Annotated in this window: 41 protein-coding genes and 1 pseudogene; 23 read left to right on the top strand and 19 right to left on the bottom strand. The window is 70.0% G+C overall.

Features of this window, described 5'->3' with window-relative positions; all coding sequences use genetic code 11:
* Positions 1-935 precede the first annotated feature (935 nt).
* The 8 genes from ACWD5D_RS11470 (at position 936) to ACWD5D_RS11435 (ending at position 12,035) form a co-directional block, all read left to right on the top strand.
* The gene (locus ACWD5D_RS11470) at positions 936-3,797 is read left to right on the top strand and encodes a CRISPR-associated endonuclease Cas3'' (RefSeq protein ID WP_451372594.1); all 2,862 of its coding nucleotides are present in this window, start codon (positions 936-938) and stop codon (positions 3,795-3,797) included.
* A 589-nt stretch (positions 3,798-4,386) separates the two neighbouring features.
* Positions 4,387-6,141 (top strand): type I-E CRISPR-associated protein Cse1/CasA, encoded by a 1,755-nt coding sequence (gene casA, locus ACWD5D_RS11465; protein ID WP_451372593.1) that lies wholly within the window; start codon positions 4,387-4,389, stop codon positions 6,139-6,141.
* Between the two features lie 63 nt (positions 6,142-6,204).
* A complete protein-coding gene (locus ACWD5D_RS11460; protein ID WP_451372592.1) occupies positions 6,205-6,870 on the top strand; it encodes a type I-E CRISPR-associated protein Cse2/CasB in 666 nt (221 codons plus the stop codon).
* Between the two features lies 1 nt (position 6,871).
* On the top strand, positions 6,872-8,062 hold the full coding sequence (gene cas7e / locus ACWD5D_RS11455) for a type I-E CRISPR-associated protein Cas7/Cse4/CasC (protein ID WP_451372591.1): 1,191 nt from the start codon (positions 6,872-6,874) through the stop codon (positions 8,060-8,062).
* On the top strand, positions 8,059-8,850 hold the full coding sequence (gene cas5e / locus ACWD5D_RS11450) for a type I-E CRISPR-associated protein Cas5/CasD (protein ID WP_451372590.1): 792 nt from the start codon (positions 8,059-8,061) through the stop codon (positions 8,848-8,850). Before cas7e ends, cas5e begins: the two co-directional genes overlap by 4 nt.
* Entirely contained in the window at positions 8,847-9,557 is a 711-nt protein-coding gene (cas6e, locus tag ACWD5D_RS11445) for a type I-E CRISPR-associated protein Cas6/Cse3/CasE (RefSeq protein ID WP_451372589.1), read from the top strand. The genes cas5e and cas6e overlap by 4 nt, the downstream gene beginning before the upstream one ends.
* 28 nt (positions 9,558-9,585) lie before the next feature.
* The gene (locus ACWD5D_RS11440) at positions 9,586-11,172 is read left to right on the top strand and encodes a Mu transposase C-terminal domain-containing protein (RefSeq protein ID WP_451372588.1); all 1,587 of its coding nucleotides are present in this window, start codon (positions 9,586-9,588) and stop codon (positions 11,170-11,172) included.
* Positions 11,169-12,035 (top strand): AAA family ATPase, encoded by an 867-nt coding sequence (locus tag ACWD5D_RS11435; RefSeq protein WP_451372587.1) that lies wholly within the window; start codon positions 11,169-11,171, stop codon positions 12,033-12,035. Before ACWD5D_RS11440 ends, ACWD5D_RS11435 begins: the two co-directional genes overlap by 4 nt.
* A gap of 402 nt (positions 12,036-12,437) precedes the next feature.
* Here the strand turns inward: ACWD5D_RS11435 and ACWD5D_RS11430 are convergent, their stop codons facing one another.
* From ACWD5D_RS11430 to ACWD5D_RS11410, 5 genes are all read right to left on the bottom strand, one after another.
* Entirely contained in the window at positions 12,438-12,647 is a 210-nt protein-coding gene (locus tag ACWD5D_RS11430) for a hypothetical protein (protein WP_451372586.1), read from the bottom strand.
* Between the two features lie 87 nt (positions 12,648-12,734).
* Positions 12,735-14,204: a UvrD-helicase domain-containing protein gene (locus ACWD5D_RS11425; RefSeq protein ID WP_451372585.1), complete on the bottom strand. Its 1,470-nt coding sequence runs from the start codon at positions 14,202-14,204 to the stop codon at positions 12,735-12,737.
* 101 nt (positions 14,205-14,305) lie between these two features.
* Entirely contained in the window at positions 14,306-14,794 is a 489-nt protein-coding gene (locus tag ACWD5D_RS11420; RefSeq protein WP_451372584.1) for a hypothetical protein, read from the bottom strand.
* Entirely contained in the window at positions 14,791-15,687 is an 897-nt protein-coding gene (locus ACWD5D_RS11415) for a DUF6083 domain-containing protein (RefSeq protein WP_451372583.1), read from the bottom strand. Before ACWD5D_RS11415 ends, ACWD5D_RS11420 begins: the two co-directional genes overlap by 4 nt.
* Positions 15,688-15,847: 160 nt before the next feature.
* Positions 15,848-16,111, bottom strand: a complete 264-nt coding sequence (locus tag ACWD5D_RS11410; RefSeq protein ID WP_451372582.1) for a helix-turn-helix transcriptional regulator — start codon at positions 16,109-16,111, stop codon at positions 15,848-15,850.
* A gap of 522 nt (positions 16,112-16,633) precedes the next feature.
* Here ACWD5D_RS11410 and ACWD5D_RS11405 point away from each other — a divergent pair.
* The 6 genes from ACWD5D_RS11405 to ACWD5D_RS11380 all read left to right on the top strand — a co-directional run bounded on the left by ACWD5D_RS11405 (position 16,634) and on the right by ACWD5D_RS11380 (position 25,326).
* A complete protein-coding gene (locus ACWD5D_RS11405) occupies positions 16,634-17,362 on the top strand; it encodes a hypothetical protein (RefSeq protein WP_451372581.1) in 729 nt (242 codons plus the stop codon).
* Positions 17,363-17,729: 367 nt separating this feature from the next.
* Positions 17,730-21,761, top strand: a complete 4,032-nt coding sequence (locus ACWD5D_RS11400) for an AAA domain-containing protein (RefSeq protein ID WP_451372580.1) — start codon at positions 17,730-17,732, stop codon at positions 21,759-21,761.
* Positions 21,758-22,588: a hypothetical protein gene (locus tag ACWD5D_RS11395; RefSeq protein ID WP_451372579.1), complete on the top strand. Its 831-nt coding sequence runs from the start codon at positions 21,758-21,760 to the stop codon at positions 22,586-22,588. The genes ACWD5D_RS11400 and ACWD5D_RS11395 overlap by 4 nt, the downstream gene beginning before the upstream one ends.
* A gap of 142 nt (positions 22,589-22,730) precedes the next feature.
* Entirely contained in the window at positions 22,731-22,934 is a 204-nt protein-coding gene (locus tag ACWD5D_RS11390; RefSeq protein WP_451372578.1) for a hypothetical protein, read from the top strand.
* Positions 22,935-23,209: 275 nt separating this feature from the next.
* Positions 23,210-23,998, top strand: coding sequence for a hypothetical protein (locus ACWD5D_RS11385; protein ID WP_451372577.1), 789 nt, complete (start codon positions 23,210-23,212; stop codon positions 23,996-23,998).
* 38 nt (positions 23,999-24,036) lie between these two features.
* Entirely contained in the window at positions 24,037-25,326 is a 1,290-nt protein-coding gene (locus ACWD5D_RS11380; protein WP_451372576.1) for a hypothetical protein, read from the top strand.
* A 254-nt stretch (positions 25,327-25,580) separates the two neighbouring features.
* Here ACWD5D_RS11380 and ACWD5D_RS11375 read toward each other — a convergent pair whose 3' ends face one another.
* The 8 genes from ACWD5D_RS11375 to ACWD5D_RS11340 all read right to left on the bottom strand — a co-directional run bounded on the left by ACWD5D_RS11375 (position 25,581) and on the right by ACWD5D_RS11340 (position 39,764).
* On the bottom strand, positions 25,581-26,816 hold the full coding sequence (locus ACWD5D_RS11375) for a TIGR02679 domain-containing protein (RefSeq protein ID WP_451372575.1): 1,236 nt from the start codon (positions 26,814-26,816) through the stop codon (positions 25,581-25,583).
* Complete coding sequence (locus ACWD5D_RS11370) at positions 26,816-31,825, bottom strand: SbcC/MukB-like Walker B domain-containing protein (RefSeq protein ID WP_451372574.1); 5,010 nt, start codon at positions 31,823-31,825, stop codon at positions 26,816-26,818. Before ACWD5D_RS11370 ends, ACWD5D_RS11375 begins: the two co-directional genes overlap by 1 nt.
* Positions 31,822-33,117, bottom strand: a complete 1,296-nt coding sequence (locus tag ACWD5D_RS11365) for a DUF2398 family protein (RefSeq protein WP_451372573.1) — start codon at positions 33,115-33,117, stop codon at positions 31,822-31,824. Before ACWD5D_RS11365 ends, ACWD5D_RS11370 begins: the two co-directional genes overlap by 4 nt.
* Entirely contained in the window at positions 33,114-34,598 is a 1,485-nt protein-coding gene (locus ACWD5D_RS11360) for a DUF2397 family protein (RefSeq protein ID WP_351343770.1), read from the bottom strand. Before ACWD5D_RS11360 ends, ACWD5D_RS11365 begins: the two co-directional genes overlap by 4 nt.
* A 283-nt stretch (positions 34,599-34,881) precedes the next feature.
* Positions 34,882-36,228 (bottom strand): AAA domain-containing protein, encoded by a 1,347-nt coding sequence (locus ACWD5D_RS11355; RefSeq protein WP_451372572.1) that lies wholly within the window; start codon positions 36,226-36,228, stop codon positions 34,882-34,884.
* Entirely contained in the window at positions 36,218-37,684 is a 1,467-nt protein-coding gene (locus tag ACWD5D_RS11350) for a hypothetical protein (protein WP_451372571.1), read from the bottom strand. The genes ACWD5D_RS11355 and ACWD5D_RS11350 overlap by 11 nt, the downstream gene beginning before the upstream one ends.
* A gap of 41 nt (positions 37,685-37,725) precedes the next feature.
* The gene (locus tag ACWD5D_RS11345) at positions 37,726-38,871 is read right to left on the bottom strand and encodes a hypothetical protein (RefSeq protein ID WP_451372570.1); all 1,146 of its coding nucleotides are present in this window, start codon (positions 38,869-38,871) and stop codon (positions 37,726-37,728) included.
* 50 nt (positions 38,872-38,921) lie between these two features.
* Positions 38,922-39,764, bottom strand: a complete 843-nt coding sequence (locus ACWD5D_RS11340) for a hypothetical protein (RefSeq protein ID WP_351343782.1) — start codon at positions 39,762-39,764, stop codon at positions 38,922-38,924.
* A 134-nt stretch (positions 39,765-39,898) separates the two neighbouring features.
* On the opposite strand from ACWD5D_RS11340, the gene ACWD5D_RS11335 reads away from it, so the two are divergent.
* Complete coding sequence (locus ACWD5D_RS11335) at positions 39,899-41,221, top strand: metallophosphoesterase family protein (protein WP_451372569.1); 1,323 nt, start codon at positions 39,899-39,901, stop codon at positions 41,219-41,221.
* Positions 41,218-44,406, top strand: a complete 3,189-nt coding sequence (locus ACWD5D_RS11330; RefSeq protein ID WP_451372568.1) for an AAA family ATPase — start codon at positions 41,218-41,220, stop codon at positions 44,404-44,406. Before ACWD5D_RS11335 ends, ACWD5D_RS11330 begins: the two co-directional genes overlap by 4 nt.
* A 401-nt stretch (positions 44,407-44,807) precedes the next feature.
* Here ACWD5D_RS11330 and tpg read toward each other — a convergent pair whose 3' ends face one another.
* On the bottom strand, positions 44,808-45,365 hold the full coding sequence (tpg, locus tag ACWD5D_RS11325) for a telomere-protecting terminal protein Tpg (protein WP_451372567.1): 558 nt from the start codon (positions 45,363-45,365) through the stop codon (positions 44,808-44,810).
* Positions 45,366-45,378: 13 nt separating this feature from the next.
* The gene (tap, locus tag ACWD5D_RS11320) at positions 45,379-47,655 is read right to left on the bottom strand and encodes a telomere-associated protein Tap (RefSeq protein ID WP_451372566.1); all 2,277 of its coding nucleotides are present in this window, start codon (positions 47,653-47,655) and stop codon (positions 45,379-45,381) included.
* A gap of 261 nt (positions 47,656-47,916) precedes the next feature.
* Here tap and ACWD5D_RS11315 point away from each other — a divergent pair, with 261 nt between their 5' ends.
* The 5 genes and pseudogenes from ACWD5D_RS11315 (at position 47,917) to ACWD5D_RS11295 (ending at position 50,905) form a co-directional block, all read left to right on the top strand.
* Positions 47,917-48,288 (top strand): hypothetical protein, encoded by a 372-nt coding sequence (locus ACWD5D_RS11315; RefSeq protein ID WP_451372565.1) that lies wholly within the window; start codon positions 47,917-47,919, stop codon positions 48,286-48,288.
* Between the two features lie 108 nt (positions 48,289-48,396).
* Positions 48,397-49,317 (top strand): helicase-related protein, encoded by a 921-nt coding sequence (locus tag ACWD5D_RS11310; protein WP_451372564.1) that lies wholly within the window; start codon positions 48,397-48,399, stop codon positions 49,315-49,317.
* Between the two features lie 10 nt (positions 49,318-49,327).
* Positions 49,328-49,372, top strand: a pseudogene (locus tag ACWD5D_RS11305) (hypothetical protein); the annotation flags it as partial.
* Positions 49,364-50,107, top strand: a complete 744-nt coding sequence (locus tag ACWD5D_RS11300; protein WP_451372563.1) for a helicase associated domain-containing protein — start codon at positions 49,364-49,366, stop codon at positions 50,105-50,107. The pseudogene ACWD5D_RS11305 and the gene ACWD5D_RS11300, both read left to right, overlap by 9 nt.
* Before the next feature lie 657 nt (positions 50,108-50,764).
* Positions 50,765-50,905 carry a hypothetical protein gene (locus tag ACWD5D_RS11295; RefSeq protein ID WP_451372562.1) on the top strand — a complete coding sequence of 47 codons (141 nt, stop codon included), beginning with the start codon at positions 50,765-50,767 and terminating at the stop codon, positions 50,903-50,905.
* A gap of 255 nt (positions 50,906-51,160) precedes the next feature.
* On the opposite strand, the gene ACWD5D_RS11290 is transcribed toward ACWD5D_RS11295, so the two are convergent.
* Positions 51,161-52,384: an IS110 family transposase gene (locus ACWD5D_RS11290; protein ID WP_451372633.1), complete on the bottom strand. Its 1,224-nt coding sequence runs from the start codon at positions 52,382-52,384 to the stop codon at positions 51,161-51,163.
* A gap of 336 nt (positions 52,385-52,720) precedes the next feature.
* Positions 52,721-52,987 carry a hypothetical protein gene (locus tag ACWD5D_RS11285; protein ID WP_451372561.1) on the bottom strand — a complete coding sequence of 89 codons (267 nt, stop codon included), beginning with the start codon at positions 52,985-52,987 and terminating at the stop codon, positions 52,721-52,723.
* Between the two features lie 100 nt (positions 52,988-53,087).
* Between ACWD5D_RS11285 and ACWD5D_RS11280 the strand changes: the two genes are divergently transcribed.
* Positions 53,088-53,861: a HEAT repeat domain-containing protein gene (locus ACWD5D_RS11280; protein WP_451372560.1), complete on the top strand. Its 774-nt coding sequence runs from the start codon at positions 53,088-53,090 to the stop codon at positions 53,859-53,861.
* Between the two features lie 162 nt (positions 53,862-54,023).
* Here ACWD5D_RS11280 and ACWD5D_RS11275 read toward each other — a convergent pair whose 3' ends face one another.
* The gene (locus ACWD5D_RS11275; protein ID WP_451372559.1) at positions 54,024-54,920 is read right to left on the bottom strand and encodes a hypothetical protein; all 897 of its coding nucleotides are present in this window, start codon (positions 54,918-54,920) and stop codon (positions 54,024-54,026) included.
* A gap of 90 nt (positions 54,921-55,010) precedes the next feature.
* Between ACWD5D_RS11275 and ACWD5D_RS11270 the strand changes: the two genes are divergently transcribed.
* On the top strand, positions 55,011-56,462 hold the full coding sequence (locus ACWD5D_RS11270; protein ID WP_451372558.1) for an AbiJ-related protein: 1,452 nt from the start codon (positions 55,011-55,013) through the stop codon (positions 56,460-56,462).
* Positions 56,463-56,602: 140 nt separating this feature from the next.
* Here the strand turns inward: ACWD5D_RS11270 and ACWD5D_RS11265 are convergent, their stop codons facing one another.
* Positions 56,603-57,571, bottom strand: a complete 969-nt coding sequence (locus tag ACWD5D_RS11265) for a hypothetical protein (RefSeq protein ID WP_451372557.1) — start codon at positions 57,569-57,571, stop codon at positions 56,603-56,605.
* Positions 57,572-57,671: the final 100 nt, after the last annotated feature.

The following is a 57,671-nucleotide window of genomic DNA, read 5'->3' as shown; positions in this document are numbered from 1 at the left end:
GGAACGACCCCCACGTGTGTGGGGAAGACGGGGTCTGCACGCGGTCGGTATCCCAGACCTGGGGGAAACCCCCGCCTGCGTGGGGAAGACGTGCAGGACGAAGCCCGCTTCACCGTGGCCCAGGACAGACTCCCACGTGTGTAGGAAGGCGGGCAACAGCACCTGGAGCACCAGCTGTTATCGGAACAGCCCCCATGCACGTGGGGAAGGGACCGCTGGTCCAGGAAAATCCGTTCGACGACGGGAGGCAGACCCTCACGCGTGTGGGGAAGACGCGCGTTTACGTCCTTGGTCGTAGGAGCGCGGCGACGGACCCCCACGCGTGTGTGAGGAGGACCTGGCCGTGAAGCTGAACGAGTACGCGCGGCTGGAGCGACCCCCACGCATGCGGGGAGACTCGCTCCATAGCCCGGCTGGGCGTCCGTGCGGGAGGAGAAGCCTGCCGCCACTGCAAAGACTCTCACCACCGAAGGCTGACCCCCACGCACGTGGGGAGGGCACCCCGCTGGTATCCCGTCTTTCCCCGCGTGCTGGACAGACCCCCACGTGTGTGGGGAGAGCGACCGCATCAAGGCTCGACGCATGTACGAGAACGAACGACCCCCACATGTGTGGGGAGGGCGTTGGCCTCGTCGTCATCATGATCCAGAAGGGCACACCCCTACCCTTGTAGGGAAGGCCGCGTATCGCCCAGCTGGCCGCCCTGCTGTACGGCTGATCCCCACGAGTGTGGGGAAACACAGGTTCCTGAGCGGCCCGTGATGACCAGCAGGGACGCACCCTCACGGGATGAGGAAACCGGTGAGATCGAATCGTAGGTTACACCCTGCCCTCCCAGGGACGCGTGCCGGGGGAGATGCTCTGCATGCGGCAGGATAGGTGCAACGCCCCTGATTCCAGGGTGGGTTGACTTAGAGCAGAGGCGGGAGCATTCGGTGGGGGTGCGGGAGGACGCCCGGCGCGGCGGGATCGATCTGACGCCGTGGGGCAAGTTCGACCGCGGCGCGTGGGCGGTGTATCCGTTGCTGTTTCATCTGCTGGATGTCGCGGCGCTCGCGGGTGTGGTGTGGGACCGGTATCTGACCTGCGGTCAGCGTCGTTTGATCGCCGCCGGGCTGGGGCTCACGCTGGCCGAGGCGCGCTGTCTGGTGATGTTCATTGCCGGGCTGCACGATCTGGGCAAGTTGTCGGCGTTCCAGGAACAGGAGGCGTATCCCTGGGCCCGGGTCAGCGACACCCTGCGCGCGGACATCCGTAACTGGCAGCGTATGCCGCACGAACGGGCGTCCATGCACAGTGTGCTGCACCTGCTGGCCGAGACCGGCTATCCGGCGGACACCTCCGACAGCCTTGGAGTGCTCGTCGCCCAGATTCTGGGCGGTCACCACGGCCGGTTCCTGCAGGTCGACATTGACGGTGCGGCCAAAGCCTCCCGGGTCAACCTCACTCTGGGCGGCCCGGCCTGGCAGGATCTGCGCCACCGCTACTTCGCTCTGCTGCGCCATCTGACCGGCGCCACCGCGGTGCCCTCGGACGTGTCGGTGCCGGCGGCCGTGCTGATCACCGGAATCGGCATCATCGCGGACCGGCTGGCCAGCCAGCGCCACTTCTGGCTGCCCAAGGCCCAGGCGCCCGCCTTTGGTGCCGGCGAGCACTTCGCCCAGGCCGTCCGGGACGCCCCCGCTGTGGTCGAGGAGTCCGGGCTGGCCCGCATCATCCTGCCGCAGGTGCCGTTCACCCAGGCCCACGGCGGCCTGGAGCGGCCGAACGCCCTGCAGGCCTCGGTGATCGGGCAACTCACTGCCGCGGTGGGCGAGAAGGGGCCCGGCATCTTGGTGGTCACCGACGCCACCGGCGGCGGAAAGAGCGTCACCGCGCTGGAAGCAGCACGGATCTTCAACGCCTGCGGGGACACGGCCGGCATCCTGTGGCTGCTGCCGACCATGGCCACCACCGACGCCGCCTACGACCTCCTCGAGGCCTACGTCGCGGCCCACCATCCCGAGCACGCTCCGGTCTCCCTGGTCCACAGCCACAGCTACGACAACACCGCCTACACCGACCACCGCCTGGCGGCCTACGAACCCTCCACCAGCGACGCCTACTGGCCCGACAGCGACGACGGCGACGATGACGAGGGCAGGCCGACTGCGGGGGAGCGGCCCGAAGAACGCGTCACGGTGCCCGACGGCTGGCTGCGCGGCTGGGACAGGGCCCTGCTGGCCCAGTTCACCGTCGCCACCCACGACCAAGCCCTCATGGCCGTCTTGCCGGTCCGCTTCAGCGCCCTGCGCATGCTGGCCCTGTGCGGGCGGACCGTCATCGTCGACGAAGTCCACGCCCTGCCCCCGTTCATGCGGCAGACACTGTCCCGGCTGCTGCACTGGCTCGGCGCCCTGGGCTGCCCCGTGGTGCTGCTGTCCGCGACCTTGCCCGGCCACATCAGCAGCCAGCTCATCCGTAGCTATCTCGACGGCGCCGGCCACCCGCACCCCGCAACAGCCCACCTGGACTGCCAGCCCCCCTATCCCGGCTGGCTCTACACCGCCGCCTCAGACGCCTCCCTCACCCGCATCGACCCGGCCGCGGCCGAAGCCCACGCCGACCGGTACCGCCGCCGCGCCGAGATCCGTCTCCACCCGGTGCGCCACCCCTCCTGCACGGACCCCGAGGACGCCCCCGCCCGGGAGAGCCGACTGGAGCGCATCACCCAGGAGATCGCCCCCGTCGCCCGGTCGGGCGGCTGCGCGGCCGTCTACTGCGCCACGATGGCCGACGCCCAGACCACCTACGCACACCTGCGCGCCGTCCTCGACTGGCCCGACGGCGGCCCCGACACGCAACTGCTCCTGCTGCACGCCCGCCTGCCCGGCCACCAGCGCGAGACCCTCACCCGCCGCGTCCGCACCGCCTTATCCTCAGCTGGCGAGCGTCCCGCACGCCTGGTGGTCGTCACGACCAGCCTGTTGGACATGAGTATCGACGCCGACGTCGACGTCATGGTCAGCGACCTGGCCTCCCTGCACACCCTCCTGCAACGTCTGGGCCGGCTGTGGCGCTTCGGCCACATCGTGCGCCCCGCCTGGTTGTCCGGCGGCCACCCCCGCCTGATCGTCCTCAACCCCACCGACCACCGCGGCCACACCATCCTGCCGTCCGCCTGGCGCCCGTTGGACTCCCCGTTCCTGCCGCTCGCCACAGCCGCCTATCTCGCCCGCCGGCCCGAGCAGCCGCTCACTCTGCCCGATGACGTGCAGCAGCTGGTGGAGGCCGTGCACGGCGATGCCGACGCCCTCGCCCGGACCGACGCCGCCCTGCACCGCAGCCACACCCTGCACCAGGCCCGCACCCGCACCGAGGAACACCACAGCGCCCTGCACCTGGTCCCTGGCTGGGGCGACACGCTCTCGCTGTCCGACCTGCACCGCCAGAACCTGCACCCCCGCGAGGCCGCCACCCGCCTGGGCGCCATGCCCCGCCGCCTCCTGCCCGTCTACCGCACGCCCAGCGGCCGCTTCGCCCTGGACGCGGCCGGTGCCCAGCCACTGCCCGAGCACCGCAAGCCGACCACCGCACAGATCCGCATGATCCTCCAGCGCACCCTGCCCGTTCCCGCCGCCTGGGTCGCCGGCCGCGCACGAGACCGCCACGTCCCCGTCCCGTGGCGCAGCCACGCCCTCCTCGCCGACCTCGTTCTGCTCCCGCAAGACGCCGACGATCCCACCCGGCCGGTGCGCTTTGGCCGGCATCTTCTTCACCTCGACGACGCCCTGGGACTGGTCCACGCCGAGGACTGAGCCGTCTTCCCGCCGCACACCGCCCGCCTGAACTCCGTTCACAGGCGACGCCGTTGCTGCTCGACGAGGCCAACGCCCGCCGTGTGACGCGCAGAGAGGGCAACCCGCGGCGCTGTGGGATCGCCACTCCAGGCAGCGCACGCCGCGGACGGCCCGGTTATGCCCTCCGCCTCCCTCGGAGACGACCGGCCTTGCGCGCCCGAGGCACGCAGCAGTGCGATGCCAGAAGGCAGGTGGCGGGGAATCTCCTCTCAAGCCGCCGGGGGCTTCTCGCTCGATGCCGCTGTCGCCGCTTGAACCAGGCGGAAATACGTGACATCTGAGCAGGAGTCGGCGGTGACATCGAAATGAGAAATGGCATTCATGGAGCCGCAGCTGCGGATTGAAAGGCGCATCCCGGAAAGGACTTCCGTTCAAAAAAGGGGGCACCGACCGGTAATTGCCGGCTGAACCATGTGGTTCGGAAGCTGCTTGTCTATGGCTAATATGGAAATGCGGAGCCCGGACTGACGTTCGAGCCCGGTATCACGCCCTTGCCTGCTGCGCTGTGTGCACCGCACCCCTGGTGCTCCTTCGTCGCAGGGGCGGCATGCAGGCGTGGCCTGACCCGGCCCGCGCCCTCACCGGCTGCCACCTTCTCCTTCTCTGCCGCCCTGCGCGCCCTGGCGCCTCGGCCTGCGCAGAATTCCGCCCCGGCGCGCGAGTCTTTCCAGATATCCCTTATTTCTTCACACCCGGCAATGGAGCCTGTGTGTCTTCCCCGAATTTTGAGACCGACAAAGAACCGTGTATTCCCGTCCTCTTACCGGACGGGTGCCAGGAGGAGCTGGGGTGGCGGGACGTGCTGCTGCGCGCCCACCTCATCAAGGACCTGGCACTTCCCGTGCCGCCGGCGGCATCTGCCGTCTTGCGCCTGCTCGTGGTGATGGCCGCACGGGTCAGCGGCCTGGACGCACGAGGACAGCGGCGCATGACGGCACGTCAGTGGGCTGCCCGCCGAAGGGAGTTACTGGCGCATCCCGCCGGGTTCGACCCCGACGCCGTTCATGCCTACTTCGACGCCTACATCTGGGACCTGTTCCACCCGGCGCGGCCGTTCCTGCAAGACCCGAGACTGGCCAGCCAGTGCCCGCAACGCGCCGGCGTCAACAAGCTCGTCTTCGGCCGCCCCGAGGGCAACAACCTTTCCTGGCTCAGCCCCCACTCCGACAGCGACCCGCAGCCAGTGCCCAGCGCCCAGGCGCTGTGGCACATGCTCATCCACCACTACTACGGCGCGGCCGGACAATGGTCCGTGCGCACCGTAGGCGGCCGCTCCCTCAACCGGGCCAAAGCCGGCCCGCTGCGCTCGAGTCTGTCCTTCCACCCCCTGGGCCGGACCCTGTACGAGACCCTCCTGGCCGGCATCCCCAAGCCCGACCCGTCCTGGCCGGACGCAGTGGACCACTGCCCGTGGGAGGAACCGCTGCCCCAACCCGACCCCGACGACGGTGACCCCGTCGAGGGCCCGGACCCCGATACCGCGCCGCCGCCGGTGTCCTCACCGGGCCGTCTGCTGACCGGCCGCTCGCGTCACGCCGTCCTTCTCATCCCGGCACCGGACGGACGCCACGTGACCGACGCCTACCTGACCTGGGCCACCCAGAAAAAACTCCCGGCCCTCGACCCGTACCTCATCCACCACGTCCATGCGGACGAACCGGTCACCCGACGCCACCGACCACGCCGCGCGGACGCCGACCGGGCCCTATGGCGCGACCTCGACGCGCTGCTGCTGGCAGGCGACGAGGACGACCGCAAAGGCACCCAGGCAAAGAGCGGAAAAGGCCGCTACACCGTCCAGCGCCCCGACGCCTTCACGACCCTCAACGACCTGCCCCCCGACCTGCGCGCCGCCCTGCGGGTGCGGGTCTACGGATTCGACCAGGACGGCAAGACCACCAACCGCACCTGGTACACAGCCCTGACCCCGCCGATCTGGCCCTGGATGCAGGAATGCGACCCGGCCGCGGCCGAGCGGATCGCCGCATGCCGCAAGGCCGCCGAAGAGATCGGCGCCCACCTCGACCGCCTCTCCCAGGACGCCTGGAAGCAGACCACCAACTCCGGCAGCCCCCGCCACCTGCCGCCCTGGACCCGCAGCGCCCGCACCCTGTACTGGCCCCGCGCCGAGGCCACCTTCTGGAACCTGCTGAACGAACCCGCCTGCAGCGCCCGCGCGGCGTTCGCCGCGGACGCCATCGACGCCCTGCGCACCGCCACCCGCCCGGCGATCGCCCAGCACTTCCGCGCCGCCGAAGCCGTCGCCACCGCCCTGGCCCAGCTGCGCCTGCGCAGCCGCTGATCCTCCCTCACCACATCCCTCTGCCCACTCCTTCTTGCCGCCTTATCGGAGGCTGCCGCCCCTATGCCCGTCACCACCGCGCAACGCCGCGCCCACTACGACGACTTCGTCCACCAGGTCATCACCCTGTGCGCGGTCAACGGCATCCGCGCCGACCTCAACTCGGGCTTCGGACGGCCCGTCGCAGAGTGCTCCCGGATGCCAGAGCACCTCACCCGGCACATCGCCGGCTTCGGAGCACGCCGCGCCCACTACACCGTGGCCTCACTCATCGCCCTGCACCGCGACCTGCACCACGAAGAAGGCCCCTACCAGCCGGAGCAGCCCACCCCCGGCAAGGACCAGGACGCCACCATCACACCGACCGCGAACACGGCTCCAGCATCCGACCCGTCGGGCTCGGCACCGGCGGCGAGCACGGCTGAGCGGCCCTGGCGCCGCCGTCCCGATCTAGGCACCCACCTCGCCATCGCCGTGGCCCGCTACGGCTTCAAAGAGGCCACCATGACCAACCGCGTCAAAACCCTCACCCGGCTCGACACCTCGCTGCTGCACCCGCGGCTGTGGACGCTGACCGGCCACCTGAACAGCCGCGGCGCCGCCCGCCTCGACTTCGCCGTCCTGCTGGAGGACCTGGCCTGGTGGGACGACGACCAGCTCGAGATAGCGGCCCGCTGGCGCGAGAACTACTTCCTCACCCTGCACACCCTGACGTCCAAGGAGCAGTGACATGACCGCCTACGCCCCCGCCCGCTACGCCGACTTCCACATCCTGCACCCGCTGCCCGCCTCCCTCCTCAACCGAGGAGAGGACGACCTGCCCAAGACCCTGAACCTGGGCGGCGTGGTCCGTGCCCTGGTGTCCTCGCAGTCCTGGAAGCGGGCCATCCGCCTGCGCCTGGAGGACGTCCTGGACGAGCACGCCGCCCGCACCCGCATGCTGCCCCTGCGGGTGGCCGACGCCCTGCGCGCGGCCGGCTGGCCCACCGACCTGGCCGCCTTCGCCGGAACCCAGATCGTGCGCTCGGCCACCGCGGAAGGCCTCAAGACCGAGGAAAACCAGCGCGGCATCACCTCGGCCACCCTCTACCTGCCGCGCGACGTCCTCGACGACCTCACCGACCTGTGCACCGACCACCGCCCGCAACTCGAAGAAGCCCTCGCCCAGGAGACGGCCGCGCAGACCGCCCAGGCCAAGGGCACCCGCAAGAAGCCCAAGGCGGAAGCCGTCCTGCCCCGGCCCAAGGTCGCCTCCGTTATCCGCCGGCGCACCGCGACCATCAATCTCTTCGGCCGCATGCTCGCCGAAGTGCCCGACGCCCACGTCGACGGAGCCGTGCAGATGGCGCCCGCCTTCACTGTCCACGCCAGCTCACCCCAGCCCGACTACTTCACCGCCGTGGAGGACTGGGCGGCCCCGAACGAGGCCGGCAGCGCCCACCTGCAGACCGCGTTCTTCACCACCGGCCTGCTCTACCGCTACGCCACGGTCAATCTCACCGAACTGACCCGCAACCTGAACGGCGACCACGAGCAGGCCCTGCGCCTGCTGGGCCTGTTCGCCGATGCCTTCATCGACGTCATGCCCGGCGCGAAGAAGACCTCCACTGCCCCGCACACCTACCCCCACCTGGTCCACTACGCGATCCGTGACCGCCGCCCCGTCTCCTACGCGGCGGCCTTCGAACAGCCCGTCAAACACGCCCCCGGCGGCGGCTACAGCGCCCCCGCCGTCACAGCCCTGTCCGAGCACGCCGCCGGGCTGAACCGGCTGCTGGGCACCCGCCGCCTCGTCGGCTGCGGCTACGCCACTTTGCACCCCCGCCCCGTCGAGGACCTCGGCACCGCCCACACCGGCCTCGACGACCTGACCGACGCCCTCACCAAGACCGCGGCCCTGCCCGCCGGGACCGCCGCATGAACGGCATCCTGCTGCGCCTGGCCGCACCGCTGATGTCGTTCGGGGAACACGCCGCCTTCCACTACCGCGACACCCTTCCCTTCCCCTCCCGCTCGGCCCTCATCGGCCTGTTCGCCGCCGCCGACGCACGCCCCCGTAACGAAGCCCTCGCCCCCGACCCGGCCACCGGCCAAAACCCCTACACCGAACTGACGTTCACCGTCCGCATCGACCGCCCCGGCACCCGGCACACCGACTACCACACCGTCGGCGGCGGCCGCCCGCACCGCCAGGGCCTGCGCACCAGCAGCGGCGGCTACCGCCCCCGCGAGAAGTCCACCCTCATCACCGAACGGGTCTACCTCGCCGACGCCGTCTTCACCCTCGCCGTCCAAGGACCCGACCCGTTCCTTAAACATCTCCTCCAGCGGCTCGAACAACCCGCCTTCGGCCCCTACCTGGGCCGGCGCGCCTGCCTCCCCAACGAACCCCTCGTCCTCGGCGGCCCGCACCCCGACCCGGTCGGCGAACTCCTCCACCACGTCCCGCTCAGCCTCACCACACCACCCCGCACCGGCCAGGCCACCGTGCCCGTCGCCTTCGTCTGGGAACACCCGCCCTGCCACGTACCCGCCGCCCACGCCGAACGCGAAGTCGCCGACGTCCCCCACGACTTCACCCCCACACGGCGCTTCCACAAAACCCGCCGCACCTGGCACACCACCGAACACCTGCCCGCCGCCCTGTACGCCCCACCCCCCGCACTCACCGAACTGACCGCCTACATCCACCAGGACACCACCCCGTGACCAGCCCGATCACCGCCACCCTCGCCACCACGGCGACGCTGACCCGCGTCCGCCTCAACCGGCGCAGCCAGGCCGCCCGCCGTGACCTGGCCGACGCCGTCAGCCTGCACAAGAGCGTGATGCTCCTGGCCCCCGACGACCTCGGCGAAAACCCCCGGCAGCAGGCCGGACTGCTCTTCCGCCTGGAAGACGCCACCGACGACACCCCGCCCACCCTGCTCGTCCAGTCCCACCAACCACCCGACCTCACCCGCCTGCCCCACCACTACGGCATCGCCGAAACCCGGCCCCTGCACCCCATGTTCCAGGCCCTGACCCCCGGCCGCCCGGTGCGCTACCGCATCACCGCCAACGCCAGCGCCGCCCGCCGCGTCCTGGACGACCACCAGCCCATCACCAACAAGCACGGCCGGAAAATCGTCGCCCTCTACGGCGACGACGCCCTCGCCTGGTGGCAGCGCCGCGCCCACCAGGCCGGCCTCACCCTGGCCACCACCGACATCACCCCCGCCCGCTTTCCCCGCAAACGCCACCACGCCGCAAAGCCCGGCGAACAAGCCCATCCTCCCGGCCCTGTGCACGTACTGACCCGCTTCGACGGCCTGGCCACCATCACCGACCCCGACCGGCTCAGCCACGCCCTGCTCACCGGCATCGGCCGCGGCAAGCCCTACGGCGCAGGCCTGCTCACCCTCGCCCCTGCCTGACCCATCCCACGGAAGACCCTGAACCTCTGTGCCCGCCACACCCCCGCCCGACGGCCCCTACGACACCACCTCCCTGCGCGCCGCCGCCGTCCGCCGCCTGTTGCGGCTGCGCGGCGCAGACCGCCTCGCTCACCACGATGTCCGTACCGTCGCCGCCGCCTTCACCGTCCACTGGCGCACCGTGCGCCGCTGGATGGACAACGCCGACACCCACAACGGCACCTACACACCCCAAGGCCGCCGCCACTTCACCCTCACCCCGGCCATGCACGACACCCTGGCCCGATGGCACGGCAACGCAGCAGCCACCTACCGCGAACTCATCGACGACGGCATCTTCGGCAGCCCGCCCCGCGTATCCCAGGCAACCTTTTACCGCGCCGTCGACCGGGAACTCACCCCCGGCCAGCGTGCCGCCCTCAGAGGGGGCGAAGCAGCCCGCCGCCGACACGACGTGCACGCCCTGCGCCCGCACGGCAACCGCAACGACGTCTGGGAGACGGACCACGTCGAAGCCAGCGTCTTCGTCAACGTCGACGGACGCCGCCGCAAACCCTGGATCACCTGGTTCATCGACCACAGCACAGCCGTCATCTGCGGCCTGGCCATCACCCCCCACCAGCCCAGCCAGGACGCCATCCTGGCCGCCGCCCGCGACGCCATCCTCTGCACGGATCACCACCGGGCCTTCGGCGGCATCCCCCGCAAGATCCGCACCGACCGCGGCCGTGACTTCCTGGGCAAGTGCGTGGACGAGGCGTTCAAAAAGTTCGGCACCGAACTGATCGTCCTGCCGCCCTACAGCCCCCACCTCAAAGGCACCGTCGAAGCCGTCAACGGCGCCGCCAAGCACATGCTGTTCAAAGGACTGCCCGGCTACGCCCACACCCCCCGAAGCCGCCGCGACCGCCGCGGCCAGCCCCTGTGGGCCCTGGACGAACTCCTCGACTACGAAACCTTCGTCACCGTCGTCCTGGACTGGGTGGACTGGTGGAACAACGACCACACCATCGCCCGCCTCCACCGGCGCACCCCCGCCCAGGCCTGGCACGCCGACCTCACCCCCATCGACACCCTCGACCCCGCAGATCTGCACACCTACACCCTCACCGACGGCGGCCCACCCCGGAAGATCACCAGCAAGGGGGTGCGCTGGAAGAACGCCTACTACGTCGGCGACTGGATGCACGGCCACGGCAGCGCAGGCGAGATGGTCCGCCTGCGCCACGAACCCCACCACTACCACCGCATCGAGCTCTACGACGCCGACACCCTCGCCTACCGCGGCCCCGCCTTCCGAAGCGACGAGATGAGCCCCCGCCAAGCCCGCGCACTGCGCAACGCCCGCCGGCGCGAAGCCGACCGCTACGCCGCCAAAGCCCGCCGAGCCCGCAAGAACGCCAACCCCCGCTACGCCGCCACCAGCGTCGCCGCCGCGCCCGAGCCCCTCAACCGGCTCACCGCCAGCCAAGCAGCCGCCCAGCTACGCGAACTGCAGACACCGGAAGTTCACCTGCAGGCCGAGGCCCGGCCCGACCTCCTCAACCGGCCCAAGCCCGACTCCGCCCGCTGGACCAAGCCCCGGCCCGACCCCAAGCCCCAGGACACCGAGTGACCCACCCGACCACGCCCGAAAACCAGCCGACCGCCGGCCCCAACTACCACTACATGGGCCTGCCCGGCGCCCGCGCCATGCTGACCCAGGCCAGCGCAGAGACCTACGCCAACCTCCACACCACCCTCAACGCCGACGCCGGCAAGGGCGCCATCATGTGCGTCCACGGCGGCGTCGGCCTGGGCAAGACCTTCGCCGTCAACAGCCACCTCGACGACCTCGCCCCCCACACCACCCTGCGCATCAAAGTCGGCTCCGCCAAAATCCAGGCCCTGCGCGCAGCCCTGTACAAAAAACTCGACCTACCCGGCGAGGCACCCCTCAACAGCACCCGCTGCGAAACCATGCTCAAGGAAGCACTGTCAGAGATCCCGCGCGTCCTGGTCGTCGACGAAGCCCAGTGGCTGGACACCCGGGCCTTCGAATTCTTCCGTGAACTCTGGGACGACGAGGACACCCGCCTCGCCGTCGTCCTGGTCGGCGCCGAAACCTGCTACCAGAAGATCAAGAACCGTCCGGCGCTGGATTCCCGCATCCTCGTCTGGCAGCGCTACAAGCCCCTCACACCCGCAGAAGTCCTCACCGTCATCCCCGAGTACCACCCGCTGTGGGCGGACGTACCCACCGACGAACTGCTGTGGATCGACGACGTCGCCTGCCACGGTAACTTCCGCCAGTGGGCCAAAATCACCTACCTGCTCCGGGAACAGCACGGCGGCCCCGGCTCGAAGGTTGCCGGTAGCACGAGTCCGACGAACCCGCCCACTCCACACGGCGCGGCCGCACCGCTCCCTCCCTACGGCCGGGACCTCGTGCGCGCCGTCCTCAGCCGCCTCGACCCCACCCAACGTCACACCGACTGAAGCGTCCACACATTCACGCCGCCCCGGCGTCTGGGCGCATCCGCACCGCCACGGAACTGGCGGTGCGGCACCGGCAGCTATCCGCAATACTCCACACCCGGTGACCCTCAACGTGGGGGAGCGGCTGGCACACCCAGCCTCCCGGAGGTGTCGAACAACGACCAGCCCGGCACAACCAACGCATCGTACGAACCGGTTGCCCCGGAACCCCGTCCAAGTCCACGAAGCCGTGCTCGACCGGCGCCCGCTCACTGCTCAGCAGCCGGTTGGCCACGTTCGTTGAGGGCAAGGCGGAGCACGCGAACCGGCTGAACAGGCGGGCCAGCCACCGGCAGTGGCCTTGTCGGACGATCCGCACCTCTCGCGTGGCAGCTTGCCCCGGCGGCTATGGGCGCGGGCTGGTTAGAGGCTGTTGTCGGTGAGGGTTCCGCGCTGCACGAGCTCGTCGGCAGTGCAGCCACGTCGCTGCGCCATCGCGTGGAAGGTTTCCCGCTCGCGCTGCCAGGACAGGGCCCGGTCGGCTGCCGTCTGACGGATGTACTCATCAGCGGACAGGCCCAGTGCGGCAGAGTGGGCGGCGATCGCTTCTCGCTCCGCTGGCGTGAATGTCATCGTGGTGGCCTCCTTTGGCCGGTGGGCCTGCTCGGTGGGGAGCCGGGCGTAGCCCCGCGCAGGTCATGACGCTACCCTCGGCAGGTTTCAGCCCGCGCTTGCTGCAGTGGGGTGGGTGTTGATCCAGGAAAGCCCACCGAGGTCGAGGTGGTGGCGGGCGCGGGTGACGGCGACGTAGGCGAGGCGGGCGTCGGTGTCGCTGACGGGTTCCGGAATGGGCTGGCCTTGGGCGTCGTGCTGGTCGGTGTCCTTGGGTGGGGGGAAGTCGTCGGCGATTTTGACGGTGGGCCATTCGCGGCCCTTGGCGGTGTGGGCGGTGGTGACGGTGACGTCGGCATGGTCTTCGTCGGTGAGCTGGTCGACGGCGGCGAGGATGGCGTCGGGTCCGTGGGTGTCGACGAGGTCGACGAAGGGCTGGAGGTCACGTCCTGCGGGGTCGTGGGCGGCGTAGTCCTGCAGTTCGCCCCAGGCGGCGAAGAGGACGAGTTCGGGGTGGGAGGTGCGGCGGCCGTTCTTGAGGTCGCGGGCCGCGAGGGCGAGTGCGGCCAGCTGCTGTCCTCCGCGGGTGAGGGCGGCGCGGTGGCCGGCGGCGAGCAGTTGCATGACTTCGGCCATGGCTCCGATGTTGGTGCGGCACAGCACGGCGTCCGGCCGGTTGAGGCTGCCGACTTCGGTGGGAACGGACTCGCTTCCGGTCAGCCGGATGGGGGCGTCGGCGAGCGCGAGCCACCGATTGGCCTCTTCGGCAATCAATGGGCCGAAGCGGAAGGAACGGGTGAGAGTGAGGGGGGTGGCGTCGAAGCCGGTCATCACGTCACGGGCGCCGCGCCAGCCGTAGATGGCCTGGGCCGAGTCACCGACCATGACGAGCTGGGCATGGTCGCGCTGTGCGGCGAAGACGTCTTCCAAGACCGGATTGGTGTCCTGCGCCTCGTCGAGGAAAAGGAAGTCGGCTTCGATCCTCGGCCCGGTCAGCGCCCACATCTTCAGGTAATGGTCATGTTCGAAACGGACCACGCCCTGGTCGAGGTTGTATAGGTCGGCCCAAGCCTTGGTCGCGAACGGCAGCACTTCGGCGGCGAGTTGGGTGTGGTCGCCGGGTGTGCCCAGGCCACGCAGTTGCGGTACATGGTGGCGGGCCAGGGTTCGGTCGGCGGAATAGCAGTAGCGGGTGACGGTGCGCAGCACGGTGTGGGAGAGCACCCGGGGGCTGATCTCGTGAGCGCCGATGCGGACCGGACGGGTGATACCGAGTGCCTGGCCGGTCTTCCACGCAGGCTGGCGGGGGCTGTTGAGCCGACGGGTGTAGCGGTGACCGACGGCGGCGAAGGCCGTGGCGTGGGCGGTCTTGCACAGCACCGTGCGGGGGAAACGGGCGGCGGCGTCCTGGGCGATGTTCTTGTTGAAGGCGAGGTAGCGGCCGCGGCGTTGGGTGCCGGAAGCGAGGAGACCGAGCGTGCTGGTCTTCCCTGTTCCGGCGCCGGCCTGCAGGACGAGATGGTGACCGGCCCGGAAAGCGTCGGCAGCATGCGCCTGTTCGTCGGTGGGCGTGTGCAACAAGGGCTCCGCGAAAGAGAAGAGAGAAGCATGGGGGCAGAGGAGAGCGAGGACGGCGGTATCCGCTGTCGTCCTGGCAGAGTGCCGGTCGCAGGACGGGCTCACGGCTCTGTCGGGACGAAGCGGTGATGCCGACCGAGATGGGTGCGGGCCGCGCACACCAGGACTTCCTCGAGGGTGTGGTGGGCGAGCAGGCTTTCGAACCGGTCCTCCAGCCGCCGAGCGCGTTCCTGTTCATGCCGGGCAAGGTCTGAGGTCACGCACTGCCCGAGCACATCCTGCGGCCTCTGCCCCCGGGCCGCTGCGGCCCGGCGGAGAACGGCATCGGTCCGGTGGCTGAGAGCGATGTTGATCAGAACCTGGCCGCGCCGGTCCGGGTAGTGCGTGGTCATGATGTCGATCGGCAGCCGCGTGCCCAGCCGGCGCCGCAGCACGTGCAGGGCACCGCCGGCACTGCGCGCGCCCTGGACCGCCATCAGCCGGGCACGGTCCGCGTTGGCGGCCAGCCGGACGCTTTCTCGGGCGTGCCGGAGCTCGCTATGGGTGGCGGGCCTGGTCAGGGTGATCTCTACGGCACGGAGCGGCGTCATGGGCGGACTGCCCCGTCTGCCCTGCCCATCAGGCCGGGGCCTCGGGTGCGGGCGGGCAGGCGGTTGTGGACGTGCTCGTGGTGGCGGAGCGGGTCGAAAGGCTCCCAGTCGGCCACTGCCAGGTCGGCGGCCGCGGGGATAGCGGCGTGCTGCCAGCAGCGCTGTGCGCGCCAGCGCAGCTGCTCGGCGTAGGGGATGCCGCTGAGGTCGTAGACCGCCATGACCGCGGCGGGCAGGGCCAGCTGACCGCTCGTAGCAGTGGCCGGGACCAGCGTCCAGGTGCCGGCCGGGGCGTCGGGGGAGAGCAGGGTACTGGTGCAGCGGTGACGGCGCCGGGTCTGGGCGATGCACTGGATCTCCTCCACCGGGCGGGCGGCAAGGTAGCGCACGTACAGCAGCTGCACGATGGGACGGGCCGGGCGGCAGACCGCCGGGTCCTCTCCTTGGGGGGCCGGGCTGTCCAGAGACGCCGGGGGAGGGGTGAAGACGCCGGCGTCGATCAGGCGGCGGGTGTTCACGGCCAGCGACCGGCGCAGCTCGGCCAGCTCGGGAGGGGGCGGGGGAACGTCTCGGGCGGGACAGACGGCGGCATGCGGCAGGCGGCACCAGCTACTGCCGTCTCCAGCCGGGTAGGCAACACCGGAGCTGACATGCCAGCGGCATGCGGCGGGCACCCGGGCGGCCGGAAGCTCCCGCGGATGAAGGCGGACGGGCCGCTGAGTGCCGCGGTGGTACCACTCGATCCGGTTGCCGCACTCGCGGCACCGGTCGCCTTGGCCACAACGCAGCAGCCGGCTGCCGCCGTTGGGGGAGACATGCAGGGAACGGCGCACGCGGTGGGCGAGGGGGCTTCCGTCCCAGTGCCGGGCCACGGGAGATGGTGTGGAGCGCATGCGGGCGAACCTGCCAGCCACCACGCCGGTTTTGCCTCAGCAGTGCTGACGGGTCGCCCGGTCGGCCTCACAGCGTGCGACTGGTGCGCGAGTGTACGGTCGCGCGTTCGATATGGTCTCGCCGGTTCGAGTGGTTCGCGGCAGTCGTCTTGGCGGGCTGTCAGCTACCCGCCGGGCCGGGCAGGTCGTGCCCGTGACACAGGGTGCTGAAGAGCTCGTCGAGCGGGGTGTCCAGGGCGTGGGCGAGGGCGTGCCAGGTCTTCAGCGTGCCGATGGTGCGGCCCTGCTCGATCTCGATGACGGTGCGTCTGGCCAGGCCGCTGCGGGCTGCGAGCTCGTCGTAGCTCCACCCGCGCGCGGCCCGCAGACGCGCGAGCTCCAACCGCAGCGCGTCGAGGTCCGGATCGGGCGGCAAGATCGTCACCCGTCCATCCGACGGTGCAGACCCATGCCCTGTCAGTGCAGACCTCTGCCCTATTTTCCCAGGTGATGGCGGCCGCGGGAGGGCAGAGGTCTGCACTACGGTGGTCGGCCGTCCCCACAACCAAGAACGGGACCGGCGTGGAAGCGACAGGAGGAACACGCGCCCATGAGGCTGCGCACAGCATGTCCGGCAACGCCACGCGCCTGGACCGTGGAACTACGCTCGCACGCCAGCGGGCTTGTCCTCGTATGCCAACAATGCCCGCACAGCGGCGGGCAGATCACAGCAACCTCCGCTCGCTCGGTCGCCCTTGCCCATCTCGCACGGCACGCACGCGGCGATCTTTGTCCCTCGCACCTACGGATCTGCCAGTGCCATGAACGCGGCTGCCGGTGGCACCCCCGCCACCGCGGCTGCGCCGGCCCCATCCGCCTCCTCCTCGCACGCGAACGCGGCGGACGGGTATGGCGGCTCGCCGACGCCTGCAGCGCCTGTGCCGCAGCGACAGCACAGGCCGCCGTAGTGCCCGACACCGTCCTCGCTCGCGTACCGCTGCACCCGAAAATCGCCCGGCGGCACAGACGCCGCCCCAAGGGACCGGACGAACGGATCCGGGTCCGCGAAATCCTCAGCTACCTGGCCGCTGCCCTTCCAGCGGGCACTTCGGCCGCCGCGCGCCTGCTCGCGCTGCAGTGCGCGCTCCGCGTGGACATCAGAATGCACGTCCGGCTGCCCAATGGCGTGCTGCGCAGCCTCCGCCTCAACGCCGTCCAGGACCCATGGCGCGAGCTGGAGCACGCGCGATGGCTTCGCATCATCCCCGGTAACGCGGCCAACGAGGTTGTAGCTGAACTACTTGACGCCGCGGTGCTCGGCCAAGCCCCAGCCCGCCCCGACCGGATGCGTGCCGCGGACTGGGCACTGCGCGTCAGTTCCTCCTCGGCAGCAGGTGCAATCGGACCGCTGCCGCAACTGGCGAGCGCCTACCTCGCGGCGCACGCCGACCCGCAAGACGGCAGCGGTCTGAGCGAGCTCGACCAGATGACGCGCGCCTGTGGCGTCCCGCTCGCGGAACTACCCACCCTGCTTGACCAACTGGCAGCAACCGGGCTGCTCAGGTCATGGCAGGCCTGCCCAGACTCGGGAGACCTGCGCTGGACCCTCGCGTACGGAAGGGGAATCCACGACACCAGCCGCCGGTACGACACGGCCGCTCCAGGCAACGCGGATGAGGGAGGAGCACGATCTTGAGTGTGCGACAGCCGCTCGGGCGAAAGACGCCGCGGCACGCCTGATCTTGAACAGGACGCCGTCTTGTCTGGCGGACGGCCGGCCTCGACCGGATCCCGCACCGCCCCGTTCCAGCCGCGTCCTTGATCTCTTCCCGGAGTCGACAGACGGCACAGTGGTGTCTTCCGGGCGCCCGTAGTGCGCCGTGTGTGCTTCTTTCGCGCCCTGTGCGCGCTCCAACTCTGCCTGTTTCAACGTGTCTTTGCCTCCTACGTTGGTCTGTTCGCCTGCAGGGGCGGGCTCCGGCGCTCGGCGGGCCGGGTTCGGCGGACGAACCAGCCAAGGGGGATACGTGGATGCCATAGTGCGGCACGCTCGTCGGGAGAAAGTGGCCGCTGAGGCACAGCAGTGGGCCGACGCTCTGGTCGACTTCGGGCCCTACAACACTTTGTTGCACTTCAAGGACACCAAAACCGCGTCGCTGGATGTGACCGGAGCGAATCCGCAGGCTCTGACCTCGCTCCTGGCCGGACGCAAAACCCGCCTGGCCGCCCTGTTCCCCGCTGCCGCCGACCACGGTCCTGCCTGCACTCGGGCACGGAGCCTGCGCCGCAGGATGGTGGAACTGGACGAGGAACAGGGCATCGAGGCCGGGCGCCTGGCCCTTGGCCTGTTGCGCGTCGACCCGCCGCCCACACGCGGCAGCACCCCTGTGTCAGCGCTGCGCGCCCCGCTGCTCCTGCAGCCTCTGGCCATCCAGCCGCGCACCGCGTCCGAGAACGACTTCGTCCTCGCGACGGTGGGCGAGGCGGAGATCAATCCGGTGCTGCTGTACGCGCTCAGCCGCCAGTACGGCATGGACGGCGATACGGAAATCCTTGCCGACAAGGTGTCCACCGCACTGGAGGAATGCGCGGACCCGGCCGACCGCATCCCCCTCGCCTACGAGATCCTCGAGGCCTTTCTCGTCCGCAGCAACCTGACGGCCGAACTGGAAGAACGCATCGTGGCGGGCGTCTTCAGCTTCGACCGGCTGCCCATGGTCCAGGACCTGCGCAACGCCACCGACCTGCTGGCCGACCACCCGGTCATCGCCGCCCTGGCCGGCGACCGGGAAGCAAACCGTGCCCTGGCCGAGGCCACCGGCCCGCGCGCTCCAGCCAGCGCCGACGACATCCCGCCCCGCTCGGAGTACCTCGTTCTCGACGCGGACGCCTCCCAGCAAAAAGCCATCAGCGCCGCGCTGGCCGGCTCCCACCTGGTGATCGAAGGACCACCGGGAACGGGCAAGAGCCAGACCATCGCCAACCTGATCGCCACCTTCTCGGCCCAGGGCAAACGCATCCTGTTCGTCGCCGAGAAACGCGCCGCGATCGAAGCCGTCACCGACAACCTCGCCACCGTGGACCTGGACGGCCTGGTCTTCGACCTCCACGGCAACAAACTCAGCCGCCGCCAGATCGCCCAGCAACTCCACGACGCCCTGGAGCGCGCAGGCCAGCAGGCTCCGCCCCGCCCGGCCGACCTGCACACCGGCCTGGCCCACTACCGCGAGGAAACCCTCCGGCACATACAGGAGTTCCACCAGCCGCTCGATCCTTGGCAGGTGAGCCCGCACCAGGCGATCACCCACCTGATGGGCTGCCCGCCCGCCCATCACACCCGCCTGCGGCTGCGCGGCCCCGCACTGCGCCACCTCCACGGCGAGCACCATCGCCGGACCGAGCAGGATCTGCGGACCTTCGTCGCCAAGAAAGGACTGACCATCCGCCGCGGCGAATCCCCCTGGTCCCACACCCAGGCCCGCACCGATGACGAACTGCGCGCCGTGGTGGCCGGCCTCGACCAGCTCACCGGCACAGCACTGAGCGACACCCGCCGCACCCTTGCCCACCTGGTGGACACCGCAGGCCTGCGCCCGGCCGACGACCTCCAGGGATGGCAGGCCCTGCTCACCCTGCTGCAGGACGTCACCGCGACACTGGCCCGCTTCGAAGCAGCCGTCTTCGCCCCCGGCCTGGACGAGCTCATCGCCGCCACCGCGAGCCGCGCCTGGCGCAAGGAGCACGACCGGAACATCAGCTGGTGGAACCGCCGGAAACTGATCAAAAAGGCGCGTGGCCTGACCAAGGACGGTCTGCGCGAACGCCCCGCTCTGCACGCCGCCCTCCTCCGGGCCGCCGAGCAGCACACCCGCTGGCAGACGCTGTCCGTGACCGGCAATGCGACCCCCTGGACCGTCCCCGGACTCACCCGCGCCCTGACCGCGTTCACGGATCTGCAGAGCCGTCTGGCCGCGATAGCCCTGTGCGTGCGCTGGGACGGCTGGCAGACCGCTCCCGCCGACGACGTAGACAAAACCATTCAGCGCCTCGACGGCGACCGCGACACCCTGCTGCGCATGCCCGAACTCAACCAGCTCACCGACCGCCTCGAAGCGGCCGGACTCGGCGGCCTCCTCGACGAGCTGGCACACACGGACGCCGACCCCGACACGGCGGTGGCCACCTTCGACTACCTGTGGTGGTCATCGGTGCTGGAGGAGGCGCACATGCGCTCCGCCTACCTGCGCTCCTTCACCCGCCTCGAACACGACCACGTCGTCGAGCAGTTCCGCCGCAACGACCTCATCCACCGCGACAGCAACCCCGCCCGTGTCCGCTACGAAGTCGCCGTCCGGCTCCGCAAGGTCCGCGACGCCCACCCCGACCAGAACACCCTGGTGCGCACCCAAGCCCGCCGCAAGTCCCGGCACCTCTCGCTGCGCAGACTCGTCGAGAAGGCCCCTGACGTGCTGCTGGCCGCCAAGCCATGCTGGGCCATGTCGCCCCTCGTCGTCAGCCGTGTCCTGCCCGCCACCCGCCTGTTCGACGTCGTCATCTTCGACGAGGCCAGCCAGGTCCTGCCGCACGACGCGATGACCTCCATCATGCGCGCACGGCAGGTCATCGTCGCCGGAGACCCTCACCAACTCCCGCCCACCACCTTCTTCCAGCGCGTCCTCAGCGGCACACAAGAGGACACCGACGACGACCTCGACGATGCCGCGCCCCCGGCCGCCTACGAGTCACTGCTGGACCTGCTCTGCAGCCGCCTGCCCCACGTCCACACCCTGAAATGGCACTACCGCAGCCGCGACGAACGCCTGATCGCCTTCTCCAACCACACCATCTACGACGACCGGCTCGTCACCTTCCCCGGCACCACCCTCACCAGCCCCATCCGCCTGGTGGCCATCGACGGCCACGCCCAGCCCGGCCAGAGCGGCTCCCTCCCCGAGGAAGTCGAACGAGTCGTCGAACTGGCCCTCGACCACGCCACCCACACCCCCCATCTCAGCCTCGGCGTCATCACCATGGGCCAACGCCACGCCGACCGCATCAACCTCGCGCTGCGCCACGCCCTCCAAGACCACCCCGAACTCCAGGAGTTCTTCAGCCCCGACGCCGGAGCCCGGCGCCGCTTCTTCACCAAGAACCTCGAGCAGGTTCAGGGCGACGAACGCGACGCCATCATCCTCAGCATCGGCTACGGCAAAGCCGCCAACGGCCGGCTCTCCATGTCCTTCGGCCCGCTCAACAACGACGGCGGAGAGCGCCGTCTGAACGTCGCCATCACCCGCGCCCGCCAGTCGATGACCGTCGTCACTTCCTTCACCCACCACGACTTCGACCCCGGCAAACTCAAAAACACCCGCAACCGCGGACCCGAACTGCTGCGCGCCTTCCTCGAGTACTGCTCCCACGGAGGAGACCTCCAGCGCACCGGAACCGCACGCACCGACTGGAACCTCAACGGCTTCGAACAACAGGTCCTCGCCACCCTCGAAGCCGCCAACGTCCCCGTCACACCGCAGTGGGGCGTGTCCGGCTACCGCATCGACTTCGCCCTCGGCCACCCCGAACGCTCCGGCCAGATGATCCTCGCCGTGGAAACCGACGGCGAGCGCTACCACAGCGCTCCCAGCGCCCGAGACCGCGACCGCCTACGCCAGGCACACCTGGAACGACTCGGCTGGCGCTTCCACCGCATCTGGGCCGCCGACTGGTTCACCAACCCGAACACCGAAATCGACCGCCTCCTTGCTGTCTGGCGTGACGCCGTACGACAGGCCGACGAAACGCCCGCCGATCCCGCCCCCACGCCCGGTCCGGCAGCACCCCCGCCTCCAGCGGCGGCCACACGCCGCCCTCGCCCCGCCCTACCCGCGGCGGACCGCATCGGCGACTACTCCGACGCCGACCTGCTGGCCCTGGCGTCCTGGCTGTTGAGCGACGGATTCCAGCTCGACCGCGAGACCCGCATCAACCAGGCCATCACCGAACTGGGCTTCAAAAAGCGCGGCCGCGTCATCGTCGAGCGCCTCACCCGCGCCTTCGAACAGGCCCAGCACACGGCAGACAGGGAGACCCCGCAGTGAAACCTCTCGATCCCCTCACCCTCGAGCGCGTCGCCCGCCTCATCGTCGACATCGACGGCTCCTTCGAACGCCGGGGCTATCAGCTCACCCAGCTCCTCCAACGCGCCGGATGGCCCCAGCCCGCCGAGTACGACGGCTCACCCCGCATCCCCTGGCTCTCCGACATCCTCACCAGCACCGACGATGTGGCCGCCGTCAGCCGACTGCTGTGCCGCATCTGCGACCCGCTCGAATACGACGACGGCCTCGCCTCGGCCGACCTCGTGCGCCAGACGCTCAACACTCACCTCGCCGCCGAACAGCTCACCGTCACCTACGTCTCGGGACGCCCCGTCCTGGGCCAGCCCGGCACCGACGGCCACACCACCGTCTTCACCGTTCCCGACGACCTCGAAGCCCGCATACGGCCCCTCGTCAGCAGTGAAGCCTTCCTCCAGCAGCTCATGGAGCGCGTCACCGAAACCCAGATCTGCGAACAGCACGGCGCCTACGGCCTCACCCTCATCGGCATCGGCAGCTTCGCCGAAGCGCTGCTCCTGGACGTCCTCACCCACCGCGACCCCACCCTGCTGCAGGGCTTCGTCCTGCCCAACGGCAAGCTCGTGCCTCCCGAACGGACCAGCTTCTCCCTGCTGCTTGACACCGCCCGGTCCCGCGGCTGGATCCAGATGGACGCCCATGACTTCATGAAGATCGTCCGTGACTACCGAAACTTCGTCCACCTGCGCCAACAACAAGAACGAGGCGTCACACCCGACCGCGACACCGTCGGCATGTGCTGGGGCCCGGTCCTCGCCGTCCTCAACGACCTCGAGACCAGTCGCTAGCGGTTGGGCTGCGTCGTGTGCCCGCTATGCGTCGAGCGGTCAGGCGAATGCGGCGGCCTGGCGAGCCCGTTCAGGGATTTCGCGCACGCCCAGCACCACCTCCCGCAACTACGCCATCTCCCACAAGTGCGCCCTGGCAGGCATGCAATTCATGGGCGTCCACGCGCCCGTGCCGCTGTACTACGTCCTGGGCGACCTCCGTGTCCTGACACCCGCGGAGGTCCTCTACAACAGCTTCCACACCCTCCACCCCACCAGCGGCGCCTACCACCTGGTCAGTAGCCAGCGGGCCTTACCCTTCGACGACGTCCTCGGGACCGGCACCACCTACGAGCGCGCTGCCTGACCCCGACGGGCCCCACAGAGCGCTCTTCCTGGAATCGAGCATCCGGGCCCGAAGTCCGCGCCGGCATCAGAGACCCTTGGCCAACGGGCGACAACACCGTTCTTCCACCGCTACGGGGGCGCAGGTCTGATGGAGCTCACCTTCATGCCGTGTGATCAGGAGCAGGATGGTGGCGAGGCGTTGGTCGGAGAGGAGGGCTTGTGGAAGTGGGGGAGCGGTGGGCGTACCGGGTGGCGCCACACCACGGACCCGTTGCAGAGGTCGAGGTCCTGAAGATGGGCACGCAACGCCCGGTGCGGGTCAAAGTGCGCTTCGTCGCGGAGGAAGCGGAAGGCCGGCAGGAGTGGGTGCCGCCGGCCCGACTCCGCGTGGCCTGGCAGGACAAGGACGCCTGGCTGGCCCGCGAGGAGCGATGGAGCGAGCTGACGCGGGACAGTCCGGACGACGATGACACCGCATTTCGGGCGGTCGTCATCCTGTTCGACGAGCATCTGTGGGAGGGGGTGGTGTCCTTCGGCGTCAACTACCGTGACCGGGGCCTGCTGTACGTCGACGATGTCCCCGCGCTGACCGCGCTCGTCGACGTGCCCGAAAGCTTCTTCCGCAGCGATCCACGGGCCTTCACCGACACCGACGGCGCGCTGACCGCGCCCTGGCCCACCACCGTTGAGGTGGCACGACTCCTGGCCCGCACCCGAGCCGACCACCTGATGGCCGTCGTGGACAAACACGAACGCCAGGCACGTCAAGACGCCATCTACGGCCGCTTCTACCCCGGCCGCGGCAAGAATCCCGGCACCCACATCAGCGCCGAGATCTGCGCAGAGGTCGACCGCAGCAACCAACCCGCCTACAACCTGCTGCGCCAATGGTGCGGCGCCGACGTGGTCGAGAACTTCGAAGAACTCAAGGCCCTGCGCGACGAAGTCCTCCGCATCGGCCAGCTCATGGAGCAGGCCATCGGCTGCCTCCGCCAGGCCGGACAGGCCAAGGCCGCCGACCGCTTCCAGCGGGAACTCGGCATCCCCCTCGAGACGCTGCGTCAGGCCGAGCGCGACGACTGACACCCCCGACCGACCGGGCAGCCACGACAGGAAGATCCGTGTCCCGCACCAAGCTGAATGAGCGCCAACTCGAAGTCCTGCGCCGCATCTGCCATGGCCAGACGCCCATCACCTCCGACGACTCCGACCTCGTCACAACCGTCTACGCCCTGCGCAGTCGTGGCCTGGTCACCACAACCCGGGCCGACGGCCGCTGGAGCGCAGCCCCCACCGAAACCGGCCTCCAGCACCTCGCTCACACCGATACCGCGCTCGCCCCACGCCCAAGCGCCTCTGCCCCGTCGACGGCACCCGAGGCAGCCGAACTGATCACCAGACTTCAGCAAGCAGGTGGCACCCTGCACATCATCAACCCCACCCCGGACGAGCGGGCCCACTGGCGCCGCGTCCTGCACGCCGCACGCGCAGCCCATCTGGTCCCCGACGGCCACCATCTCCAGCACACCGGACGCGACAAAGGCGACCTGATTATCGCCCTGCGCCCCGGGCCACCGCCGCGACGCTCCACGCCCCCAAACGAGACCGTCCCCGTCCCCGACGACCTGCCCCCAGAAACCGTGCACCCCGCAGCCGCCGCAGCCCACATCCCGGCCTGCCCCGACTGCCAGCCCCGCGCCCGCCGCATCATCCATGCCCTCTGCCACGCAGCCGAAGCCAAGAACTACACGGTCAGCAACCCCGAGACCGGTTCAGCAGCCAGTCTGGTGATCACCATCGGCGACAGTTCCTTCCCGCTCTCCTTCCACGAAGGTTCCTACGAGGTCCCCGACCCCAGCGGCGCGAAGTACGCCTGGCAACGCGTGACGGCGCGCACCTCACGCCCATCCCACGAACTCGAACTCAGCCTCGAGCACACCTACGCCCATCGAGGCCGACGCTCTCACTGGGGAGACAGGCAACGCTGGCGCCTGGAAGACAAACTCCCCGCCCTGTTCCGAGAGATCGGCCACCGCGCACACGCCGAGTACGAACGACTGCAGGTCCAGCAGCGTAAGGAAGAAGAGACACGCCAACGCTGGCTGACTGCGATGCAGCAGGCTCGCACTGCCCTTCTGGAAGACCACCGGCTGAAGGCCCTGCGCACGCAGGTACAGGCCTGGCAGGAAGCCACTGCCATCCGCGCCTACTGCGACGCGCTCGAAGACCACCACGCCACCACCGACGTGGCCGAAGCAACCACTGCCTGGACCACCTGGGCCCGGGCCTATGCGGACCGCATCGACCCCGTACCTCACAACCCAGGACTACCGGACCCTCCGACGATCACACCAGAGGACCTGCGCCCGTACCTGCGTGGCTGGAGCCCGTACGAGTCCAAACGGGGATGACAGAAGGGTGTGTTTGAAGGCGTGTATGTCCGTGACGTGACAGGTTGGTCGGGGGCTTGTCGATCAGGTCTCGCTCCTGTGGTTGTTGATGTGGCGGACGGTATCGGCGGCTGCGCTGTTGGCTGTCCAATACCGCCTTCACCACACCCGAGCACCTCATTCAGACCATCTGGCACGGCATCGTCCCCACCTCATCGACGGATGCCTCACCGGGACCGAACTGTCCCTCACCCCAACGACTCCATGAGTCAAGCTCAGTAGGCGGAAGCGGGTGGGAGGAGGCGGTCCAGAACGGCGTCGTGTTCTTGGAACACCACCCGCCCCACGTTGCGCAGTTCGCGGGCGAGCTGCAGATCGATGTCTTCGGCGGGGAGCGGGCCCAGCAACACTGCGGACGGGTGGGTTCCGGCGTCGTGGAGTGTGGCCAGGTCCATGGCGACGAGTCTGGCGCCGTACAGACGGGCGACGGTGTGCGCGATGCCGAGCCCTGGCCCGTCCAGGTCGCCTGCGTACTGCAGCGCCACGCCCTGGTCGACGGCGAGTTGCAGCAGGGCGTGGTCGACGGCGCGCAGCTGTCCGCTGGTGCACGCCAGCGGCGCGGTGTGGCCGCAGGCGAGGGCGGCTTCGAGGACGGAGGGGTTCTCCACCACGGTGAGTACCTGGGTCGGGTCCAGATGTGGGGGAGTGCGGGTCAGGTCGAACAGGTGCAGCGCAACCGGGGCGACGGCGTCGCGTAGGCGCCGGTCGACCGATCCGTCGCCGATGGCCTGGACGTGGTGGAGCAGCACGGTGGCGGTGAGCCGGTCAGGGACGACTCCGGTCTGCTCGAGCAGGGCACGGATCCGGTCCGGCCGTGTCGGCTCGACCTGTCCGGTCAGTTCGGCGACCAGTGTGACGAGTCGACTGCCGGCGAGGGTGTCGAGGTCGAAGAAATGGGGGTCACCGGCGGTGTCGTGGGCGAGTTTGGGCAGCGAGACCGGCGGGTCGGCCGGCAGCCGTGTCGCCACAGCGGCGAGGGCGTCGACCAGCTTGCGCACCCCTGTGCCATCGTCGACGCCGATCCCGGCGGCGCGCATCCGCGCGACCAGCCCCGGACATGCTGGCAGCTGTGCGGCCGCGTACTGCCACACATCCTGGCGCAGCGCCGCGTCGCTCATGCGCTGCCGTGCGCGGTCGATCACCGGCCGTCCCACGGCATGCTCCACCAGTGCCACCAGGTCCTGTGGTTCCAGCTGCAGCACCTGGCGTAGCGCTCGTACCGGCACTCGCGCCCCGCGGGCGTCCACGACCACTGCGGAGGTGCCGCGCCGCAGCCGCCCTGCGTCGTCCAGCCACGCCCGCAACGCTGCTATCCCCGCCGGCGGCAGCCCGGTCACCCGCACACTTGCCATTGCTGCCGGATCCGTCCCGGCGCACAGCCGGTCGTGCACGGCGGACCACAGCGGGGCCAGTGCCTCATCGTCCGCGACCCATTCCCATGTCGTGCCCATCAGTCGGCCATCCCGCCGTCGAAGCCCAGGCCGAGGTCCAGCGTCAGCGGCTGCGCTTCGCCGTGGCCCTGCCACAGCCACGGCACCGTCACTCGGTGCTTCCCGCTGGTGATGACCTGGTGGATGACGACCTGCCCGGCCTCCTTCTTGATCACTGGGGTCATCGAGGGGGCGGTCGCCAGCACGTCGAACTCCCACCGGCGCAGCAGTCCCAGCATCTGCCGAAGGTTCGCGTCGTCGAACGCCGCATCCAGCTCGTCGATCGACAGCAGCCGCGGCCCGCGGTACTCCCCGCTGTACATCGACCACGCGGCCGCCAGCAGGGGCAGCATCGTGGCCAGGCGCCGTTCCCCGGTCGACAACGTCTCCAGCGGGTTCATGCCGCGCGGCTTGACCTCCTTGAAGCGGTCACCGTCCCCATCGCTGAACGAGGAGTGTGTCACCGAGATCGTCCACTCGTGCCAGGCCCGGTAGTCGAAGGTGTGCGCGACCCGATCCGCCCACGTGTCCCCGACGGACTCGTCCATCCGCTGCCGCAGCACGTCATACATCCGCTCGAACATCTCGTCCGAGGGGGGACTTTTCACCAGTTCCACCATGGCCTTCGCGTCCGCGTCCTTGCGCACCGCCCACTCGACCTTCACGCCGACCCGGGCCACCCCGGTACGCACGTCCGCCAGGGTCTGGCCGATCTGCCGCACCAGTTGCTGCGCGAGATCCTGGCGGACCTGAACGTCGCGCTGCAGCTGGGCGAACATGCTGGTCTTGATGGCCTTCTTGATGTCGGCGCGCAGGTCTTGCTCCAGCTGGGCGACTGCCGCGCGCAGTGCCTCCACCGCTGCGCGCAGGTCCTGGCCGCGGGCGGCGGCCGGGTCGGCGACCTCGGCACGCTGCCAACCGGTGCCCGAAATGTTGGTGAGGATGACCTGGCGGTTGAACCGGGCCAGTGCGCTGTTGGCGGTGCGGGCGGCGCCCTCGAGGGTCTTCAGCGCGGCGTCCCGGGCCCGGGACGCCGCGGCGAGCCGGTCCGCCCCCACCCCCGCGCCTGGCCCGGTGGGGCGGTCGGCCAGCAGGTGCCTGGCCCAGGCCAGTCCCGCGGTCAGGTTCGCGGGCCGGCCCTCCGGCCCGGTGGAGATGTCCTCGCCGACCAGGGCCAGGCCCTCGTCGACGAGCCGGCCCAACCGGGTAAGGCAGGCATCGCGGTGCTCCTCGGCCGCCTGACGCAGCGGCGCGACCTCATCCAGCCGCGCCCGAGCCGACGCCGCGTCAGCAGCAGCCTCTTCCTTGGCGCGTTGCAGCTCCTCCACCCGTGCCCGGGCGCGGTCGAGCGCACCGGTGACCTCCTGCAGCGAGGCGCGCAGCTCCTCGTACTCGGCGCCGTGCAGGCGCCGCATCTCCTCGACAGCCGCCTTCTCGCGTCCCGCGTCCACGGCGGTTTGCTCTGCCTCCCGGGCGGCGTCGGCCGCCAGGGTCCGCCAGCGTTCGGCGGTTGCCGCGTCCTGGCGTGCCCGTCCCGCGAGGTCGATCACCCGCCCTGCGGCGCCCCGCCAGGCCTCGACCTGCCGAAACATCAAGGTGGTGTCCTCGCGGTGGGCATCGGCCGCCTTCGGATCCGTGGGCAGTACGGTGCCGCCCCCCGCGTCGGCTGCCCGGTTCAACGCCCGCAGCGCCTGACGCACGGCCTCGCCGGCCCGGCGGTGCCGCTCGCGCGCGTCGGCCGTGCGCCTGATGGAGTGCTGCAACTGCTCGCTCGCGTCGTCCTCCTGCTGTTGGGCCGAGAAGACCTGATCCAGCGGCGGGAAACCGGCCTGCTCGGCATCGGCGTGCGCCTGGGCGTCCTTTGCCTGCTCCCACCCGGCGTGACTGGCGGCCGCGGTCCCGGCCGTCTCCCGCGCCGTGCCTTCAGCCGCCCGGGCTGCGGCCAGTGCCGCGGTCGCCACCTGTTCGGTGTGCCGTGCCTCCTGGGCCAGCAGCTCCAGCGCGCTGCGGCGCCGCGCGGCAGCCGCGTCCAGGGCGTGTAGTGCCTGCGCCAGCCCGCGTTCGGCCAGGCGGATGTCCTGGGCGGACCGGTTGCGGGTCTCCTGCAGCGCCCGGAGGAGGCCCTGCCACCTCTCACGGGCCTGCTCCCACCCGGCGGGGGAGGGGAACCGGTCCCGCTCCATCGCGGCGGCGTTCACCCGGGCGCGAGCGCGCGCAGTCTCCTCGCGTGCCCGATGCAATGCCCCCTGCGCATGGTCGAGTTGCTGCTCCAGGCTGGCTACGTGCTGGAGCCGGGCGCGTTCGCGGGCACTTTGCCCGATGAACCGCGCCTGGTAGCCGGCCGGTGCGACCGCGGTCGCCACCGCGATCGTGACCTGATCGTCCGCCGACGGGTCCAGGGGAATCGACTGCAGCAGCTGGTGGACCCGCTCGGGGGCGATCCGGCCCTGCGCGTCGGGCCGGAGTACGTCCGCCAGACTCGCTCCCGACGCCGCCGCAGCTCCAGGTCGCAGGGTCACATCCCCTGCCACCGCCTGTCCGTCGGCACGGACCAGTGCGTCCAGCAGGCCACTGACCAGCAGAGCACCCTCGAGGCGATCTCTGGCCTCGTCAGTCAGGTGTTCGGCGAAGTCCACCAGCGCCCACAACGGGGTGCCGTCCACGGGCTGTCGGCTGCGCCACAGCGGTGCCGGTGGCACCGGCGCCGCTTGTCGGGCCTGCTCCAGCTGCTGCTCCAGGTCGCGGACTGTCTCCTGCGCGAGTCCCGCCGCTTGGTCGGCGGCGTCCACCGCACGCTGGAGCCGTCCGGCGGCCGCTGCGTGCGCTCGCTCCAGGGACACCTGGATCTGCGCGACTGTCTGCATGGCGTCGACCGTGGTCCCGTCCCCGGCTGGCTCCGGCACCATGCCGACGTCGATCAGTACCGCGTCATGCCGCCACCGGCCGACCAGGCCCTGCCACTGCTCCCAGGCCGCCACGGCCGCCGATCCGGCCCCGTCCGCTGCCTCCTGAGCCTGCGCGACTGCGGCCTCCGCCTGTGCGACCTGCCGCAGGTGCGTCTCCTGGTGCTGCTCCCGGGCCACCTGCTCGGCCGCGTCCTGCTCCAGGGCCTCCTCCTGCGCCCCGCGCAATGCCTTCGAGGCGTGCTCGGCCGCGCTGAGTGCCTGCTCCCACAGCGTGCGTGCCTGCTCCCATGCCCCAGCCGCCTGCTCGGCCACCGCGCAGTCCGCGACTGCCTGCCGATGGTGCCCTGCCGCGTCGATCCTCGCCCGCGCCTCGCCCGCGACTTGAGCGAGCCCTGCTGTCAGTTTCCCGACGGGCAACCGCTCCCCGTCGCCGCGACCGTCCCGCACGAGCAGCTCGAGGGCGGGACCGCGCAACTCCACTGCCTCATCTGCCCACTGCCGCATCTCGTCCAGCAGCGTGTCCTCGGCCCGCGCCCGCGTCCTGCCCTTCTGGTCGGCCGTGGCCCGGTCCGTTTCCTCGACCCCTTCGGCCTCGCGCAGATCGGCCGCCGCCGCGACTTCCATTCCCTGCGCCGTCGCATGGTCTCCGAGCGCGGCTTCTACCTTCCGCATCTGGGAGATCCGGGTGTCCACCCACGCCAGCGGTGCCGCGCACGCCTCGTCGACCACGCCTGCAGCCACTGCCGCGGCCTCGGCCGCCACCAGCCGCTCGTCGAGGGTGAGCAGTCCCTCCAGGGCCGCATCCGCGCCCAGCCGGCCCCCCACCACCCGCAATGGCCCGGACACCGCCGACACGGCGCCCTGCGCCGACCGGACGCCATCCGCCGACTCCCGGGCGGCGCCCTCAGCCCGGGAAGCCTCGCCGCCGACCTCGTCCGACCGTTTGGCCGCCGTGCGGGCGGCAGCGGCCAGTTCGACCGCCCGCTGCTCACGCTGCGGAAGGACCGCGCCTGCGTGTCCACGCAGCTCCTCCTCCGCCGCGTTCTTGCGACCCTCCAACTCCCCGATCTCGGCTCGCGTCCCGGCCAGCAGCTCCACGGCCTCGGCTTCCCGCGCCCCGGCCTGCTGCGCCTCCTCACTCGCCTGGCGCTCACGCCTGGTCTGAGCGTCGAACCCGGTGTTCGCCGCGATGAGCGAGGCGGCCTCGACCACCGCCACCGCCTCCACGTACCGGCGATACGCCCGTTCCGCGCCCTGCAGCAGCTTCTCTTCCGCCTGGGCACGCTCCAACTGGTCCTCGAGTTCGGAGATCCGCTCCATTGCCTGAGCGATCACCGTCAGCCGTTCGCTGTCCAGCGCAGGCAGTGCGCTGGACAGCAGCCGGCCCATCTCGGCTGCGGAGATCGCCTCGGCAGTGCGCACACTGCGCAGGCTGCGCAGCACTCCCACCAGCGCGTCGAACTGCACCTCGTCCAGCGGGGCGAACAACTCCTCGCGTACCGCCCGCCGGTAGTCGTGCTCGTCCCCGACCACCCGCAGATGCTCCGACAACCGCGCCCGGTTCGAGGCCGCAGACGAGGAGCTGGAGGTGAAGGCCTGCCCCTGACAGGCAGCCAATTGCGCTGCGAGGTCACCGATCCGCACCGGCTCCCGGTCCACCTGCAGACTCAGCTGCTCCCCGACTCGTCCCCGCGCCAGGAAGAACACCCGGTGCACCGTCTTGCCGACTGCCCTCAGCCACAACCCGGTCGTCACATACTCCACAGTCCCGCCATCGGTGCGCCGCCCGTACTCCAGCCACCACACCCCCGTGCGGTCCTGCTGTTCGTCCCGGTCGGTGTGCCGGCTCAGCAACGTCCCCGCTGCCTTCCCCGACACCGACAAGGCGGTCTGCGACACATCCGCGTCCAACAGCACCGTGACCAGCATCGATGCCGACAAGGACTTCCCCGACCCGTTCGGTCCCGCGAGTGTCAGCCACCCGTTGGCGAACAGGAGTTCCTCCTCGGCCCAGGCCCAGGAGTTCACCACTCCGGCCCGTGTGGGCTGCCAGCGGCCCTCCGCGACCGGCATTCCCAGCCCAAGACCACCGGCCTGGACGGGCCCGTTTCCGGCGATCCTCACACGTCCCCCTCAGCCGGCTCGGCACCGGACGCCTCGCCGGGCTCCGGCCCCGCTGCTCCACGGGCGGCGTGCGCCACCCGCACCCGCCACAGGTGCACCCCGGGCGTCGCCTGCCACTGCTCCGTCTCACCTACCACCGGAACCAGCAGCCGCGCGGCCGCCAGCTCACTAATCGCTGCCCGCGCCAACGCGGGAAGCTGCGCCTTGTGACCGGCCGCCCAGTTCGGCATCACCGCCCGCACCTCCTCCAGTAGCTCCACTACGTCGCCCACCTGCACCACCGAACCAGTCCGGCCCCGCTCGGACAGATGAGCCAGTAGCGCCAGCGCGGCCTGCCGCTCCATCCGCCGCCCGTTGGGGAAGTCCATTGCGGTCCCGAGCCCGCTGGGATTGGTGACCTCCCACCAGTCCCGGCGCACTGTCACCCCCAATCCCAGGCTGGCCAGCAGTGCCAGCCCCCGCTCCCGGCCGGCCAGCGTGTGCAGGTATGCCGTCCCCGGCGTCTGCTCGTCGAAGGGATCCACGCCCGGGTCGTCCACCAGCCGCCGCAGCGCCTGCAGCCGCCGCTCCTCCAACGACGCCGTCTGATCCGGCTCCGGCATCATCGGGTCGAGCAGCGAAGCGGTCGACAATGCCGCCGCGTGCTCCTGCGGAGGCAGCGCGTCCAGGCCGAGCAGCGCGGGGGACAGTGACGAGAACCGTGCCGCCAGCCGGTCCCTCGAGGCCGTCACCACAAGGTCAGCGTCCTCGTCCATCACGACCCGCTCCAGGTCGGAGTCGGCCTCCACCGAACCCTCGGCCTCCAGCACCTGCAACGCGTCCACCAGGTTCTGCCGGTGCCAGCGGGCCTCCTGCTTCGACGTCCCCTCCCCTGCCACCCACTGCACCCGCGGCAGCCCACCAGAGGTAGCCTCCTCTGCGCACACCTGCGCGAGCGCCTGCATCAACTCCCGCACGCTCAACCGCGGCCGCCGCCACAACTGCTCGCACACCAGGCACACCAGCACCAGCGCCTCCTGGGACAGGAGCACCGGACGGCCTCCGCCGCGGGTTACCGAAGGCCCCCGGTCGCCAGGGACATCCACACGCCGCTTGTGCAGCCGGACCAGCTGCGCCACCTCCAGTACCTCGAACGTCCAGCCCAGTTCCGACCGGAACAGCCCCGCCAACGAGGCTTGCCCCTTTACAGCCGCCCGGTACAGCTCCGGCTCAGCCTCGGCGCGAAGCCGTCCTCGATCCGCCAGCACCCGGGCCGCATCCCGCAGATCGGCCTCCAACATCTCGCCGCTCATGCCGCCCCCTGCACATCCGCTTCGTCGGCCCGCTCGCTCGCATCGACACGGATACGCAGATCCGGGCCGGTCAGCACCCCTTCGGCCAACTCCACCCGGACCTGCCGGTCTGCCATCCCCGGCCGTACCCGCACCACGACGTTGGCCCCCTCGGCCACCGCAGACCCGAACCCCAGCACCGGGTCGAATTCCTGCAGCGCCGCCTCCACCGCCCGCAGCAAGATCACCGAAGCATCCGCTGCCAACCCCGCGAAATGCTCCAGCCCCACCTCTCCAGGCGTCACCAGCACCCGGGCAAACCGGCGGCGCAGCTGCGCCTCCTCGCGTGCCTGCGCCAGCGCGCCCTCCCGGTCCACGGTGGTGTCCGCCAGCTTCCGGGGCCTGCCTCCAGGCTTCCCCACCCGCTCATGCTCACGCAGCGTCACCTCTACGCGGTGCACCGTGAGTCCGGCTGCAGCCACCGTCGCATGCGCCACGTCCTCCTCGGCCGGCCCGATCTGAGCGTGCCACGCCGGCCAGTCCCCAAACGCCGCCCCGTACACGCGCCGCGCCTGCTCCTCGCCGCCCTGCCGGTGCAAACTACGCGCCACAGAGCGGAAGTCAGCCCCCAGATCCGCACCCCGCCTCCTGGCCGCGTATCGCCGGTCGATCGCGATCAGGAGCGTGTGCACAGCACCAGTCGCCGAAGCGATCAACCGGTAAACCGTCCCGTCCGGCGTGAACCACGCCTCCAAGTCGGCCAAGCGACGCATCCGCTCGTCCACCCAGCGCTGCTGCTCGGCCGGATCCACCAGCCCCGCGTGCACGGCCGCGGTCTCCACGACCGGACCGTGGCCCACCTCCCGCAACGCCGCCAGCGCGTCCCCCACCCGCCGCAGCGCCCGCCCATACTCCCGCGGGAACTGCCGCAGCGCCTCGAGCACCCGGTCCCGGTTCCTGCCGAACACGTCGTCGTCAGTGACATCGGACTGGACCATCTGCGCCAGCGCACCGTAGAAGTCGGCCGTAACCCGCTGGAGTTCGTCGATCCGGGTCCGCACATCATCGAGATCACCTGTCAGCAGCCCAGGATCACTCGTGAAATGCTCCAGCATCCGGCGGACCGTCTGCTCCACACCGTCCAGCAGCCGGCTCGGCAGCTGCAGTGCACGACGGGAGTCCAGCACCGCTGCCCGTACGGCGGCTACAAGCGCCCGACCCCGCAGCGTCAACGCCCAGGCCTCCTGCCGCGAGATCACCCCGCGATAGTTGCGCACCGGCGCCGCATAGTCCCTGAACGGCTTGGCCAGCTCCCACTTGGCCAGTTGCTCAAGCGACGACAGCAACTGCTCCTCGGCCAGCCCATCGTGGTAACCCACGGTGCGTAGTTGCTCGAGGATCTGAGCCGGTGTCCACATCGGGCCGCGGGTAGACAATTCCTCCAACGCAGCCAGCAGGGCCGTATAGCGTTCCCGCACGAGGTCCTCGGGCAGGGCGAACACAGTCCAGTCGCTGGACAGAACGCTCCGCCACCACTGTCGCGATTGATCCATTCCACCCCTCGCCTCGTACGTTCCCCACGTGTACAGAGCTTCCTAGCTTGAAGGCCATCGCTGACAGATCTCCCACGAATTGGGAACAACGGCCGTTTCCCGCCAGGACACAAAGCGCCACCCATCAGTACTTCGCCGTCCCGGCCGCCGGTACTGACGAATCCCAGAAAAAGAATGGATTTTCGATTTCGACGGGAGAGCTGCATACCCGCGTCAGGGTGTTGCCCGGGAGTCATGCGGCGACGCGGTGCTGGGAGAGTTTTGCCAGCATGACCTGATTGGCTTCCCAGCCGTCGGGGAATTTGGCCGGCACGGACAGGTGCACCGGATCCATCGAGGGGTGGCTGTCGAGGAGGTCGGCAATGCCTTCGCGGGCGACGACGATGCATGCCTGCCGGTGGCGGGAGGCGAGGACACACAGCCGTCCGGTCTCCAGGTGGAAGGCTGTGGCGTCCCGGCGGCCGGACAGCGGGTGTACGACGATGACGACTTCGAACTCGCGGCCCTGCAGCCGGTTCGCGGTGTCGACCGCCACATCGGGAGCGTCCGGGTTGCCGGTCCGGGTGAGCGCGGTACGGACCAGGTCGGCCTGGTCGCGGTGGGCGACGCCGATGGCGATGTCGCCGGCGTTCAGGGGGCGGCCGCCGCGGTGGCGCTCGCAGGTGGCGACCGCTCCCCGGTCCAGCAACCGGCCGGCGAGGTCGGCCGCGGTCTGGATGGTTTCGGTGTCGGTGCGCGGGACGTGGCGGCGCTTGAGTTCGTGGAGGGCCCAGCCGGTGGTGAACGCCATCGTGAGGGTCTCGTCCAGGTCTGTGCTGCCGAACCCGGCGGTGCGGAACTCCAAGGCGCGTGTGCCGTGGGCGGTTCCGGCGGTAAAGCCGGTGAACGGGTAGAAGGCTTCATTGACGGTGGGCGCGGCGGAGGACGGGAGGCGCCAGGACACCGGCAGCCGGTGCACGGGGATGCCTCGGTTGTGTTCCAGCATCACGCTGACGCCGTTCTGCGTCGGGTCGTGCGGCAGCCCGATCCAGCGTTCGGTGCCGACGATCGTGAACGGGTCCAGCTGGCCCGGGTCGCCGACGAACAGACCACGGTCGAACCGCTCGACGATCTGAAGCAGCATGTCCGAACGCATCTGGTAGGACTCGTCCAGAATCGCCCAGCCGAACTTGCTGTCGCGGACGGTGGCCCACTTGGCGGCGGTACCGACGATGATCCGGCATCCGGCCAGGTCACCCAGGGTGCGGCCGACGGTCGTGTTCGCCAGGGCACCCAGGGCCGGTGGCGGGCTGTAGTCGCTGGCGCTCAGGCGGCCGAGGGGGAGGTCGGGGTGCGTCGTGGCGAGGCGCTCGATCAGGTCGTCGACCTGGTTGTTGGTCTGGGCGACGATGATCGGGCGTTCGCCGCATGCGGTGAGTTCCTGGGCGGCGCGGACCACCAGGGTGCTCTTGCCGGCGCCGGGCGGGGAGTCGACGACGACGGCCTTGTGCCGAGTGTCGGCCAGGTCGGCGAGGATCGCCGCGGTGGCGGCGTCTGCGGACGCTGCCGGGTCGGGTGCAGTGGTGTCGTCAGTCTTCATGGCCCCACTCCTCTGCGGCGGCGTCCTCGGGTATGGCGGAGTCGGTGTCCGGCTCGTCGGGGCCGGGGCTGTGTGTCCACGGGGTGTGATCGGATGCCGGGAACACGGGTGTCGGGCGCCAGCCTGGGTCGGGAAGGTAGGAGAGGCGCTGGCCGGGCTCCGGGACGGTGCCCGGGTTCGGGGTGCGGGAGCGTCCCATGCCGCCGGTGACCTCCACGGTGACCAGCGTGGCGTCGCCGTCGGGGTGGACGGAGGCGATGACGGCCTTGTGGCCTGCCGGCATGGACGGGCTGATCAGTTTGGTGCCGGCGGCCAGCCGTACGGGGTCGTCGGTGCGGACGGTGACGTACGGGCGTGGCACCCGCCTGTTCTTGGCCGTGGTGACCACCCGGCCCGGCTCGCTCTCCTCGACCGTTCCCGCGAACGCCTCCCCGGCGCTGCGCCGGTCGGCCAGCACGAACGGGTCGTCGAACGCCATATCGGCTTCGAAGTCGGCCAGCGCTCGCTCCAGCCGGCTCAGGCGTTGTGCCGCGCCGATCGCGGTGTCCCGCTTGCGCTGGGGAAAGCCGCCGCCATCCCGGTAGTCGGAGTAGGAGGTGAAGGACACGCAGTCGCGTTCGAAGCGCTTGGCGGTCCGCGGCGCTTCGGGGACGGACCGCAGCAGCGATATGGCTGTCCACATCATGCGCCAGGTGGGCTTGACCTGTTCCGCGACCAGGTCGCGCAACTCGGCCTGGGCAGTTGCCAGCGCGTGCGGGTCGCCGAGGGCGTGGGCCGCGTCGAACCGTTTGATCGCAGGTGCCAGGTGCCGGTTGTCGAACTCCGGGGACGTCGCCGGGCCCGCCGGCGGGCAGATGTCCGGATTCTCCGCGTCGGCCAGGGCTTGCTCGACGCTCAGCCCGTCCGGGGGCGCGATCCAGGCCATGAGCGAGGCCAGGTTCTGGTCCTCCAGCGTGCTTTGGCCGGTGGCCCAGTGCTCGCTGAGCATCGCGGTGACGGGCAGCAGCATGGAGGTGCCGGCCATTTCGGCGGTGTCGACCAGGTACGTCAGCCACATGCCGAACTCGGGGACGACGTCCGGTACGGCGTAGGGGCCGGACGTCGAGCGGAAGCGGCACATGCGTCCGAGGTCGGCCAGGGCTTTGATGCCGCCGTGGTTGGGGACGAGGATCTGCGGCGCGTCGCTGTAATGGGAGCGCTCGCCGTCGCCGCGGCGGTCCTGGCGGTAGGAGTCGATGTACCTCATCACGATCTGGCCCAGGTCGGCGGCGAACGTAAACCTCTGATCGCGGTTGCGGGGTTGCGGCACGACCAGCAGCGTTATGTCCCTCTTGGCGGTGCCGACCATGGCCGCCAGCGGAGCTCCGGCTTCTCCGGCCATGGTCAGCGGGATGATCACCAGTGGCCGGCCCGACAGGCGCCGGTGGCGGAACTCGGTCTGGTGTACCGCCTCCATGGTTTCCATTGCCTCTACGTGCGCCAACGCCGACAGCATGCTCACGCGGCACCCCCGGACGCTCCGGTCAGCTCGGCGCGCAGCCGTGCGGCGTGTCGCAGCGCGGCGGCCATGTCGCTTTGGTCCGCGGTCGGTGTCAGCTGCCCGCGGGCCAGTCCGAGGGCCATGGTCACGGTGTCGATCCCGCCCAACTGTTCGCGCACCGCCGGGCCGAGGACGTCCAGTGAGGCTTCCGCGCGGGCGCGGGCGCGGCAGTAGAACGCCATCTCGCAGTGGTTCAGGCAGTCCGGGCGGTACGTCGCGGGCACCTGTTCCAGCGCCTCGGCCAGTTCTTCGGCCGGGCGGCGGGGCCGCTTGTTGTCCTTGTTGATGTCAAGGTCGAAGGTGAGTCCTTCGGGCAGCAGGTCCACGAGGTCGCTGATGCGCTCGATGCGGGCCAGCTGACGGGTCAGGGCGGATACCTGCTTGCGGGCGTCGACGAACGCCGCGGTCGGGCGGTTGGTGAAGTCCTTCGGTGCGACCAGCACGATGGTGTCGGACACGGCCTCCGGGCCGATCCCGGCCTCCTCGAGGAGAGCGCGCAGGGCGACGACGTATGCGCATGCCTGTGTGGTCGCCAACCGCACCTGCGCCGGGTCGGCCTGCCCGTCGATGATCGGGAAGCTCTTGATCTCCACGATGTAGAAGCGGCCGTCGATACGGAAGGCCACCAGATCCGGCTCCAGGAACGCCTCCTGCCCGCCGACCTCGAGGTACAGCATCGGGTGGTCGAACAGGGTGCCGTCGCCGGTGCCCTGGGCTGCCTGCAGCAGTGCCTCGGCAGTGTGGTCGCGGCGGGTCTCGTTGCTGCCGTCGCCGCCGACGTCGTTCAGGTCCCGGTATGCCACCTCGGGCAGCGTCAGCTTCAGCGTCTCGCGCAGGACGCGCAGGAGTTCCGCGCAGCCGTTGTCCTTCACCATTGCTTCGAAGGTGTTGCCGCGGGCGAAGGCGAAGGCGGACTGGCCGAAGGGGGAGGGGTAGCCGGCGTGCTCGGCGATCGCGGCCTTGTCGGATCCGGAGGCGTCCAGCAGGGCCCGCAGCGTGCAGCGCGGGTTGTTTTCCAGGGCGGCCAGCGAGCGGGCGTTGTAGGGCCGGCGCTTTGCGGATCCGCGCAGCGCGTCCAGTCGGTCGTCGACGGGTGCTTTCACGGTGTCGGAGATCCTTGCAGGGGAGAGGGGACTGTTGTTGAAGGAGAGGGTCAGGCCCGGGCCCGCAGGTGTGTGACGCCCTGCGAGGGTGCGCCGAACAGCTGCTGGTCGTCGCTCAGCGACTTGCGGGCCCGCCGCGAGGCCTCGGCCCGGGCGGCTCGGTCGGCGTCGGCGTGCACGTCCAGCTCGGCCTGGGCGGCCTCGATCACCTGCTCCGGATCCAGAGCATTCTCGTGACCGGAGGCGCTTTTCGGCATTGCGTCGGGGATGTTCACGGCGAAGCGCCACAGCAGCCGCAGCGCCTCCGGGCTGGGCCCGCTTCCCGCGGACTGTGCCGCGGTGTGCACCGCCTCGGCGATGCGGATCGCGCCGGTGAGGAAGTCGACGCGTGGTGAGTGCGGTCCGATGATGCGCTGTTCCAGCGTCCAGGTGCTGATGGTGACGAGCGCCCGCACCGGTGTCAGCAGGTCGTGCGCCAGTGCCGGGGGGAGGTAGTACGGCCGGGCGCCGGGGCTGGAGCGGTAGGAGCGCTCCTCGTCCCGGCGCAGGCTGGACAGCTTCGACGCGGACAACTCGCCCGGGAAGAACGCCTCGTGCACGCCGACGATCAGTTTGGGGGCGGCCGGGGTCCCGAGCAGCATCAGGGCGCGGTGGACGTGCTCACGTGCCGGGAGCTGCGCTCCCCGGGCGGCCGGGGCCGCTTCCAGCGCGAGCCGGGGCGGTGCGGGCGCCGGTTCGTCGGCGTCGAGGAGGGCGTCCCAGGCCCGCTCGGCACGGCGCAGCTGCGCCCGCAGCTCGCTGGCGCGCTCGGTGTCACCGGCGGCGGAAGCGTCGCGGATCGCACGACGCAGGGTGCTGATGCTCTTCTCCAGGGCGTCCAGCGGATCACTCATGCCCCAGACGCTACCAGACTTCCAGAGTTTTCCAGACTCCTTCCTGAGGTTCGGTGTACAGTCGGCGCCACCGAACCTCCGGCCGAGCGGCGCAGCCGCGGCCGCCCGCCGACCGTCCCCCTGGAGGCGCCCCCGTGACGGCACGCGTATTCCACACCTCCGACTGGCACCTGGGCCGCCAGATCGGCCGCTACCGACGCGACGCCGAAGTCGATGCCGTCCTGGACGAAATCATCGACATCGCCGACGAGTTCGCCCCCGACCTGATCGTGCACAGCGGCGACCTGTTCGACAGCTCCCGCCCGGGCCTGGACGACATACGCCGCGCAGCACAGGCACTGCGCCGCCTCGGCGCGATCGCGCCCGTGGTCGTCGTCGCCGGCAACCACGACACCACTCACGTTCTGGCATTCGTGGAGTACGTCCTCAACGACATGGGCAGCCGCGAACACGAACAGGCCCGGGTCCGCTTCGCCACTGACGCCCGCCCCGGCCGGCTGCTCGTCGCCGACTACCCCGCCAACGACGGGGACCTGACGCTGCGCATCGGCGCACTGCCCTACCTGCACCCCAACCGGTTCACCTATGACTTCGCCGATCCCGCCCTGACGACCGCGACCTACGCCCAGCGGATGCGCACCGTCCAGGCCGACGCCTACCGCCGCCTGACCGCGGGGAGCGGCGCCGGGGACGTTCTGGTCTTCGCCGCTCATCTGTTCGTCGAAGGAGCCGCCCCCTCCTACTCGGAGAGGAAAATCTCCATCGCCGACGACTACGCCGCCGCAGCCACCGACATGCCCGGCGTCGCCTACGGGGCCCTCGGCCACATCCACAAGCCGCAGCGCGTCGCCCGCGCCAGATTCCCGGCCTACTACGCCGGCAGTCCGCTGCAGATGGACTTCGGCGAGAGGGGCGACACCAAGAGCGTCGTGCTGGCCGAGATCGGCCCGGGCAGGGAGCCCCTCATCGAGACTGTGCCGCTGACCGCCGGCCGTCGTCTGATCCGCCTGGAAGGCACTCTGGAAGAGATCGCGCAGCGCGCTGGCCGGGTCGGAGACGCGTGGGTGAAAGCAGTGGTGAACGTCGAAGCCTTCAACCCGTCCCTGTCCAACACCCTTACTGCGATGCTGCCGCACGCGACGATCGTCGACGTCGAAGAACGCCGCGCCGATGCAGCCCACCGCGTGCTGGACCGGGAGACCTCCACCAGGGAACTGCCGGGCATCGAAGACCTGCTGCGTGACTATCTGCCCGGCCGCGGCACCACCGGGCTGGCCCTGGACCGTGTCATGGCCGCCTTCGCCCAGCTGCAGGCCGAACCCGACCCCGACGATCCCGCACCGTGCTGCGAGGAGAACCTGCTGACCGCCGCCATCGCAGGCCGCCCCCTCGACAGCATCGACCACTCCGGCCTGCTGACCGGCACCGACACCAACACAGCGGAGGCGGCACGATGAAACCGCTGGTACTCGCTCTCACCGGATTCCGCAGCTACCCCAGCCTGGCCCGGATCGATTTCACCGGCAAAAGCCTGGTCGCAGCCCTCGGCGACACCGGCGCCGGCAAAAGCAGCCTGCTCGACGCCGTCGTCTTCGCCCTGTTCCGCAAAAGCACCTGGGATGCCAGAGAACCCCGGCATCTCATCGCCGATGGTGCACAGGCCATGAGCGTCGAGTTCACCTTCCTGCACGACGGACAACGCTGGCACGTACACCGGACCATGCACGCCACTAACCCGAACGCCGCCCGGCATCACCTGAAAAACCTGGACACCGGCGAGGAGACCGACGGCGCCACCGCCGTCGACAACCGCATCAAAGCGGTGCTGCAGATGGGCTACGACACCTTCCTGCGCGTCGGACTGCTCCCACAAGGAAAGTTCGACCAACTCCTCACCGCCACACCCAAGGAACGCAGCCCACGGCTGCGGGAACTGTTTGGCGCCGAGTCACTGGAACTGGTCCAGCAGATGGCCGCCCGCCACAGCCACACTCTCCAGGCGCTGCTGAGCGACGCGAGAGCCAAACGTGCCCCCATGCCGGACAACCCCAAGCAGACTGCCGCAGAAGCCAGCGCAGCCGCCGACGCAGCCACCGCCCACGCCGAACGGCTGAAGACCGCCATCGAGCGCATCACCGCACTGCGGAGCGAGGTCTTGGCAGCCCGGGCTACTGCGGCGTCGGCCACCAGCACCGCCGAAACACTGTCAACGTGCGCAGTGCCCGACGCCGGAGCCGTCCTCGACGCACTCGAGCCCGTCGCCACCGACATCGCCGCACGCCACGACGCCCTGGACCAGCGCGCCGTACACGCCGCAACCCGTGAACTCGAACTGACCGCAGCGATCACCGCGGCAGACGCGGTAGGAGAAGGCCAGGACGCGCTGGCCCAAGCCGCCATGATCCTGAAGACCCTCGCGGCAGACGCCGAGGAACACCGCAGTGAGCGTGACCGGCTTGCCATTCTCGCCGAACAACTCGCCGACGAACGCGACGCCATCACCGAAGCCGAGGCAGAACTGGACGAGGACGCCGAACACGCAAAACCGCTGGCCGAGCAGGCCAGTGCCGCCGCAAAGACGAGCAACGAGATCCGCACGTGCGCCACCACCGTCCGCACCGCGCTGACCACAGCCCTCACGGCGGCCCGCCGCGTCGCCGGCACCGCGAGCGCACACGCCGCCGCAGTGGACCGGCGCACGTCCGCCCGTGACGATCTCGGCCCAGTGGAGGTGAAAGCAGAGGCAGCACGCAAAGCTGTCAAGGAAGCCGACATTCATCTGGAGGCGCTGCGACAACGCAACACGGCTGCGGCGCTCGCCGCCGAACTGCGCCCCGGTGACGACTGTCTTGTATGCCACCAGCAGGTCCCGGACAACTTCGCACCCCCGACGGATACTCATACGGCCGAGCTGGCCGCGGCGACGGACCGGCTGAGCCGGGCAAAAACCGCACGTGACACGGCCGTCGAACGGCTCGCTAAAGCCCGTGCCGATATGACCGCCGCCGAAGAGGCGGTCCTTGCACGCGAGAGAGAGCACCACAGCGCACAGCAGACAGCACAGGAGACCAGTGCAGACGCGGTGCGCGCCTTCGCAGACCTCGCTGCTCTGGCCGCCGAAACCGACGCAGGCTTCGACGCCGAAGCAGCATCACTCGCACTGAGCGCTGCCACCGCAGCCCTGGCTGCCTCGACCGCTGATGGCCCTGCACCACTCGAGCAGAACACAGCACCGATCGCCGACGCGATCGCCGCATGCGAGCAGGCAGCCGTCAGGCACACCGAGCAACTGCAGGCCGAAGGGCATCGCCGCATCGCCGAGGTCGAAGCCGGCCGCAATGCGCTGGCCGAGCGCACGCGAGCCCATCAACGCCACACCGACGACACCGCGAAGGCCTCCGCGCTTCACACCCGTGCCGTGGCCAGGACCACCACCCAGGTCAGCACGCTTCCCTCCCGCATCCAAGCGATGCTGCCGCACGACGCGATCGACATCCTCGCCGATGAGGCAGCCGCTGCCGCCGCCGCTGTCACCACCCGGCAGGCAGAAGTCCAAGAGCTGTTCGACCAGAGGGAAAAGACAAGGGCGGAGAAAGCCGAGGTACTTGGCGAACAGCGTGCCCTCGACAAGGACACTCAGGTCCGGCTGGAGCACCCGCTGAACCAACTGCGCGGCCGACTGGACGTGTGGGCACAGGCCGTCACTCAGGCCCTCACGCATCTCGATGCCTCCGACCAGCACCAGGCGCCGAAGGCCCCGGCCCAGTCAGAGATCGCCGAAGTGCGCACGTACGCCTCCGAACTGTCGAGGACCACCTCAACGCTGGGTGACAAGCTCACCCAGCGTGCCGTCGCCGCCGCAGACCACGCAGCCACTGCCGAGAACAGCCTCAGCGAGTGCGCCGCCGCACTTACCGATGTCGACGGCTTCGATATCCACGCCGATCTGACAACACCCGAAGCGCTTCACCCCCTCGTTGCCGCAGTCGGACAGGCAACCAAAGAAGCCAAAGACCAGCGCCAGAAACAGCAGGAAGCGCAGGACCTGATCAAGCCGGCCGCTGACCTGGACTTCGCCATCACCGCGGGCAAGGCCCGCTGTGAAGCCCTGGAAGTCCTGCGCCGCGAACTGGTCGACGCCAAGTTCCTGAACCACCTCACCATGCTGCGTACCCAGGCACTGCTCGGTGTCGCCAGCGACCTGCTCGGTCAAATGTCCGACGGGCGCTTCGGCTTCGCCGACAGCTTCGACATCGTTAGCCGCAACTCCGGCGTCGCCCACCCCCCGAACCGGCTGTCCGGAGGAGAGAAGTTCCAAGCGTCACTCGCCTTGGCCCTGGCGCTCGCCGAACTGCACTCCCGCAGCGGCCCGGCCCTCGGCTCCCTGTTCCTCGATGAAGGCTTCGCCGCCCTCGACACCACCGCACTGGACTCCGCCCTCGAGGTACTGCGCTCCCAAGCCAACGGGAATCGCCTTGTCATGGTGATCAGCCACCTGCACGCTGTTGCCGAGGCCGTCGACGACGTGCTGCTGGTGGAGCGGACGCCTGCCGGATCGTCCGCCCGCTGGCTCACACCGGCCCAGCGCGACGAACTGGCACAGGCCGATCTGGTCAGCGGCCTACAAGCACTGGCGCGATAGCTGCGCCGGGACCTCTTCGACGAACACGTCGTCTCACACGGTCACACTGGCCCGCTGAAACGCACCTGTTCCGGGGTTTGTAGTGGATGTCGTGTAGGCGGGCAGAGCGCGTGCCGGCACCGCCGGCTGAACCGCGCACAGCTCGGCAAGCACACCCCCCGGTTGCGTTGAGGACGACCTTCGCATCGGCGCGCAGGCCGCCGTCGTCGTGCCGGGTGGGGGAGTGGCGACACGTCCACAGCCGCAGCACGCCAGCGGTCGGCAGGCCCTAGCGGACGCGGCCCGGTAGGTCAGCAATGCGCTCAGCTCCCCGGCCGGCGGCACGGTCCGCAGTGCCTCTGCTGCCACAGCTGTCCCCGATGCCACTTCCTGCTTCCTGTCTTGTCCGGGGCCTTGACCGGCTACAGCTCGAACTCGAGGTCGAGGAGGTCGGTGAGTTCCACTTCGAGGCCGTGGGCGCGGCGGCCGTTGTCGCGGAAGTAGACCTCGCCCAGGGCCTCGGCGGCGATCTGGCGGAGCTGGTCCTCGGTGAGACCGGCCTCCTGGGCCTGGAAGAGACGGGCAGCGTGGCCGGGCGGCAGGGCGAGGGTGAGGTGGCGCACGCGGGCGTCGTCGGTGCTGCCGGGGGCGGCGGTGTAGCCGAACCGTGCCTGGATATCGATCATAATGCCTGCGGTGGTGGTCGCGGTCTGCTTGGCCTTGGCCCTGATCTGCGGCTGCCAGCGGGCGCGGACCTCGCGTTCGAGCCGGTCGGCGAGCTGGGGCCGGGGGGTTTTGATCTGGTTCTTCACGTAGCGTTCGACGGTGCGCTGACTGATGCCGAGCAGTTCGGCCACGCGCCGGGTGCTGCGCTGGTGCTGCCGGATCAGGTAACGCATCTGTGCCCCGGCGGATTTCGGGATGGGACGGGTGAATGCCCCCTGCACCGCCTTGTCGAGTCCTTCCCCGACCGTGACCATGTCGCGATTCCCCTTATTCTCCGGTGTCTTTGGCGGTGACCTCGCCGGTCTTGATGTAGCGGGCGAGGTTGGCGACGTGGCCGTCACCGGCGAGCTGCTCGAGGATGTTGGCGCCCCACAGCACGCTCTGGGTGCCCTCGTGCTTGACCATCCCCGGAGAGACGCCGAGCCGGAACGAGCCCGGCACGGTCTTGCCGTCGGCGTCGTAGGGCAGGACATCCAGCGGGCTGGGCCCATCGGCGGCGTAGACGGCGCAGTCCGAGAGGACCGCGACCGGGTACTGCCCGGTGGCCGCGGCAAGGGCGACCATCTTGCGGTGCATGTTGATCCGGGCCCGGGAGATCACGGCGGCGCGGATGTCGGGCCGCCACGTCGGGCGGGCGAGGGCGGGCCAGGGCTGTCCCGGCTTCCAGCCGCCGCCGCGCGCCTTCTCCCGCAGCTTGCCGATGCCGCCCTTGACGGTCATCTTGACCGCGTCCACGACGATGCCTAGCTCCGGATCACGGCTCTTGTAACCGTCCATCGCCTCCAGGAACTCGGTCGGGGACAGCTTCTCGCCCACCCCGAGATCCTTCATGGTCGCGATGTAGGCGTCGCGCAGCCGCTTGTACCAGCCGTCCAGGAACCGGCCGCTCTCGCGGTGTACCCAGGCCTCGACGGGGGCGACGTCGTAGCCGAGCTCGACGGCGTACGCCACGGTGGGTGTGGCATACCAGGCCGGGCTCGTCGGGCGCTGCCCGCTCGGTGTGAACGGGCTGGGAAGCAGGGCCTGATCGAGGTCATGCCACTGCTTGCCCACCTTCACCCGCGACAGGTCGACGTGGGAGAGGTCGACCAGCCACGAGCCGGGCAGTGATGGGTCGAACGCGGGCCGGTCGACGTGCTCAGGCGGTGAGGCAAGGCCGACGACGGCGCCGTTGGCGCCTGCGGCGAAGGCGAGGTTCACATCCAGGCCGACCAGGTAGCGCTTCATGCACTCGGCGTCGGTGAGGTCCCGGGCCCAGTCGTAGGCCTCCTCCAGCAGCTTCTCCTCCGGACCGCGCACGTGGAAGCGCGGCAGGTGCGCGAGGACGGGGTGGCCGTCGGGTGCTTCGCACGGCGCCGGGTCCATCGCCTCGGTGCCCAGCGACCCGGGCCGGTGCTCGCGGTGGCGCCGGCCGTCGGCGTCCGGCTCGCTGGCGCGGGTCGGCGGGTTCAGCGCGGTCATCAGCTGCAAGCCCGTCACGGCAGGAGAGCCGACCGGCGTCATCACCCGCTGCGCGTACACGCCCAGCACCCGGGCCAGCTCCGCCGGCTCAAGCTGCGCGGCATGACCCCACGCGCGGCCGTCCAGGGCGTGCCAGGACGGGATGCACAGCTGCACGCACCGTCGGCGGCTGCCCTGGGCGGGGCGGTAGATCCGCGCCCACGGCCCCAGCCCCCGTTTGGTGAGCTGCCAGTCGGCCCGCTGAAGCTGCTTGATGACCTTGTGTCCCTCCGGGAGCCGCCCGGCAAGCCGCTCCTCGTGTGAGAGCGCGGCGGGCAGGCCGTACCGCTCGCACGCGGCCTCGGTGAGCACCAACAGGGGGTCGGCGTCCTTGCCCGACCCGTGCAGCTTCTCTGCCCCGAGCTGCGCCTCGGTGAGCGTCCACTCGATCAGGGCGGGCAGGGACTTGGCGGGCACGTCCAGGAGCAGACCGCCGACGCCGTAGCCGGTCACATTGCGGTCGGCGTCGGCATCGAGGACGAGCAGCGGACCGTGCGCGTACGCGCCGCCGGTCGCGGGCGTGTTGGCCGGGGCGGCCTTGCTCGCACCCGGACGGCGCGTGCCGTGCGACGCTCGCTCGGCACGCGGTCGCGACACGGCGGCCGGTGCCCGAACGGCCGGCGGGGGAGCGGCGGCAGGTTCCTCTGCCCCGGCTCCGGCCGGCTCCCCAGCGTCTGTCGATGCCATCGGCGGGCTCACCATGGGCGTCGACGGCGCCACTGCCACGGACTGGGCCTGCGCTGCGGGTGCCGGAGGGGGCTGCGGCACCGCGGTGTCCTCCTGCTCGGCATCGGTGCTCTCCGGGGCGGGGTAGAGCGTGGCGAGCTGTTCCAGCAGGCGCGCGTACGCCTCCCGCTCCGGCGGCCTCGGCTCGGTCTTGCCCGACTCCCACGCACCGATGGTCGCCCGCCGCACCTTCAGCGCTGCGGCCACCTCGTCCAGGGTGAGCGCGTGTGCCTGGCGCAACCGCCTGCGCTCCGCCGGCGGCGGCAGCGGGGACCGGGACGCCACCAGCGCGTCGACGGCATCGAACAGCTCGGACATGGGACACCTCCACCCTCATCCTACCCGTGAAACGGACCTGCAGCGTACATATCGCGTACTTTCTACGTACGAATGGCGTTCGGGGTGGTAGTGTCCGTGAAAGCCTCCCGACGAGTTAAGGAAGCGCTGCATGACTGTGCTGCCGCGCCCCGGCCGCCCCGAGCGGTCCCGGCTCTTCCCCGATCAGGCGGACGCGGTGAACCGGCTCGTACGGCACCTGCGCCGCCCGGGGACGCGGCGACGGGGACCGGGAAGACACTGGTGTCCATCCGCGTCGCGGACGGACTCGACGCACGCCTGGTGCTGTTCGTGGTGCCCACGCTGGACCTGGCGGCGCAGACCGCCCTGGCCTGGCGGGCGGACGGCCACGGCGAGCACATGGTGATCGTCTCCTCCCTGGACACGGCCGGCCGGGACGACATGGTCGCCGCCCGCATCATGTCGACCACCAGCCCGCACGCACTGGGCGGTCTGATGTCGGTAGTGGGGGAGGCAGAGGACCAGATCCGGGCGCTGACGGTGATCTGCACCTACGACTCCCTGAACAAGATTGAGGAAACCCAGAACACCGGGTACGCGGTGCCGCCGTTCGACCTCGCGGTCATGGACCCGCGGACCGCCGCCTCTACATGACTGCCACCCCCCGCATCTTCGCTGCACCGGAACTGGCCGAGTCCGCCGACACCACCCGCCCGCGCCGCCGGCGTCCCACCGGGCCGGACGTGGACGCGTTCGCACTCCATGGACAACGAGCAGGTCTACGGCAGGAAGGTCTTCGAGTACCCGCTCGCGCAGGCGGTGGAAGACGGCCGGGCTGCGGACTACCGCATCGTGGTGCCTACCCTCACCGACGCCGACCTGCGCCGCCGCCTGAACCTGCCCGCCCCCGGCACCACCACCCCCGGCCCCGGTGAGGAGGCGGACAGCGCCCTGCGCACCACCGCCCTGCACCTGGCCGTCCTGCGCACCATGACCGAACACCGGCTGAAGAAGGTCCTGGTCTACTTCAACCTCGTCTGCGACGCCCGCCGCTTCGCCCGCGAACTCCCGCACACCTTGCGCCTGCTGCTCCGCACCGACCCCGGCCTCGTCCCCGACATCACGCCCGAGCTGTTCTTCGCCCACGGAGAGCACACCCCCGCCCAGCGCGCCGATATCTTCGCCGACTTCGCGGCCGCCGACTGCGCGATCCTGGCCAACTCCCGCCTGATCGCCGAAGGCGTCGACATCCCCAGCGTGGATGCCATCGTCTTCGCCGACCCCACCCGCAGCGTCATCCGCTGCGTCCAGGCCCTCGGCCGCGCCCTGCGCCTGGACGTCTCCGGCAAGACCGCCTCACTGATCGTCCCCGTCTACATCCCGCCCGGCACCGACCCCGAGAACATCCTCGGCACTCCTTACGAACCCGTCTGGGCGATCACCTGCGCGCTGGCCAGCCACGACCACCGCATCCTCGAACGCCTCCCGGACAAGGCCAACCGCCTCCCACGCGAGACCAGCCGGATAATCGAACGCCGCTGGCACTTCGACTTCACCGTCCACCCCGAACGCATCGCCCAGGCGATGGACCTGGCCTCCTTCGACCCCCGCGACCCGGCCGTCTCCCGCTCCCGCCGCCCAGTCCTACCGCGACGAACACGGCCACCTCGATGTCCCCGCTGACTACACCGACCCCACCGGCTACCGGCTGGGCACCTTCATCACCACCATGCGCGACGCCGCCAAGGCAGGCCGCCTGGAAGCCGACTGGATCGCCGAACTCGACGCGCTGGGCATGATCTGGGACAAGCACGACGCCACCTGGCGCTCCCGCCTGGCCGCCGCAGCCGACTACCTGCGCACGCACGGCCACCTCGCCGCCCCCGCCACCACCCCCGTCGGCGCGTGGCTGGCCGAACAACGCCACCTCGCAGCCAAGAACCAGCTCGATCAGACACGTGCCGACGCCCTGACTGCCCTCGCCCCCGACTGGCGCCTTCCGCACGGCGCGGACTGGCACCGCAAATACCACCTGCTGCGTGCCCACCTCGCCGACGGCGCCGACCCGGCCGCGCTCACCCGCGACACCCTCCTGGCCGGGGTGAAGATCGGCTCCTGGCTGCACCGCCAGCTCACCACCTGGCCGGCCCTCCACCCGGGCCAGCAGCAGCTGATGACTGCCCTGGGCCTCACCCCCGACAGCAACCCGCTCGCCCCCGGGCGCCGCGCCCGTCGCACCTTCGAGGAGACCGTCCAGCTCCTGGAGCTCTTCCTGCACCGCGAAGGCCGCATCCCCGCCGTCCGCGAGACGATCCGCGTCGACGGCGACACCGTCAAGATCGGCGCCTGGCTCGCCAAGGCCCGCACCCGACACCGCTCCGGCCAGCTCCCCGACCACCACGTACGCCTGGTTGCTGCTCTGTTCGAGGGGGACTGGACGGCCGAGGACGCCGTCCCTGCCCTCCTGGTGTAGACACCCGCCGTCGGGCACGTGAGCTCACTCGGGATCGGACTGCGTGGGCGGTGTCGGGCCACCCGCCTGGCCGGCCCGCGGACCATGAAGGCGTGAGGCCGGTGGCTTCCCGACCGGTGGTGAACTCGTACGGGAGGAACCCATGTTGGCACCGCAGGACGGTAGTGACGGAGAGTGAACGTCGATCGCCTGCAGAACCTGCAATATGAGCCCTCGCGTTCGGTTGTCGCCGCCTCCAACTGACTTTGCGGAAGCCGGCTGGGGCGCAGGTATCGGTGCAGGTCAACCGGCAAGTTGGCCGCGCCCAAACGGAGTTGGCCAGGTGCAGGTCGCCCAACGCGCTCCTTGGGGCAAGAGGCGGCTTTCGCTCGTATCTCCTGGCCGGCAACCTCGCAGGCCAAGGTCTCGACGTGTCCGGTATGGCATGGTTTTCTGAACCACAGATAGCGCCATCGCTCACGCATCCATAGATGCGTAACTGCAGCTCAGATGATGTTTTGTTACTTTCCGTGACGGGTTTGCGACTGTTCGTGCGATGTGTCAGGGTGATGCCCGGCGTCCCCGTCCTCGACCTTCAGGGCAGGACTTCTGACTGCGGATCCGGGCCAGAAGTCTCCCCAGTCCAGGGGCAGGCAGCTCGGGGAAGAGGACATCCTGATGGGACGTCATCGCAAGAAACCGGAACCGGCGCCACCCCGGTGGAAGCGGGTCCGGCGGTGCTTCGAGATCGCGGTCAAGATCCCGGTAGCCATGTACTACTGCGACCTGATCATCACCAAGCACCTGCCCTGGCACTGACCACCGGCCCCTACGGCACATAGGGGCCGGTGGCGACCAGGGCGGCGAGGGCCTCGTCATCCAGGCGGGGCCCTCGCTCCTTCCCGGTGGACCCGGGGCTTCCTACCCTCCCACGGACCGTACGCCTACGTCACAGACCGTGCGGTCGTCGTCGGCAACCGCACCACGCCCTCCGCCTACTCCCGCAAGCGAGTCGAGGCATCCACCAGCTTGACCGGGCCTTCGCGGGTGTCAGACACCCCATGTCGTTTGAGGTCAAGCGGCAGGGGTGTGGGCGTGGTGCGACCAGGCGGTCGCTTCGTCGTAGTGGGTACGGGTTCTGAGGCAGCCGTGGAGGATGCCGACGAGGCGGTTGCCGACATGGCGGAGGGCGGGGTTGTAGCCGACTTCACGGGCTCGCTGCTTGTCGTAGTAGCGGCGGGCGCCGGGGGAGGCCCGCAGCGCGCAAAACGCCTGGTTCTGCAGGGCGTCAGCGAGACGGTTGTTGCGGACGTAGCGGGCCTGGACGGTGTGGTTCTTGCCGGAGGCCCGGGTGATGGGGCTGGTGCCGGCGTAGTTCTTGCGGGCTTTCGCGCTGGCGTAACGGGTGGGGTCGTCTCCGAACTCGGCGAGCACCCGGGCGCCGGTGATCTCGCCGATGCCGGGCATCGAGAGGTAGATCTCAGCGTCCGGGTGCATCAGAAAATGGGCTTTCACCTGCTCTTCCATGACGGTGATCTGCTCGTTCAGCGCGATGATCAGGCGAGCGTGGGCGGTGGTGGCGGCCGCGTAGGCGGCGGTGACCGGCTCGGGCAGGCCGAGCTGCGGCTCACGCAGGGCGGCTTGGATGGTGGCCGCCTTCGCGTCCCGGTTGCGGCGGCGGTGGCGGGCCAGGACGGCGGTGATCTGGGTGCGGGTCAGCTTCGCCCCGGCCGCGGGGGTGGGCGCCTTGATCAGCAACTCCATCGCGTCCGTGCTGGTCAGCGTCAGGTCCGCATAGGCGGCCAGCGCGGCGGGGAAGTACTCCCGCAACGTGGACCGCAACCGCTGGAAGGTACGGGTGCGTTCCCAGATCAGAGTCTGATGAGCCCGGGCGACGACCTTGACGGCCTGGGCCGCCGCACTGTCGCCGGCCACCGGCCGCAGCTGGTCCCGGTCGATGCGGATGTCAGCCAACGCATGCGCATCGCCTTTGTCGCTCTTGGCCCCGGAGGTGGCATACCGCTCCTTGAAGCGGTTGACCTGGCGGGGGTTGATCGCGAACACCTGGTAGCCGGAGGCGATCAGGGCCTGCACCCACGAGCCGCGGTCGGTCTCGATCCCGACAACGACCTCGGCCGGGTCCAGGTCTTCACCTCCGTGACGGGCGACGAGCTCGTGCAGCTTCGCGATGCCCTTCACGCCTTCGGGCAGGTTCGCGGTGGCCAGCTTCCGGCCGGTCTCGTCCTCAACCTCGATATCGTGGTGATCTTCGGCCCAGTCATCACCGATCAGCAGCAACAGACCCTCCCCAGTCACGTACTTCACCCAGCGGTGCAGCCTGCGGAAGGCACGGCACGCGGCCTAATGGATCCAGTGATCACGCCCCTTGGGGCGGGCACGCCACCCCATCAGCGGTCGGGCCTCCCGGCCGACCAGCAGGGGCACGGTCTGACACCAGAACTCGACTGGTTCCGGCGGCGATAGTGCTCACCTGCTGGCGGCTACGGAACCGAGCATTCCCCGACTCCATAGCTCCCATTAGGTGGCGGCGGTCCAGGCCCGGGGTAAAGCGATGGTCGTGTCGGCGGGGCGGGCGGGGTGGTGTGGCCGCCTTCTGTCGCCGGGAGTCTGCTGTTACTGGTCGGGGTGGACGGCCTGGACGCCGGTGCCCGCGTACGCCTTCGGTGTCAGGGTGAGCAGGAACCGTCCGCTGGGGTGGGCGGCGGAGGGACGGGCGGCGTGGATGGCGTGGACGGCCGCCCAGGGGTGGCCGAACCGCAGCAGCTCGGTGGCGGTGACCGCGGCGTCGGTGCCGAACGCCTCGATCTGGATGAACCGCAGCCCCTTGATGTAGCCGAGCAAGCCCGGCCGTTCGGCGTCGCCGGCCGTCAGGGACAGCACCGGCGATACAGGTCACCGAGTCCGCCGGAGGCCTGCACGTAGAACGCTGCGACCGCCTCGTTAGGTCGCAGGGCATCTGCCGCAGGCGGCGGACCAGTTGGTGCCCCGGCTCTGCGACAACCTGCGCCGGATCGACCTCTCCCAGCAGCAGACCGAGATGAGCGCCACCGCGATCCTCTCCGCCCTGGCCACGCTGGGCGACCCGGCCGCGCTTCCTGTGATGGTGGACACGCTCGGTGCCGCGGTGCGCCATGAGCAGGACCGCGTCACGCGATCAGCTCTTGAGGCGCTGGGGGCGTTCGGCCCGGCGGCGGCCGGCGCACGGGAGACGATCCGGCTGCTGACCACCGCCACCGACGCGCACGTACGGCCTGCCGCCGTCGCCGCGCTGTGGGCCGTCGACGGTGACCTGGTCGAGGTCATGCCGCTCCTGCTCGGCCTCCTCGACGACCGCATCACCTTCCGGATCAGCGACGCGGCTGATCTGCTCGGCGAGATCGGCCCGCCCGCCTCCGCCGCCCTGCCGCGCCTGCGAGACCTCCTGACACACGACTACGAATGGGTCCGGGTGCACTGCGCGGCCGCGCTCTGGGAAATCGGCGGCCAGGCCGAGGCACCGGCCGTCCTGAACGCCCTGCTGCAGGCCATGGCCAAGAACCCCGCGACGGCGAACCACGTTCTGACCTGCCTGGACCGCATGGGCCCCCTCGCGGCACCGGCCCTGCCCCTGCTCCGCGAGCAACTGGCCCTGCCCCGACGCGGCGGCAGGTTCCAGAGCATCGACCACGACGAGGAACTCCAGCGCATCGGCCATACCCTCATCACCCGGCTCGATCCTCCAGCACCGGGAGCCGCCGCACCGAGAACAGCCTGAGGCTGCGCCACCCGTCCGCCACCACCGCCATCTCGCCCCGGCGTACCGTTCCCTCAGGGCGGACATCTGCGCGCCGTCGCTAGGCGTACGGGCGGTCGGACAGGTAGCGTTGTCCACTTACGTGTCGGCGGCGTCTTGTGCGTGTTCCAGGGCACGAATGCCCTACAGGACGCTGGTATCGGGCTCCCAGTCCGGATCCACCTCCGGCTCGTCGGCCAGCGTGTGGGCTTCGATGCCCGCGAGGTCCAGCTCCTGCTCGATCAGGGTGAGCCTGCAGACCCGGCACCCGAAGTGGCGCGGGAAGAACCAGACCTCGCCGTAGTCCCCACTCCTGTCGCGCCCGCTGACGAAGGCGGGACTCTCACAGGCCGGGCAGGGATGAGGGATGTGCAGGAGCCATCGGCTGGGCACGGGCGCAGCCGACAGGCTGGCGATGACCGCCGCCTTCTCGTCGGCGGACAAGTGATCGGTTGTCCTCGCGAAGTTCTCCCGGGCCTGCCGGAGCTTTGCCTGGTAGCGCAGTTTCAGTTCGGACATCGCTTCTGTGACGAGATGTCTGCTCGGCTCAAAGAGCCGCCCCCAAAACCGTTCCTGCTCCCTCGACAGTGCGGCAAGGAGCGAGTCGATGTAGGTCACACCGGAGGCCAGTAGCTTCCTGCACTCACTGGCCGGACGGCCCCACCCCATGTGCGTGATGCCGTTGCGGGCATCCCGCAACGCGTTGAGGTCCGCCGTCGGCAGCCGCTTGTCGCCCAGTACTTCCCCGGCCCGGTCCACGGCATCCTCGCCGCCGACCGTCCTCAGCGCGGCCCGACCCTTGGCTGTCTTATCCTCATGGCCGCCCAGCACCAGCAGATCGCTCACCTTAGGGTTCTTGGGAGTCAGCAGCCCCGGTGTGACGGACACCAGATACGCCTTCGCCATGTGCTCGACGGCCACGGCCATGTGATGCACCGCGAAGTCCTGGTCAGGGGGCTCCTCCAGGTAGGCTTCGATGGAGGTCCGCGCCCACCGCCGGGCGGAGCTCGCCAAGTCCTCGCAGATTTCAACCTGGTTCATCAGCCAACCGTAGAGCGGCATGCCGAACACGGCCCCGGAAACCCAGCACTTCGGCTACTACCAGCCTCCGCCTGCACTGGGCAGCGCGAGATGTTGCGTCTGGACCCGTGCGCGGGCCTGGCCCATCATCAGGGGATGGCTGCACAGCAGACGGACCTGCAACGGTTGCGGGAGCTCATCGACGAGGTACTTGCCGATTCCTACCAATCGCCCCGGCACAAGGACTTGCCCGCCCTCTGCGACCGCCTGCGACTGCCCTCACCCCCGCCGGAAGAGGGCCATTCCAAGCACGAGCGGCTGACAGCCAGCCTGCAGGCATGTCCGGACGGCCAACTGGCAGGCGTCGCCGAAGCGATACTCGACCACCAGCCGCTGCCCGCCTGGCAGCGCAACCGGATCCAGGACCTGCTATGGCTCGGACGTCCCCACGTCGAAATACCCGGCCGTACCCGACGTGAGCTGGCCCGGGACTTCGACCTGTCCGACCACCTCGAACACGCCGATCGGCTGATGAACCTGCTGGAGCAGATCTGGGACCTGGGCGGCGACCTGCGTGAGTGGGGCGGTTCCACCACCAGCCTGCGTGACGACATTGAGCGCCACGTGGTCCGATTCCGCGACGACTGGACAGTCGAGCGTCTCTTTGAGGAACTCGGCGCGTTCGGCGCCCCACATCCCCGCTTCGGCCGCTTCCTCGAAGGACTGGCCTCAGCCGAGACCATCCCCGACGAACAGGCACAGCGCCGCTTTGTCGAGATGGCCAACCGCCACCTGGCGCCGCTCGGCGCGCAGCTGCGCCAGGAAGGGGAGTCGGACGGATACCCGCTGTTCCACCTCGCCCAGCCCGGCCACGGCCCGGCCCGCCGGCCGCGCAACGTCATCTTCGCCACCCTGGGCAAGCCGGACATCCGTTTCACAGACGCACTCGACAACGACATCGAGATCGCAGAACGCGCCGACCAGGTCTTGGTCTACGACCGCCACATCACCAAGGACGGCCTGCTCGGGCGCGACCTGCTGACCTGGTGGCAGGAGACCCGCCACATCTTTGACGCGCAGGAAGCCACCCGCTCCCTGTACGCGCGGATGAAGGCATCCCTACCCCCCGAATCAGAGGGCCAGAAGAACCTGCTGTGGCTCTACTACAACATCCACCAGGACAACCTCCCCGAAGTGCCCGCCCTGCTGCCGGAGGTCTGGGTCCACTGGGATCACAAGACCGTACGCCAACGTGGCGTCCATGCCCTGCAAAACATCCGCATGGACTTTCTCATGCTGCTGCCGGGAAACCGCCGCGTGGTCCTTGAGGTCGACGGCATGCAGCACTACACGCGCCGGACCGCCGACGGTAGCATCCAGCCCGACAGCACCACCTACGCCGCGACGATGGCCGGGGACCGCGACCTGAAGTTCAGGGCTTACGAGGTGTTCCGGTTCGGCCATGACGAACTGCGTGACCTCGACACCGCGCGGCCGCTGATCACCGACTTCTTCGACAAGCTCCTCGGGCGCCCGCCCGGCAGGCCACCGCAGCCGGCTTGACCCGGCGCCCGGGCTTCCGCACGGACGTGACGCCGCCAGACCGCCGAAGGCCGGCATGCAGGTTCAGCACGCGCTGACGCAGGCCGCTACTGCCCCGGCATTGGCAGGGCGCAAGGCCGCGGGGGCTGCCGGCACGTCTGTCAGAAGTTCGCGTACCGAATGTCCAGGCAGTCACTGCACAGATCGGCGAGATCGAGGTCTGCGGCCCGATGGCACGAGTCACAGATACCGCCGAGCGGATGCGCGCCCAGCAGGCACAGCAGGACCTGCCCGTCGGGCTCGTCGGCCGTCTGGGTCGGCACGACGCATGCCTGCCCCGTAGAGCACTCCGCGCACTCGTAGGCCGGCGGCTCGCCGCCTTCGGTGATCGCCTCGTAGAAGCTCCCCATGCCGTAGGCGTCCACCACCTCCGCGACGTCGTCGTATGCCTTGCCGCACAGCAGGCAGCCGACGGGCCGCACACCGCCGTTGCCGGGGGTGACGAGTGCCGCGAAGTGGCCGCAGGACAGGCAGCGCAGCGTGTGGCCGCTGGCGGGCCCGAGGTTCTCGCCGAGCGGACCGAGGCGGCGGTCGACCAGGCCGCGGATCTGGCCGACCAGCGGCCTGATGGTCTCCATCAGCTCCCAGGCATCTGCCGCCGCGTCGCTGTCGTCGTGGGGCAGCAGCTCCTCGTCGATGAAGATCAGCAGCAGGTCCAGGACGGGGATGGCCCGTGCCTCGACCGCGACGGCGGTATCGGTGGCGCCGAAGTGGGTCAGGCGGTTGCGCAGATCGCCCAGGGCCTTGAGGGCACCGTCGTCCGGGTCGATCGGGTTCGCGATCTTCACGGTGTCGCGCAGACGCTCAAGGGCGTCCTTCGTGCCGACACTTTTGAAGTCGCCCAGGCGGTGCAGCCGCTCGTCGAACTTCTGCGGCTTCACCCAGACCAGGGCCGCATCGTGCAATTCCAGACGTGCCTTGAACAAGGTCTCGGCCGCGAACTGCAGGTGCAGTACCGCGTACTTCAGTGCCCGGCCTTCGGGCTCGCCGGCCAGGGAGCTGACCGAACTGTGCAGATAGTCCAAGCCGTTGATGATGACCGGGAAGTGCATATCCCCGCGGTTGCTCAATCCTGGATGGTGTCCCGCCGAGTGGTGTAACAGCGATCAACGCATAGCCCCTGGTCATGGGGCGGCCATCGCGCAACTCTCCGAGTAGCGAAGCTCGTTG

The sequence above is a fragment of the Streptomyces sp. NPDC002520 genome (assembly GCF_053595235.1).
Note: the sequence above shows the minus strand (reverse complement) of the source record. Positions and strands in the feature narration are given on the sequence as shown.

What these genes read in the sequence shown, in the direction of transcription:
- ACWD5D_RS11390 (WP_451372578.1), top strand. Translation starts at nt 22,731, where the DNA reads ATGCAATTCATGGGCGTCCACGCGCCCGTGCCGCTGTACTACGTCCTG.
- ACWD5D_RS11415 (WP_451372583.1), bottom strand. Translation starts at nt 15,687, where the DNA reads ATGCGCTCCACACCATCTCCCGTGGCCCGGCACTGGGACGGAAGCCCC.
- ACWD5D_RS11300 (WP_451372563.1), top strand. Translation starts at nt 49,364, where the DNA reads ATGCGCGACGCCGCCAAGGCAGGCCGCCTGGAAGCCGACTGGATCGCC.
- ACWD5D_RS11355 (WP_451372572.1), bottom strand. Translation starts at nt 36,228, where the DNA reads ATGAAGACTGACGACACCACTGCACCCGACCCGGCAGCGTCCGCAGAC.
- cas5e (WP_451372590.1), top strand. Translation starts at nt 8,059, where the DNA reads ATGAACGGCATCCTGCTGCGCCTGGCCGCACCGCTGATGTCGTTCGGG.
- ACWD5D_RS11275 (WP_451372559.1), bottom strand. Translation starts at nt 54,920, where the DNA reads ATGAACCAGGTTGAAATCTGCGAGGACTTGGCGAGCTCCGCCCGGCGG.
- ACWD5D_RS11270 (WP_451372558.1), top strand. Translation starts at nt 55,011, where the DNA reads ATGTTGCGTCTGGACCCGTGCGCGGGCCTGGCCCATCATCAGGGGATG.
- tpg (WP_451372567.1), bottom strand. Translation starts at nt 45,365, where the DNA reads ATGGTCACGGTCGGGGAAGGACTCGACAAGGCGGTGCAGGGGGCATTC.
- ACWD5D_RS11420 (WP_451372584.1), bottom strand. Translation starts at nt 14,794, where the DNA reads ATGACGCCGCTCCGTGCCGTAGAGATCACCCTGACCAGGCCCGCCACC.
- tap (WP_451372566.1), bottom strand. Translation starts at nt 47,655, where the DNA reads ATGTCCGAGCTGTTCGATGCCGTCGACGCGCTGGTGGCGTCCCGGTCC.
- ACWD5D_RS11330 (WP_451372568.1), top strand. Translation starts at nt 41,218, where the DNA reads ATGAAACCGCTGGTACTCGCTCTCACCGGATTCCGCAGCTACCCCAGC.
- ACWD5D_RS11460 (WP_451372592.1), top strand. Translation starts at nt 6,205, where the DNA reads ATGCCCGTCACCACCGCGCAACGCCGCGCCCACTACGACGACTTCGTC.
- ACWD5D_RS11365 (WP_451372573.1), bottom strand. Translation starts at nt 33,117, where the DNA reads ATGAGCGGCGAGATGTTGGAGGCCGATCTGCGGGATGCGGCCCGGGTG.
- ACWD5D_RS11430 (WP_451372586.1), bottom strand. Translation starts at nt 12,647, where the DNA reads ATGACATTCACGCCAGCGGAGCGAGAAGCGATCGCCGCCCACTCTGCC.
- cas7e (WP_451372591.1), top strand. Translation starts at nt 6,872, where the DNA reads ATGACCGCCTACGCCCCCGCCCGCTACGCCGACTTCCACATCCTGCAC.
- ACWD5D_RS11350 (WP_451372571.1), bottom strand. Translation starts at nt 37,684, where the DNA reads ATGGAGGCGGTACACCAGACCGAGTTCCGCCACCGGCGCCTGTCGGGC.
- ACWD5D_RS11385 (WP_451372577.1), top strand. Translation starts at nt 23,210, where the DNA reads ATGGGCACGCAACGCCCGGTGCGGGTCAAAGTGCGCTTCGTCGCGGAG.
- ACWD5D_RS11340 (WP_351343782.1), bottom strand. Translation starts at nt 39,764, where the DNA reads ATGAGTGATCCGCTGGACGCCCTGGAGAAGAGCATCAGCACCCTGCGT.
- ACWD5D_RS11310 (WP_451372564.1), top strand. Translation starts at nt 48,397, where the DNA reads ATGGACAACGAGCAGGTCTACGGCAGGAAGGTCTTCGAGTACCCGCTC.
- ACWD5D_RS11375 (WP_451372575.1), bottom strand. Translation starts at nt 26,816, where the DNA reads ATGGGCACGACATGGGAATGGGTCGCGGACGATGAGGCACTGGCCCCG.
- casA (WP_451372593.1), top strand. Translation starts at nt 4,387, where the DNA reads ATGCAGGCGTGGCCTGACCCGGCCCGCGCCCTCACCGGCTGCCACCTT.
- ACWD5D_RS11295 (WP_451372562.1), top strand. Translation starts at nt 50,765, where the DNA reads ATGGGACGTCATCGCAAGAAACCGGAACCGGCGCCACCCCGGTGGAAG.